This window comes from Pseudomonas sp. SDI (genome assembly GCF_003105155.1).
Lineage (GTDB): Bacteria > Pseudomonadota > Gammaproteobacteria > Pseudomonadales > Pseudomonadaceae > Aquipseudomonas.
Genome location: NZ_QETK01000023.1, coordinates 1 through 56,245 on the forward strand (window position 1 = coordinate 1; position 56,245 = coordinate 56,245).

The 56,245-nt window shown below is 63.4% G+C and carries 51 protein-coding genes (1 of these 51 cut by a window edge); 36 read left to right on the plus strand and 15 right to left on the minus strand.

Features of this window, described 5'->3' with window-relative positions; genetic code table 11:
• Nucleotides 1-53: 53 nt before the first annotated feature.
• A complete protein-coding gene (locus DCO48_RS15820; protein ID WP_116551553.1) occupies nt 54-1,430 on the minus strand; it encodes a glutamine synthetase family protein in 1,377 nt (458 codons plus the stop codon).
• 669 nt (nt 1,431-2,099) lie between these two features.
• Between DCO48_RS15820 and DCO48_RS15830 the strand changes: the two genes are divergently transcribed.
• The 7 genes from DCO48_RS15830 to DCO48_RS15860 all read left to right on the plus strand — a co-directional run bounded on the left by DCO48_RS15830 (nt 2,100) and on the right by DCO48_RS15860 (nt 10,400).
• A complete protein-coding gene (locus DCO48_RS15830) occupies nt 2,100-3,458 on the plus strand; it encodes a glutamine synthetase family protein (RefSeq protein WP_116551555.1) in 1,359 nt (452 codons plus the stop codon).
• Between the two features lie 46 nt (nt 3,459-3,504).
• The gene (locus DCO48_RS15835) at nt 3,505-4,866 is read left to right on the plus strand and encodes an aspartate aminotransferase family protein (RefSeq protein ID WP_116551556.1); all 1,362 of its coding nucleotides are present in this window, start codon (nt 3,505-3,507) and stop codon (nt 4,864-4,866) included.
• A gap of 169 nt (nt 4,867-5,035) precedes the next feature.
• A complete protein-coding gene (locus DCO48_RS15840) occupies nt 5,036-6,133 on the plus strand; it encodes a polyamine ABC transporter substrate-binding protein (protein WP_116551557.1) in 1,098 nt (365 codons plus the stop codon).
• 165 nt (nt 6,134-6,298) lie between these two features.
• Nucleotides 6,299-7,393, plus strand: coding sequence for a polyamine ABC transporter substrate-binding protein (locus DCO48_RS15845; protein WP_116551558.1), 1,095 nt, complete (start codon nt 6,299-6,301; stop codon nt 7,391-7,393).
• A 60-nt stretch (nt 7,394-7,453) separates the two neighbouring features.
• Nucleotides 7,454-8,596, plus strand: a complete 1,143-nt coding sequence (locus tag DCO48_RS15850; RefSeq protein ID WP_116551559.1) for an ABC transporter ATP-binding protein — start codon at nt 7,454-7,456, stop codon at nt 8,594-8,596.
• A complete protein-coding gene (locus DCO48_RS15855) occupies nt 8,593-9,513 on the plus strand; it encodes an ABC transporter permease subunit (RefSeq protein WP_116551560.1) in 921 nt (306 codons plus the stop codon). Before DCO48_RS15850 ends, DCO48_RS15855 begins: the two co-directional genes overlap by 4 nt.
• The gene (locus DCO48_RS15860; protein ID WP_116551561.1) at nt 9,510-10,400 is read left to right on the plus strand and encodes an ABC transporter permease subunit; all 891 of its coding nucleotides are present in this window, start codon (nt 9,510-9,512) and stop codon (nt 10,398-10,400) included. Before DCO48_RS15855 ends, DCO48_RS15860 begins: the two co-directional genes overlap by 4 nt.
• Before the next feature lie 96 nt (nt 10,401-10,496).
• On the opposite strand, the gene DCO48_RS15865 is transcribed toward DCO48_RS15860, so the two are convergent.
• Nucleotides 10,497-12,869 (minus strand): penicillin acylase family protein, encoded by a 2,373-nt coding sequence (locus DCO48_RS15865; RefSeq protein WP_116551562.1) that lies wholly within the window; start codon nt 12,867-12,869, stop codon nt 10,497-10,499.
• 272 nt (nt 12,870-13,141) lie between these two features.
• On the opposite strand from DCO48_RS15865, the gene DCO48_RS15870 reads away from it, so the two are divergent.
• Nucleotides 13,142-15,550, plus strand: coding sequence for a hypothetical protein (locus DCO48_RS15870; protein WP_116551563.1), 2,409 nt, complete (start codon nt 13,142-13,144; stop codon nt 15,548-15,550).
• On the opposite strand, the gene DCO48_RS15875 is transcribed toward DCO48_RS15870, so the two are convergent.
• On the minus strand, nt 15,547-16,113 hold the full coding sequence (locus DCO48_RS15875; RefSeq protein ID WP_116551564.1) for a DUF6436 domain-containing protein: 567 nt from the start codon (nt 16,111-16,113) through the stop codon (nt 15,547-15,549). The two genes, DCO48_RS15870 and DCO48_RS15875, sit on opposite strands and share 4 nt — an antisense overlap.
• A gap of 175 nt (nt 16,114-16,288) precedes the next feature.
• Here DCO48_RS15875 and DCO48_RS15880 point away from each other — a divergent pair, with 175 nt between their 5' ends.
• A complete protein-coding gene (locus tag DCO48_RS15880; protein ID WP_116551565.1) occupies nt 16,289-17,230 on the plus strand; it encodes an alpha/beta hydrolase in 942 nt (313 codons plus the stop codon).
• Here the strand turns inward: DCO48_RS15880 and DCO48_RS15885 are convergent, their stop codons facing one another.
• The gene (locus DCO48_RS15885; protein ID WP_116551566.1) at nt 17,231-17,980 is read right to left on the minus strand and encodes a DUF2059 domain-containing protein; all 750 of its coding nucleotides are present in this window, start codon (nt 17,978-17,980) and stop codon (nt 17,231-17,233) included.
• 114 nt (nt 17,981-18,094) lie between these two features.
• On the opposite strand from DCO48_RS15885, the gene DCO48_RS15890 reads away from it, so the two are divergent.
• Nucleotides 18,095-18,727, plus strand: coding sequence for a 2OG-Fe(II) oxygenase (locus tag DCO48_RS15890; RefSeq protein WP_116551567.1), 633 nt, complete (start codon nt 18,095-18,097; stop codon nt 18,725-18,727).
• 1 nt (nt 18,728) lies between these two features.
• A complete protein-coding gene (locus DCO48_RS15895; RefSeq protein ID WP_116551568.1) occupies nt 18,729-19,217 on the plus strand; it encodes a DUF523 domain-containing protein in 489 nt (162 codons plus the stop codon).
• Here DCO48_RS15895 and DCO48_RS15900 read toward each other — a convergent pair.
• Nucleotides 19,214-19,708 carry a transporter substrate-binding domain-containing protein gene (locus DCO48_RS15900; protein ID WP_116551569.1) on the minus strand — a complete coding sequence of 165 codons (495 nt, stop codon included), beginning with the start codon at nt 19,706-19,708 and terminating at the stop codon, nt 19,214-19,216. The two genes, DCO48_RS15895 and DCO48_RS15900, sit on opposite strands and share 4 nt — an antisense overlap.
• Before the next feature lie 217 nt (nt 19,709-19,925).
• Between DCO48_RS15900 and DCO48_RS15905 the strand changes: the two genes are divergently transcribed.
• Nucleotides 19,926-20,399: a DUF4399 domain-containing protein gene (locus DCO48_RS15905; protein ID WP_116551570.1), complete on the plus strand. Its 474-nt coding sequence runs from the start codon at nt 19,926-19,928 to the stop codon at nt 20,397-20,399.
• A 108-nt stretch (nt 20,400-20,507) separates the two neighbouring features.
• Here DCO48_RS15905 and serA read toward each other — a convergent pair whose 3' ends face one another.
• Nucleotides 20,508-21,737 carry a phosphoglycerate dehydrogenase gene (gene serA / locus DCO48_RS15910; protein WP_116551571.1) on the minus strand — a complete coding sequence of 410 codons (1,230 nt, stop codon included), beginning with the start codon at nt 21,735-21,737 and terminating at the stop codon, nt 20,508-20,510.
• Nucleotides 21,738-21,911: 174 nt separating this feature from the next.
• Here serA and DCO48_RS15915 point away from each other — a divergent pair, with 174 nt between their 5' ends.
• The 4 genes from DCO48_RS15915 to DCO48_RS15930 all read left to right on the plus strand — a co-directional run bounded on the left by DCO48_RS15915 (nt 21,912) and on the right by DCO48_RS15930 (nt 26,080).
• Nucleotides 21,912-23,309: an FAD-binding oxidoreductase gene (locus tag DCO48_RS15915; RefSeq protein ID WP_165840783.1), complete on the plus strand. Its 1,398-nt coding sequence runs from the start codon at nt 21,912-21,914 to the stop codon at nt 23,307-23,309.
• Nucleotides 23,310-23,330: 21 nt separating this feature from the next.
• Entirely contained in the window at nt 23,331-23,996 is a 666-nt protein-coding gene (locus DCO48_RS15920; protein ID WP_116551573.1) for a fumarylacetoacetate hydrolase family protein, read from the plus strand.
• Between the two features lie 153 nt (nt 23,997-24,149).
• Nucleotides 24,150-25,082, plus strand: coding sequence for an SdiA-regulated domain-containing protein (locus tag DCO48_RS15925; protein ID WP_116551574.1), 933 nt, complete (start codon nt 24,150-24,152; stop codon nt 25,080-25,082).
• 86 nt (nt 25,083-25,168) lie between these two features.
• On the plus strand, nt 25,169-26,080 hold the full coding sequence (locus tag DCO48_RS15930) for an SdiA-regulated domain-containing protein (protein WP_116551575.1): 912 nt from the start codon (nt 25,169-25,171) through the stop codon (nt 26,078-26,080).
• 79 nt (nt 26,081-26,159) lie between these two features.
• Here DCO48_RS15930 and rpiA read toward each other — a convergent pair whose 3' ends face one another.
• A complete protein-coding gene (gene rpiA / locus DCO48_RS15935; RefSeq protein ID WP_116551576.1) occupies nt 26,160-26,831 on the minus strand; it encodes a ribose-5-phosphate isomerase RpiA in 672 nt (223 codons plus the stop codon).
• A 136-nt stretch (nt 26,832-26,967) separates the two neighbouring features.
• Between rpiA and ilvA the strand changes: the two genes are divergently transcribed.
• Nucleotides 26,968-28,482, plus strand: coding sequence for a threonine ammonia-lyase, biosynthetic (ilvA, locus tag DCO48_RS15940; protein ID WP_116551577.1), 1,515 nt, complete (start codon nt 26,968-26,970; stop codon nt 28,480-28,482).
• Between the two features lie 40 nt (nt 28,483-28,522).
• Nucleotides 28,523-28,951: a DUF2269 domain-containing protein gene (locus tag DCO48_RS15945; RefSeq protein WP_116551578.1), complete on the plus strand. Its 429-nt coding sequence runs from the start codon at nt 28,523-28,525 to the stop codon at nt 28,949-28,951.
• Nucleotides 28,952-29,018: 67 nt separating this feature from the next.
• On the opposite strand, the gene DCO48_RS15950 is transcribed toward DCO48_RS15945, so the two are convergent.
• Nucleotides 29,019-29,675: an HAD family phosphatase gene (locus tag DCO48_RS15950; RefSeq protein ID WP_116551579.1), complete on the minus strand. Its 657-nt coding sequence runs from the start codon at nt 29,673-29,675 to the stop codon at nt 29,019-29,021.
• 140 nt (nt 29,676-29,815) lie between these two features.
• On the opposite strand from DCO48_RS15950, the gene DCO48_RS15955 reads away from it, so the two are divergent.
• Complete coding sequence (locus tag DCO48_RS15955; RefSeq protein ID WP_116551580.1) at nt 29,816-30,295, plus strand: RNA pyrophosphohydrolase; 480 nt, start codon at nt 29,816-29,818, stop codon at nt 30,293-30,295.
• Between the two features lie 22 nt (nt 30,296-30,317).
• On the plus strand, nt 30,318-32,597 hold the full coding sequence (ptsP, locus tag DCO48_RS15960) for a phosphoenolpyruvate--protein phosphotransferase (protein WP_116551581.1): 2,280 nt from the start codon (nt 30,318-30,320) through the stop codon (nt 32,595-32,597).
• Between the two features lie 32 nt (nt 32,598-32,629).
• Here the strand turns inward: ptsP and DCO48_RS15965 are convergent, their stop codons facing one another.
• On the minus strand, nt 32,630-33,376 hold the full coding sequence (locus tag DCO48_RS15965; RefSeq protein WP_116551582.1) for an NRDE family protein: 747 nt from the start codon (nt 33,374-33,376) through the stop codon (nt 32,630-32,632).
• A gap of 130 nt (nt 33,377-33,506) precedes the next feature.
• Between DCO48_RS15965 and DCO48_RS15970 the strand changes: the two genes are divergently transcribed.
• The 3 genes from DCO48_RS15970 to DCO48_RS15980 are packed head-to-tail and all read left to right on the plus strand — an operon-like array spanning nt 33,507 to nt 36,140.
• Nucleotides 33,507-34,289: a sulfite exporter TauE/SafE family protein gene (locus tag DCO48_RS15970; RefSeq protein WP_116551583.1), complete on the plus strand. Its 783-nt coding sequence runs from the start codon at nt 33,507-33,509 to the stop codon at nt 34,287-34,289.
• Between the two features lie 15 nt (nt 34,290-34,304).
• Nucleotides 34,305-35,117, plus strand: a complete 813-nt coding sequence (lgt, locus tag DCO48_RS15975) for a prolipoprotein diacylglyceryl transferase (RefSeq protein ID WP_116551584.1) — start codon at nt 34,305-34,307, stop codon at nt 35,115-35,117.
• Nucleotides 35,118-35,168: 51 nt separating this feature from the next.
• Nucleotides 35,169-36,140 carry a thymidylate synthase gene (locus tag DCO48_RS15980; protein WP_116551585.1) on the plus strand — a complete coding sequence of 324 codons (972 nt, stop codon included), beginning with the start codon at nt 35,169-35,171 and terminating at the stop codon, nt 36,138-36,140.
• 165 nt (nt 36,141-36,305) lie between these two features.
• Here DCO48_RS15980 and cadR read toward each other — a convergent pair whose 3' ends face one another.
• A complete protein-coding gene (cadR, locus tag DCO48_RS15985; RefSeq protein ID WP_116551586.1) occupies nt 36,306-36,749 on the minus strand; it encodes a Cd(II)/Pb(II)-responsive transcriptional regulator in 444 nt (147 codons plus the stop codon).
• Nucleotides 36,750-36,832: 83 nt separating this feature from the next.
• Here cadR and DCO48_RS15990 point away from each other — a divergent pair, with 83 nt between their 5' ends.
• From DCO48_RS15990 to DCO48_RS16020, 7 genes are all read left to right on the plus strand, one after another.
• Nucleotides 36,833-39,094: a heavy metal translocating P-type ATPase gene (locus DCO48_RS15990; protein WP_116551587.1), complete on the plus strand. Its 2,262-nt coding sequence runs from the start codon at nt 36,833-36,835 to the stop codon at nt 39,092-39,094.
• Nucleotides 39,095-39,102: 8 nt separating this feature from the next.
• Nucleotides 39,103-39,975: a LysR family transcriptional regulator gene (locus DCO48_RS15995; RefSeq protein ID WP_116551588.1), complete on the plus strand. Its 873-nt coding sequence runs from the start codon at nt 39,103-39,105 to the stop codon at nt 39,973-39,975.
• 127 nt (nt 39,976-40,102) lie between these two features.
• Nucleotides 40,103-41,167 (plus strand): putative 2-aminoethylphosphonate ABC transporter ATP-binding protein, encoded by a 1,065-nt coding sequence (locus DCO48_RS16000; RefSeq protein ID WP_116551589.1) that lies wholly within the window; start codon nt 40,103-40,105, stop codon nt 41,165-41,167.
• 1 nt (nt 41,168) lies between these two features.
• The gene (locus tag DCO48_RS16005) at nt 41,169-42,893 is read left to right on the plus strand and encodes a putative 2-aminoethylphosphonate ABC transporter permease subunit (RefSeq protein ID WP_116551590.1); all 1,725 of its coding nucleotides are present in this window, start codon (nt 41,169-41,171) and stop codon (nt 42,891-42,893) included.
• A gap of 46 nt (nt 42,894-42,939) precedes the next feature.
• Nucleotides 42,940-43,965, plus strand: a complete 1,026-nt coding sequence (locus tag DCO48_RS16010) for a putative 2-aminoethylphosphonate ABC transporter substrate-binding protein (RefSeq protein WP_116551591.1) — start codon at nt 42,940-42,942, stop codon at nt 43,963-43,965.
• A 49-nt stretch (nt 43,966-44,014) separates the two neighbouring features.
• Nucleotides 44,015-45,142 (plus strand): TIGR03364 family FAD-dependent oxidoreductase, encoded by a 1,128-nt coding sequence (locus DCO48_RS16015; RefSeq protein WP_116551592.1) that lies wholly within the window; start codon nt 44,015-44,017, stop codon nt 45,140-45,142.
• 10 nt (nt 45,143-45,152) lie between these two features.
• A complete protein-coding gene (locus DCO48_RS16020) occupies nt 45,153-45,710 on the plus strand; it encodes a phosphonate degradation HD-domain oxygenase (protein ID WP_116551593.1) in 558 nt (185 codons plus the stop codon).
• Here DCO48_RS16020 and DCO48_RS16025 read toward each other — a convergent pair.
• Both DCO48_RS16025 and DCO48_RS16030 read right to left on the minus strand, forming a co-directional pair.
• A complete protein-coding gene (locus tag DCO48_RS16025) occupies nt 45,707-47,071 on the minus strand; it encodes a GTPase/DUF3482 domain-containing protein (protein ID WP_116551594.1) in 1,365 nt (454 codons plus the stop codon). The genes DCO48_RS16020 and DCO48_RS16025 overlap by 4 nt on opposite strands.
• Nucleotides 47,064-48,443, minus strand: coding sequence for a DUF2868 domain-containing protein (locus DCO48_RS16030; protein WP_116551595.1), 1,380 nt, complete (start codon nt 48,441-48,443; stop codon nt 47,064-47,066). The genes DCO48_RS16025 and DCO48_RS16030 overlap by 8 nt, the downstream gene beginning before the upstream one ends.
• A gap of 76 nt (nt 48,444-48,519) precedes the next feature.
• On the opposite strand from DCO48_RS16030, the gene DCO48_RS16035 reads away from it, so the two are divergent.
• Complete coding sequence (locus DCO48_RS16035) at nt 48,520-49,038, plus strand: dihydrofolate reductase (protein WP_116551596.1); 519 nt, start codon at nt 48,520-48,522, stop codon at nt 49,036-49,038.
• Between the two features lie 86 nt (nt 49,039-49,124).
• Here DCO48_RS16035 and DCO48_RS16040 read toward each other — a convergent pair whose 3' ends face one another.
• Nucleotides 49,125-50,516, minus strand: coding sequence for an L-cystine transporter (locus DCO48_RS16040; protein WP_116551597.1), 1,392 nt, complete (start codon nt 50,514-50,516; stop codon nt 49,125-49,127).
• A gap of 313 nt (nt 50,517-50,829) precedes the next feature.
• Between DCO48_RS16040 and DCO48_RS16045 the strand changes: the two genes are divergently transcribed.
• The 5 genes from DCO48_RS16045 to DCO48_RS16060 all read left to right on the plus strand — a co-directional run bounded on the left by DCO48_RS16045 (nt 50,830) and on the right by DCO48_RS16060 (nt 52,744).
• Nucleotides 50,830-51,099 (plus strand): S-type pyocin domain-containing protein, encoded by a 270-nt coding sequence (locus DCO48_RS16045; RefSeq protein ID WP_116551598.1) that lies wholly within the window; start codon nt 50,830-50,832, stop codon nt 51,097-51,099.
• Between the two features lie 12 nt (nt 51,100-51,111).
• Nucleotides 51,112-51,468, plus strand: coding sequence for a hypothetical protein (locus tag DCO48_RS23285; protein ID WP_371919519.1), 357 nt, complete (start codon nt 51,112-51,114; stop codon nt 51,466-51,468).
• Complete coding sequence (locus tag DCO48_RS16050) at nt 51,465-51,725, plus strand: bacteriocin immunity protein (RefSeq protein WP_371919518.1); 261 nt, start codon at nt 51,465-51,467, stop codon at nt 51,723-51,725. The genes DCO48_RS23285 and DCO48_RS16050 overlap by 4 nt, the downstream gene beginning before the upstream one ends.
• Complete coding sequence (locus DCO48_RS16055; protein WP_116551599.1) at nt 51,694-51,990, plus strand: bacteriocin immunity protein; 297 nt, start codon at nt 51,694-51,696, stop codon at nt 51,988-51,990. The genes DCO48_RS16050 and DCO48_RS16055 overlap by 32 nt, the downstream gene beginning before the upstream one ends.
• Before the next feature lie 463 nt (nt 51,991-52,453).
• A complete protein-coding gene (locus tag DCO48_RS16060) occupies nt 52,454-52,744 on the plus strand; it encodes a DUF6124 family protein (protein ID WP_116551600.1) in 291 nt (96 codons plus the stop codon).
• Nucleotides 52,745-52,810: 66 nt separating this feature from the next.
• Here the strand turns inward: DCO48_RS16060 and ilvD are convergent, their stop codons facing one another.
• Together ilvD and DCO48_RS16070 are read right to left on the minus strand one after the other, a co-directional pair.
• On the minus strand, nt 52,811-54,652 hold the full coding sequence (ilvD, locus tag DCO48_RS16065; protein WP_116551601.1) for a dihydroxy-acid dehydratase: 1,842 nt from the start codon (nt 54,650-54,652) through the stop codon (nt 52,811-52,813).
• Between the two features lie 575 nt (nt 54,653-55,227).
• Nucleotides 55,228-56,245, minus strand: the 3' portion of a protein-coding gene (locus tag DCO48_RS16070) for a Bcr/CflA family efflux MFS transporter (protein ID WP_116551602.1). It continues 191 nt past the right edge of the window; 1,018 of the gene's 1,209 nt are visible here — the last part of the coding sequence; its start codon lies beyond the right edge, outside the window — the gene reads right to left on this strand; it ends in the stop codon at nt 55,228-55,230.

Here is a 56,245-nt window from a genome sequence, read left to right on the forward strand (position 1 = left end):
GTCGGAGCGCCGGTGCGGCGCCCCGACTCGTCCCGCGATCAGGCCCTCAAGCCTTAAACGGTATGCAGATACCAGTTGTACTCAAGGTCGGAGATGGAGTGCTCGAACTCCTCCAGCTCGCTTTCCTTGCAGGCCACGAAGATATCGATGTACTTCGGATCTATGTACTTGGCCATGACTTCGCTGTCGTCCAGCTCGCGCAGTGCATCGCGCAGGTTGTTCGGCAGGCTCTGCTCGTTCTGCTCGTAGGAGTTGCCCTCGGTTGGCTCGCCCGGTTCGATCTGGTTGGTCAAACCATGGTGAACGCCGGCCAGCACCGCCGCCAGCAGCAGGTACGGGTTGGCATCGGCACCGGCAACGCGGTGTTCGATACGCACCGCATCCGCCGAACCGGTCGGTACGCGCAACGCCACAGTACGGTTGTCCAGGCCCCAGCTCGGCGAGTTGGGCACATAGAACTGGGCACCAAAACGGCGGTACGAGTTGACGTTCGGGCAGAGGAACGCCATCGACGCCGGCAGGGTCTCGAGCACACCGCCGATCGCGTGACGCAATGCGGCGTTCTGCTCGGGATCCTCGCTGGTAAAGATGTTCTTGCCATCCTTGTCCAGCACCGAAATATGCACATGCAGACCATTGCCCGCCTGGCCAGGATACGGCTTGGCCATGAAGGTGGTGTCCATCTCATGGTCGTAGGCGATGTTCTTGATCAGACGCTTGAGCAGCACCGCGTAATCGCAGGCTTTCATCGGGTCGGCGACATGGTGCAGGTTCACTTCGAACTGCGCCGGGGCACTTTCCTTGACGATGGCGTCGGCCGGGATCCCTTGCTCCTTGGCACCTTCGAGGATGTCCTGGAGGCAATCGACGTATTCGTCGAGGTCGTCGATCAGGTAGACCTGGGTCGAGATCGGGCGTTTGCCGGAAATCGGCGAGCGTGGCGGCTGTGGACGGCCGTTCACGTTTTCCTGGTCGATCAGGTAGAACTCCAGCTCGAACGCGGCGCAGATGGTCAGGCCCATCTCGTCGAACTTGCTCACCACCTGGCGCAGGACTTCCCGCGGGTCGGCAAAGAACGGCTCGCCTTCAAGTTCGTGCATGGTCATCAGCAGCTGCGCAGTCGGGCGCTTCTGCCAGGGTTCGTTGGACAGGGTGCCCGGGATCGGGTAGCAGATCCGGTCGGCATCGCCGATGTCCAGGCCAAGGCCGGTGCTTTCGACCGTGGAGCCGTTGATGTCGAGTGCGAAGAGGGAGGCCGGCAGGTTGATGCCTTTCTCGTAAACCTTGTGGAGGCTGGTGCGCTCGATGCGCTTGCCGCGCACCACACCATTCATATCTGCAATCAGAAGGTCAACGTAGAGAACCTCAGGATGTTCCTTAAGGAACGCGTTCGCTTCGTTAAGCTGAACGGCACGCGGGGGTACCGACATGATGCAACACCTTTGTTGTTAAAAATATCAATCAATGGGGGCTTGCGACCCCAGTCAATCGGAAAGCCATGCTGAAGTCAAGCAAGCCCCATGATGCCCTAAAACGGCGCTCAAGCGGCATTTTTGCTGCAATTGGGGGCGTCTGCAAGGGCGCCGGCCGGCGACCACAGGCAACGTTGAGCGGGCCGTGTTCTATTTTTTACGGGGGTGTTGTGTAAAAAAATGAACAAGGCTAAGCTCGGCTGCAACCCATAACATCAATAATACCGGGGTTCATATGTCTCGCCAGCCGATCAACGGCGTCACCGTCTGCACCAGGCAGACCGGCCCGCTCGCGTCCCACCCAGGTGGTCTGATGCAGCGTCCGGCGCATGCCCTGGGCGCCTCTGCCGCCCTGGCCAATATAGTTGACGGCCAGCCCGGCCTGCGTCTTCTCGGCGCCCTCCCGACTTTCGCTTCTTCTCACTATAGCGGTCCTGCCCCTGCGGCGGGCAACAGCCGTGACGGTCTGGCTGCGCCCGGTTTTTGCTTTAGTGCACAGCGCCATCCAGAATGTCAGCGACGGTCTATTGCGGACCTCCTGGCCACTCTGGGCAGTACACACTGACGCCACCGCGTCAAAGCGCCCGGCTCCCGCGGGAATCGGGTCATTTACCTCCTGAGGTATTTATGAGTAACAACCTCGACCAGCTCACCGATTGGTTGAAAGAGCACAAGATCACCGAAGTCGAATGTCTGATCAGCGACCTCACCGGGATCACCCGGGGCAAGATCTCGCCAACCAACAAGTTCATCGCCGAGAAAGGCATGCGCCTGCCGGAAAGCGTGCTGCTGCAGACGGTTACTGGCGACTATGTCGATGACGACATCTATTACGAGCTGCTCGACCCGGCCGATATCGACATGATCTGCCGCCCCGACGAGAACGCGGTGTTTCTCGTGCCCTGGGCCATCGAGCCCACCGCGCAGGTGATCCACGACACCTATGACAAGAAGGGCAACCCGGTCGAGCTGTCGCCGCGCAACGTGCTCAAGAAGGTGTTGAAACTCTATGCCGACAAGGGCTGGCAGCCGATTGTCGCGCCGGAAATGGAGTTCTACCTGACCAAGCGCTGCGAAGACCCGGACTTCCCGCTGCAGCCGCCGATTGGCCGCTCCGGCCGTCCGGAAACCGGCCGTCAGTCGTTCTCCATCGAAGCGGCCAACGAATTCGATCCGCTGTTCGAGGATGTCTACGACTGGTGCGAACTGCAGAACCTGGACCTCGACACGCTGATCCACGAAGACGGCACCGCGCAGATGGAAATCAACTTCCGTCACGGCAACGCGCTGTCGCTGGCCGACCAGATCCTGGTGTTCAAGCGCACCATGCGCGAGGCCGCGCTCAAGCACAACGTCGCCGCCACCTTCATGGCCAAGCCGATGACCGGCGAGCCGGGCAGCGCCATGCACCTGCACCAGAGCATCATCGACGTGAACACCGGCAAGAACATCTTCTCCAATGAAGATGGCAGCATGAGCCAGCTGTTCCTCAATCACGTGGGCGGCCTGCAGAAATACATCCCGGTGGTGTTGCCGCTGTTCGCCCCGAACGTCAACTCGTTCCGCCGCTTCTTGCCCGACACCTCGGCGCCGGTGAACGTCGAGTGGGGCGAGGAAAACCGCACCGTCGGCCTGCGCGTGCCGGATGCCGGCCCGCAGAACCGCCGCGTGGAAAACCGCCTGCCGGGCGCGGATGCCAACCCGTACCTGGCCATCGCCGCCAGCCTGCTGTGCGGTTTCATCGGCATGGTCGAAGGCCTTGAACCGAGCGCCCCGGTGGTTGGCCGTGGCTACGAGCGGCGCAACCTGCGCCTGCCGTTGACCATCGAGGATGCCCTGGAACGCATGGAAAACTGCAGCGCGTTGGAGCCATACCTGGGCAAGAAATTTATTGCCGGTTATGTCGCTACCAAGCGCGCCGAGCACGAGAACTTCAAGCGCGTAATCAGCTCCTGGGAACGTGAGTTCCTGCTGTTCGCGGTCTGAGAAACCCGGGGCCGCTGGAGGCGGCCGCCAGTCAATGGAGAAGCACATGAGCGTCAAGAACCCGCAAACCCGCGAGTGGCAAGACCTGAGTCGTGATCATCACCTGGCGCCGTTCAGCGACTACCAGCAGCTGAAAGAAAAGGGCCCACGGATTATCACCAAGGCCGAAGGTGTGTACTTGTGGGACAGCGAGGGCAACAAGATCCTCGACGGCATGGCTGGTCTGTGGTGCGTGGCGGTCGGCTACGGCCGCGACGAACTGGCCGATGCGGCCAGCCAGCAGATGCGCGAGCTGCCGTACTACAACCTGTTCTTCCAGACCGCGCATCCGCCGGCGCTGGAGTTGGCCAAGGTGATCGCCGACGTGGCGCCCGACGGCATGAGCCACGTGTTCTTCACTGGCTCCGGCTCCGAGGGTAACGACACCGTGCTGCGCCTGGTTCGCCATTACTGGGCGATCAAGGGCAAGAAAGACAAGAAGGTGATCATCGGCCGGGTCAACGGCTACCACGGTTCCACCGTGGCCGGCGCGAGCCTGGGCGGCATGTCCGGGATGCACGAGCAGGGCGACCTGCCGATTCCGGGCATCGTCCACATCCCGCAGCCGTACTGGTTCGGCGAAGGCGGCGACATGAGCGAGGCCGAGTTTGGCGTATGGGCCGCCGAACAGCTGGAGAAGAAGATTCTCGAAGTTGGTGAAGACAACGTCGCTGCCTTTATCGCCGAGCCGATCCAGGGCGCCGGTGGAGTGATCATTCCACCGGCCAGCTACTGGCCGAAGGTCAAGGAGATCCTCGCCAAGTACGACATCCTGTTCGTTGCCGACGAAGTGATCTGCGGTTTCGGTCGTACCGGCGAGTGGTTCGGCTCCGATTACTACGGCCTCAAGCCCGACCTGATGACCATCGCCAAGGGTCTCACCTCCGGTTACATCCCCATGGGCGGTGTGATCGTGCGTGACGAGGTGGCGAAGGTGGTCAGCCAAGGTGGCGACTTCAACCATGGCTTCACCTACTCGGGGCACCCGGTGGCTGCCGCCGTGGCGCTGGAGAACCTGCGGATCCTGCGCGAAGAAAAAATTATCGAGCGCGTCAAAGAGGAAACGGCACCGTATTTGCAAAAGCGTCTGCGCGAGCTCAACGATCACCCGCTGGTGGGCGAGGTCCGTGGCCTGGGCATGCTCGGTGCGATCGAGCTGGTGAAAGACAAGGCCACGCGCAGCCGTTACGAGGGCAAGGGCGTCGGCATGATCTGCCGTCAGCATTGCTTCGACAACGGCCTGATCATGCGCGCCGTGGGCGACACCATGATCATTGCGCCGCCGCTGGTGATCAGCCGCGCAGAGATCGACGAGCTGGTGGAAAAGGCCCGCAAGTGCCTGGACCTGACGCTCGAAGCAGTGAAATGACCAGGTGCTAGGCTGAGCGTTGGGTGGGCTGCGGCAACAGGGTGCGGTTTCCTTGAAAGAGCGCCCTGTAACTTGCCAGACTAGCGGCTGTTTCAGTCGCCCAGTGCTTGTGCCGAAAGAGCCGGCCGCTGAACAGATGGCTTTATATAAAAATTCTGGAGCATTACGCATGAAGAAATTGGGCAAGACGCTGTTGGCCATGTCCCTGGCGGGGCTGGTGGCCGGTGCTGTTCAGGCGGATGACAAGGTTCTGCACGTCTACAACTGGTCCGACTACATCGCCCCGGATACCGTGGCCGATTTCGAGAAGCAGACCGGTATCAAGGTCGTCTACGACGTCTTCGACAGCAACGAAACCCTGGAAGCCAAGCTGCTCGCCGGCAAGTCGGGCTACGATGTGGTCGTGCCGTCGAACAACTTCCTGGCCAAGCAGATCAAGGCTGGCGTCTATCAGGAGCTGGACCGCTCCAAGCTGTCCAACTGGAAGAACCTCGACGAAGACCTGCTCAAGGCCGTCGGCGACGCCAGCGACAAGGACAACAAGCACGCCTTCCCATACATGTGGGGTTCAATCGGCATCGGCTACAACCCGGAGAAGGTCAAGGCGGCGCTGGGCGTCGACAAGATCGATTCGTGGGATGCCGTGTTCAAGCCGGAAAACATCGAGAAGCTGAAAAGCTGCGGCGTGAGCTTCCTCGACGCACCGACCGAGATGATCCCGGCAGCCCTGCACTACCTGGGCTACCCAACCGACACCAAGGACAAAAAGCAACTGGACGAGGCCGAAGCGCTGTTCCTCAAGGTACGTCCGTCGATCGGCTACTTCCACTCCTCCAAGTACATCTCGGACCTGGCCAACGGCAACATCTGCGTCGCCGTCGGTTACTCGGGTGACCTGGAGCAGTCCAAGGCCCGTGCTCACGAGGCTGGCGACAAGGTCAAACTGGCCTACACCATTCCTAAGGAAGGTGCCGGCACCTTCTACGACATGGTTGCCATTCCCAAGGATGCAACCAACGTCGACGCGGCCTATCAGTTCATGAACTACCTGCTGCAGCCGGAAGTCATGGCCAAGATCACCAACGCCGTACGCTTCCCGAACGGCAACAAGGCGGCGACCCCGCTGGTGGACAAGGACATCACTGGCGACCCGAGCATCTATCCGCCGGCCGAAGTGAAGAAGCAGCTGTACGCCATCAGCGACCTGGATGCCAAAACCCTGCGTGTCATCACGCGTAGCTGGACCAAGATCAAATCGGGCAAATAAACCCGGTTTTCCCGGCGGGTGCTGGTAAAAACAGCGCCCGATCGGGGCTAACCGGCAAATTCTTTTTGCTGGATGGGTGTATCGAAGGTAAGTTGCGCGCCGGTTTGGTTATCCGGCAGGAATGTCTGCCGCATGACATGGGCACTTTTGTAGAGGACTTCCCACTTGTCTAACTCTGTATTCCGCAAGGCCCTCATGGCTGGCGCGGGTATGACGCTGGCGATCAGCGTCCAAGCGGCGCCCACGGTGCACATTTACAACTGGTCGGACTACATCGGCCAGACCACCCTCGCGGATTTCGAAAAAGCCACCGGGATCAAACCGGTGCAGGATGTCTTCGACTCCAATGAAACCCTGGAAGGCAAGCTGCTGGCCGGACGTACCGGCTATGACGTGGTGGTGCCGTCCAACCATTTCCTCGGCAAGCAGATCAAGGCGGGCGCGTTCCAGACGCTCGACAAGGCGCTGCTGCCGAACTATGCGAACCTCGATCCGGCGCTGATGCAGCGTCTGGAAAAGAACGATCCGGGCAACCAGTACGCGGTGCCCTACCTGTGGGGTACCAACGGCATCGGCTACAACGTCGAGAAGGTCAAGGCGGTGCTCGGCACCGACAAGATCGACTCCTGGGCCATGCTGTTCGAGCCGGAAAACATCAAGAAGCTCTCCGCCTGCGGCGTGGCCTTCCTCGATTCGGCCGACGAGATGCTGCCAGCGGTGCTCAACTACATGGGGCGCGACCCCAACAGTACCCATCCCAAGGACTACGCCGAGGCCGAGAAGAAGCTGCTGGCGGTGCGTCCTTACGTGACCTACTTCCATTCCTCGAAATACATCTCGGACCTGGCCAACGGCGACATCTGCGTGGCCGCCGGTTTCTCCGGCGATGTGTTCCAGGCCAAGTCCCGTGCCGAGGAAGCCGGCAAGGGTGTGGAAGTGGCCTATGTGATTCCCAAGGAAGGCGGCAACCTCTGGTTCGACATGCTGGCGATCCCCAAGGATTCCACCAACGTCAAAGAGGCCCATGCCTTTATCAACTATTTGCTTAAACCTGAGGTCATTGCTCAGGTCAGCGATTACGTCGGTTACGCCAACCCGAATCAAAAGGCTGGCGACCTGATGGACCAGAGCGTGCGAACCGACGCAGCGGTTTACCCACCGCAAGAGGTGCTGGACAAGTTGTACGTCAACTCGGAGCTGCCCCCCAAGGTGCAGCGTCTGATGACCCGTAGCTGGACCAAGGTCAAGTCGGGCAAATAAATATCCAGGGCTCGTCACGGCAGGGGCGGGCTGCAAAAAATCTTGTTGGGAGTTTCACAAATGGCAGTTGCCTCCGGTGCCTATAAGAAAGCCCTCGAGGGCGACCAGCAACCTAAGCAGGTGTTGGTCAAAATCGACCGGGTCACGAAAAAATTCGACGAAACCGTCGCAGTGGACGATGTGTCCCTCGAAATCAAGAAGGGTGAGATCTTCGCCCTGCTTGGCGGCTCAGGTTCCGGCAAATCCACCTTGCTGCGCATGCTGGCCGGTTTCGAACGGCCGACCGAAGGGCGCATCTTCCTCGATGGTGTAGACATCACCGATATGCCGCCCTACGAGCGGCCGATCAACATGATGTTCCAGTCCTACGCGCTGTTCCCGCACATGAGCGTGGCGGACAACATTGCCTTTGGCCTGAAGCAGGACAAGATGTCCAAGAGCGAGATCGACGCCCGCGTGGCCGAGATGCTCAAGCTGGTGCACATGACCCAGTATGCCAAGCGCAAGCCGCACCAACTGTCCGGTGGCCAGCGTCAGCGGGTGGCCCTGGCCCGCTCCCTGGCCAAGCGGCCGAAACTGCTGCTGCTCGACGAGCCGATGGGCGCGCTGGACAAGAAACTGCGCTCGCAGATGCAGTTGGAGCTGGTCGAGATCATCGAGCGCGTGGGCGTGACCTGCGTCATGGTCACCCACGACCAGGAAGAGGCCATGACCATGGCCCAGCGCATTGCCATCATGCACCTGGGCTGGATTGCCCAGATCGGCAGCCCGATCGACATCTACGAGACCCCGGTCAGCCGTCTGGTCTGCGAGTTCATCGGCAACGTCAACCTGTTCGAAGGCGAAGTGGTCGACGATGCCGAAGGCCACGCGCTGATTGCCAGCTCCGAGCTTGAGCGCAACATCTACGTGGGCCACGGCGTCACCACCTCGGTGGAAGACAAGCGCATCACCTACGCGCTGCGGCCGGAAAAACTGCTGGTGACCACCGAACAGCCGAACTGCGAGCATAACTGGTCGCGCGGCAAGGTCCACGACATCGCCTACCTGGGCGGTCACTCGGTGTTCTACGTCGAGTTGCCAAGCGGCAAGGTGGTGCAATCGTTCGTCGCCAACGCCGAACGCCAGGGCACCCGTCCGACCTGGGATGATCAGGTCTACGTCTGGTGGGAAGACGACAGCGGCGTGGTACTGCGGTCATGAACATGCGCAAGCTCAAGCGAGCCCTCAACCGAATAACGCCTGAAGGTCGTCATCTGGTCATTGGCGTTCCGTTTATCTGGCTGTTCCTGTTCTTCATGCTGCCGTTCTTCATCGTCCTGAAGATCAGCTTTGCCGAAGCCGATGTGGCGATCCCGCCATACACCGAGATCTACAGCTACGTCGAAGACAAGCTGCAAGTGGTGCTGAACCTGGCCAACTATGGCCTGCTGACCGAGGACGAGTTGTACATCTCGGCCTACCTCGGCTCGTTGAAGATGGCGTTCTTCAGCACCATCCTCTGCCTGCTGATCGGCTACCCGATGGCCTATGCCATCGCTAACGCGCGCAAGGACATCCAGACCGTGCTGTTGCTGCTGATCATGATGCCGACCTGGACGGCGATCCTGATTCGCGTGTATGCCTGGATGGGTATCCTCAGCAACAACGGCCTGCTCAATGCCTTCCTGATGTGGCTGGGGCTGATCGATCAGCCGTTGCAGATCCTCAACACCAACCTCGCGGTGTACATCGGGGTGGTCTACTCGTACCTGCCGTTCATGATCCTGCCGTTGTTCGCCAACCTGGTGAAACACGATTCGAGTCTGCTGGAAGCGGCTTCGGACCTGGGTTCGAGCACCTTCAACAGCTTCTGGAAGATCACCGTGCCGCTGTCGAAGAACGGCATCATTGCCGGCTGCATGCTGGTGTTCATCCCGGTGGTGGGCGAGTTCGTGATTCCTGAGCTGCTCGGCGGCCCGGAAACCCTGATGATCGGTAAAGTGTTGTGGCAGGAGTTCTTCAACAACCGCGACTGGCCGGTGGCGTCTGCCCTGGCGGTGGTGATGCTGGCGATCCTGATCGTGCCGATTCTGCTCTTCAACCGTAGTCAGGCCAAAGAGATGGAGGGCAGGGCATGAAGCGTTACAGTTTCTCCAAACTGATGTTGATTCTGGGCTTGTTGTTCATCTACCTGCCCATGCTGATCCTGGTGATCTATTCGTTCAACGCCTCCAAGCTGGTGACGGTGTGGGGCGGCTGGTCGGTGAAATGGTATGTCGGCCTGCTGGATAACAGCCAGCTGATGGGCTCGGTGATGCGCTCGCTGGAAATCGCCTGCTACACCGCGATTGCCGCGGTGGCGCTGGGCACCCTGGCGGCCTTCGTGCTGACCCGGGTCACCCGCTTCAAGGGCCGTACGCTGTTCGGTGGCCTGGTCACGGCACCGCTGGTCATGCCCGAGGTGATCACCGGCCTGTCGCTGTTGCTGCTGTTCGTGGCCATGGCGCAGATGATCGGTTGGCCGCAGGAGCGTGGCATTGTCACCATCTGGATCGCGCACACCACGTTCTGTGCGGCCTATGTGGCGGTCGTGGTGTCGGCGCGTCTGCGTGAACTGGACCTGTCGATCGAAGAAGCGGCGATGGACCTGGGGGCGCGGCCGTGGAAGGTGTTCTTCCTGATCACCATCCCGATGATTGCGCCGTCGTTGGCGGCGGGCGGCATGATGTCGTTTGCCCTGTCGCTGGACGACCTGGTGTTGGCCAGCTTCGTTTCCGGTCCGGGTTCGACCACCTTGCCGATGGAAGTGTTCTCGGCGGTGCGTCTGGGCGTGAAGCCGGAGATCAACGCGGTGGCCAGCCTGATCCTGCTCAGCGTGTCGATCGTGACCTTCTTTGTCTGGTACTTCAGCCGTCGGGCGGAAGAGCGTCGCAAGCGTGCCATTCAGCAGGCGATCGACGAGAGCGCTGCGGATTCGTGGAAACAACCGGACGTGCGTCGCGCACCGGCGGCTGTTTCGGTGTGATCTGAAGGCCCCATCGCGGGACCAGCCGGCTCCCACAGGGTACTACGGTGCTTTGTGGGAGCGGGCTGGTCCCGCGATGGGCCGCAACGCGGCCCGCTAGGGCACCAGGCGCAACGTCCCCTCCGTTTCCCCTGCCAGCCCCATCAGCGCCCGCTGATACCTGCCCTCGATGTAATCCTGCGCCTGATCGCGATAATGCCGATCAAATAGCACGCCGCTTTGCCCCAGCGGATTGATGCTCAACGCTGTGCCCGTATCGGCAAAATCCACCAGCCGCCGTGTCGACGGCCCATAGGTCACCGCCCACGGTGCCGGCCCCACCTTCGCCGACAGGTTGTTCGGCACCTCATGGCTACCTGGCGCGGCAAACGGCCCGACGTTGAACAACAGGTTCAACGGCTTTTGCAGGCCCAGCGGATGCCCATGGGTCAAGGTATGCGCCTTGCCCCACTGCCAGTCTGCCGGGTCCTTGCCGAGGGTCTGGCGCAAATGCGCCAGGCTATTGCCCCAGGCCCGCTTCACGGTCGCCGCGCGGCTGCCATGCTCGTTGCTGCCCTGTACGTCCCACCACGGCGAATCGACATCCGCGGCCAGGCGTGGCAATGCCGCATCCAGTACCCGCGTCGACAGTAGCGTGTCGAACCAGGCATCGCCCAGCTCGTCGTGCATCGCCGCGCGGGCGAACTCATAGAGGAACTGGCTGAATACCGTCGCACTCAGCGAATCCAGCGGGTAATCACCGCGCCATGCCGCCAGCTGTTCGACCAGTTCGCGCTCCTGCGCGTCGTCGACCACCTCGCGCAGCACCGCCAGCAGCGGTCCGAGGGTGCGTGGGCCATAATCGGTGGCCGTGCCCAGTTGCAGCGCCTGGCTGTTGTGCAGGTCCCATTTCACCGCGTTGTCGGCCAACTGCCGATTCAACTGCCGGCCGCGGTCGGCGAGGTTGTAGTAGCCCGGAATCTCCATGCCGGTCGGCGACACCGGCTGGAAGTTGGCCGAGACGATATAGCCACTGGCCGGGTTCTCCTGCTGCGGGTTGGCGCTGAACGGGTAGAAGCCAAGCTTGTCGGCCTGCGCGGTACTGCCGTCGAGGATGAATGCCGGGTTCACCCCCGGCGGCCGAATCGGCAACTGCGCCGCGGCCCACCAGCCGATGTCGCCACGCGCGTTGGCCCACACCAGGTTCAACCCCGGTGCCTGGATCTGCGCGGCCGCGCGGCGCATCTTGTCCAGGCTGTCGGCGCGGTTGACGGCGTAGAAGCCCTCGAGAATCGGGTTCTCGGTTTCCAGGAACGCCCACCACATGGCCACGGGAGTCGTGCCGACCTCCTTGCCCAGGGCGGTATTGACGATCGGGCCGTGCGGCGAGCGGCGCAGGGTGATGCTGACCGGGGCCTCGCCCTTGACCTTGATCTGCTGTTCGCTGCGCGTCAGCGGTTGCCACTGGCCGTTGATCTTCACCTGTTCGGGGTTGTCCGGGTTGACCTGCTCGGCGATCAGGTCGATATCGTCGTTCTGGAACATGGTCAGGCTCCAACCGAAATCACGGTTGTGCCCGAGCGAGGCAAACGGGTTGAGCGCCTGGTGGTAGCCATACAGGTTGAACCCCGGCGCCGACAGCTCGGCCTCGTACCACACCGAAGGCGCCGCGAAGCGGATGTGCGGGTCGCCGGCCAGCAACGGCTTGCCGCTTTGGGTGCGCTGGCCACTGACGACCCAGGCGTTGCTGCCTTCGAACTGTGGCAAGCCAGCGTCCTCAAGCGCCTGCTGGCTGACCCGCGCCAGCTTGCCGAGGGCTGTCCAGTCGGCCGCAGCCAGCCGCGGCGGCGCTGGCAGCGCGCCCGCCGGCTGCCAGTCGAGGTCGAACACCCGCAGGTAGTCGGCGCCGTACTGGTCACGGATAAAGGTCAGTAGCGGCTCGGTGCGGAACGCGGCGGCAAAGCTGTAGGCCATGAATCCAGCGATGCTCAGGGTGTCCTGCGCGGTGAACGGCCGCCGCTCGATACCCAGCAGATCGAACTCGAGCGGTTTCGGGTGGCTGTCCTGCCAGGCGTTCACCCCGTCCAGGTAGGCCTGCAAGGCCAGCCAGGCGGGCGACTGCTTGTTCTGCCGGGCCACCGTCAGCTCGGCCTGTTCGGCGATGCGCAGGCTGCGGAACAGGGTGTCGGTCTCGACCAGTTTGGGCCCGAGCACTTCGGCCAGTTCGCCACGGGCCAGGCGCCGCGAGATCTCCATCTGGAACAGCCGGTCCTGGGCGTGCACATAACCCAGGGCGCGGTACAGGTCGGCTTCGTTCTGCGCTTGCAGGTGCGGCACGCCACGCTGGTCGTAGCGCACGCTGACCGGCGCCTGCAGGCCGCGCAACGCGACTTCGCCGTCACGTTGTGGCTGCTTGCCCTGCACATACCAGTAACCACCGCCGGCCAGTGCGGCGATGGCGACTGCAAGAAGGGTGAGGCTGCGTTTCATCAAGGCTCCTTGTTGCTTGCAAAGGCAGGGGTTGTTCCGCGCGTCGCTCGATCCATTTCGCACAGAGGATAGACGCTGCACGGTAACCCATCGGCAGCAGTGGCGGATCGAATGAACCTGAGCGGAAAACCGCAAGTGCTCACCGGCCAGCGTCCTGCTGCGATGCCCGGCAGGAAATCCCTCCTTCGGCTTAATCCGGCGCCTGCTCAATAGACTGTTGCCCCGGCTTCACGGGGCAACAGACACAACACTCAATGAGTGAGGGCCGCGTCATGAGCAAGAAGTCACTAACGGAACTGGTCGGCGAGCTGCAAGGGAGATCGGTGACCCATGGCTGGGATGCCATCACCCTGTACGACCAACGCAAGGCCAACGAGCTGCTGTATCAACACTATATCGAGCGGTTCCTTACGCATGAGGGCGTGATCAAGCCTGCGTCCTTTACCGCCAGGTGGGGCGACGGCTCCTACAAGGAGCATATTTATGACCTGCGTTTCGGCGCACCCCGGCTGTCTTTCGAAAGCGCCGACCCCGCCGCCAATGCCCAGGCCCGACTGACCCTTGACATGATCGGCGGAACCATCGTCAGTACCCGCAAGCATGGTGGCCTGCCTGCCGCCGTCGCCCGGATCCTGCACATCCTGCCGGTCGGCGGTCCGCAGGTGTGGATGACGCAGCCACTCACCAAGGCGCAGCTCAAGGGCACCGGCGAGGTGCTGATCGACCTGGGCAATGCCGACACCTTCATGGCCAACTTTGTGCTTGGTGAGCTGGCGCAGGCCGAGGTCGGCAGGCGCTTCAAGGCGTACTTCGACAGCCTGGAGCCGGCGCGCAAGGTCTACTCGCTGGGCCGGGTGACAGGCGATCTGAACGGGCCGTTGACGCCTTCGCACTTCGAGATCCGGACCATGAAGGCCAACCCCGAAGCCGCGGTCGGCGACCTGCAGTATGGCGAAGGGGCGGTGATGCTGTTCATCACCCTGGCCGGCGGCAAGGATGGCCAGTCGTACCCCAGCCATGCCTCGCAGTACCTCTTGCCGGCCGACGGCAACGGTGTGCGTTTTACCGGGGCGTTGTATCTGTCGAGTCGGGTATTGTTCGGCAGCATCGTGCGGGCGCAGGCCGTGGCCGATATCGGCCATGGTATCGAGTTTCCCGATTATACCGGCGGCCAGGACAAGGCCTGGCGCCTGCACGCTAGCGCCGGGGGCATCGAGCACGCGTTCGTCTACGACTACAAGACCCGCGCCTTTGATTTCGATTGCCGCTTCAGCACCGACCTGAATGCGCGCTTCGGGCCCGACAGCAATGGGCCGGCGTTGACCCTGGAAGGCCTTGGCAAACAGATGGTCTGCCGCTGGAGCAAGAACTACCTGAGCCCCTTCAGCCGCGTGGTGAACTGGGCCTGGCCATCCGTCAGCGAGTGGCACCATGGCGAGATCCGATTCGTTTGTGATTACCAGGTGCTGCTCGATATTGGCCTGGACCAGCATACCGGTGTGGTGACTTTTCAGCGTAACGAGCAGCGCTCGCGGCTGCTGACCCGCATGAGCTGCGATGCCGGCTGGCTGCCCGATCTGGGCGATGTCGAGCGGGCCATGCGGGCTAAGGTCCAGGGCTTCTTCGAGCCGCAGTTGCGGGGGGTTCTGCGCAACCTGAGCGTGCCTGCGCTGGACACCTTCCTGCTGCGCAACCTGCTGTTTCCAGGGCATAACGCCTTGCAACTGACGGAAGCCTTCGTGCCTGGCGACCTGGCATTGTTTGGCGAGATCGATCCGCTGCGCACCAGCACCGTGCTGTCGCCGACGAACAAGGTCGTGGCGGCGGGTACTCAGCTCCAGTTCAGCATCACGCCCCGGCCGGAACAGCTGAGCTGGAGCGTAAGGGATACGCGCAGCCATGCGCTGCTGGACGCTGCGATCAGCCCGGACGGGCTGTTCCGCGCGCCATCGGCGGACCGCTTGCGCGATGGTCAGGCCAGCTTCGTCGTGACCGCGCGCGGGGTCTTGCAGGGGCTTCCGGTGCAGAGCTCGGCGCTGGTATCGGTGATTGAAAACGTGATTGTGGCCAACCCGGTGCTGGAGTGCTGCACGCCTGGCGAGTCCCGCGAACTATTGGCGCAGGCGCTGGACGGCGGGCCGTTGAAGTGGCAGGTGATCAGTCGCGAGTGGGGGTCCCGGCTCGAAGGTGTGCCGGGCGAGCCGGATAAACGCCTGTACACCGCTGGCGGCAGCAGCGATCCGGATGTGCCGTTTGCGCTGGACCGGATTGAGGTCAGTCAGGCCTGTGGCGACCAGGTAGTGCAAAGCACCCTCCACGTGCTCATCTATAACCGCCCGGCAGGCGCGACGCTGTATCTGAGTGACAACAGCACACCGGAGAAGGGCACCGTGCAGTTCGAACTGAGGGGGAAGGCCGGGCCGATCGACCCGAAAAATGCAGTCTGGAAACTCCTCGGTGGCCCAGGTGTTTTCGACGTCAACAGTGGCCGCTATACCGAGCCTGCGGTCATCCCGCCCGGCAGCTTCATCGTGGTCTCGGCGAAGCTGCCGGGCGATCTGCTGGACACTCATGCGGTGATCGCCGTGCCGCTGCCGCTACGCCGCTATGCGCAGTTGATTGGCGATGTCGATGCGGCACATGTGCGGGCGTGCGAGGACTTGCCCAGGGCGGCGTCCTAGCTGCCCGTCCAGGGGCAGTAGCAGCCTACGGCGAGGGTCTGGGTGACATTCAGCGCGCGGCCCTGGCTCAGCGCCAGGAGGACCGGCTCGATGAAACTGTTGCTGGCGTTGCAGGTAGCGCCTTCGCTGTAGGGGCCGAAGTAGGCCAGCTCGCCGTTGCGGTCCCAGATCGCCACGGCCGGGCTGGCCGGCAGGTGCTCGGCGCCGGGCAGGCTCGGCAGCGGCTTCAGGGCGGCCAGACTGGCCGGTAGCTGGCCGTGGCTGCCGGCTTTCTGCACCACGTAGAACGCGACGCCCTGCGGCGCATAGTGCGCGATCAGCTCGGCCAGGTGCTGCTGGTTGCCGACGTTGCACGGGCAGGCCGGGTCCCAGAAATGCACCAGGCGGATCGGCCCCGGGCCGGCGATGCTGGCTGGCAGGCGCAGGTCAGCGCCGCTGAACAGCGCGGTCTGGTTGTCGAAGGGGCGCAGGTAGCGGCTCTGGAAACTGTCGTAGGCCCACCACAGGCCGGCGGCGCAGAGCAGTAGGGCGAGGGCGCTGAGCAGGTTTCTTCCAGTGGGCATTAGTGAGTCCGTATTGAGTTCGAGAGCATCGCGGGACTCGCCCGCTTCCACAGAAGAGCCTTGCCGTGGTGCCGTTGTGGGGGCTGGTCCCGCGATGAGGCCCGAACAGCTTGCCACGCCTTCGGCGACAGATGAATATCACAGGTCAATCCTTTGCTCTGCCCGGAAACCGTTTATGCCTGTGATGTTCCAACCCGACGCCCTGCGTGCCCGCCTGCCAGCGTTGGCGGCGCGCCAGCCCCTGTCGGCCGAGGCACAGGCCTACCAGCGTTTCTACGGTCTCGATCTCGTCAGGCAGCACCCCGCGATCAGCAGTTGGCTGGGCGGCTTCCAGATCAGCGGCTTCGACCTGGTCGGCCAGGTCTGGTGCCCGCCAAAGCCCAGCGGCACGCTGGTGTTGCTGCACGGCTTCTACGATCACATGGGCCTCTACCGTCACGCGGTTGACTGGGCGCTGACGCAAAACCTCGCGGTGATCGCCTGCGACCTGCCTGGCCACGGCCTGTCCAGCGGCGCGCGGGCCAGCATCGCCGATTTCGCCATCTACCAGCAGATGCTCGACGCCCTGTTCGAACAGGCGCGCTGCCTGCACCTGCCGCAGCCCTGGCATCTGTTCGGGCAGAGCACTGGCGGCGCCATCGTCATCGACCACCTGCTGTACCACGGCCACGCCAGCCCGGTGCAGGGCGAAACCATCCTGCTTGCACCGCTGGTGCGGCCACGCGCCTGGCGCTGGTCGAGGTTCAGCTATCGGGTGCTGCGCCATTTCGTCAACGGCATCGAGCGGCGCTTCAGCGAGAACAGCAATGACCCGACCTTCCTGCCATTCCTCCAGGCCGACCCGCTGCAACCGCGGCGGCTGCCGACCGCCTGGGTGGGGGCGCTGGTGGACTGGGTCAAGCGTATCGAGGCGGCGCCGCACAGCCCGCGCCGGCCGCTGGTGATCCAGGGTGAGGCCGACATGACCGTGGACTGGCCGCATAACCTCGATGTGCTCAAGGCCAAGTTCGAGCAACCTCAGATCCTCCTGTTGCCGGAGGCGCGGCATCACCTGATCAACGAACTGCCGGCGATCCGCCAGCGCTACTTCGATTTCATCGAGCAGCGCCTGGGTTGATCACTTGAGGTCGGCGCTGCTCTGGCCGACGGCCAGGCCGGCGCGGATCGCCGCCAGGGCTGCGGCGTAATAGGCCTTGCCCTCGGTGGACTCGGCAAAGGTGGCGAACGCTTCCAGCTCGTCGTCGGAAAGGTCGCGGTAGACGTAGAGCAAGGTGTTGTTCAGGTCGGCGGCAATCTGCTGCATCAGCCGCTCGCGCTGCCCGTCGAGCATGCCCTGGGCCTGACCGCCACCAAGCAGGCCGGGGATCATCTGACTGAGGCTGTCGGCAGCCACGCCGGCGATCGCCAGGCTCACTTCGGCACCGGCCTCGCGGGCCGGCAGCGCCTGGGCCAGGTGGCCGATGATCAGCAGGCGATTGTCGCTGGCCTGGATCTTCGGCAGGCCCTTGGCGTTTTTCGCCAGTTGGTCGCGGCGGGTAGCGAGGAGTTCGGCGGCAACGATCTTGCGCCCCAGCGGTGACTGGAAGAACGCCAGCGCTGGCGCTGGGTCGCCGAGTTTGGCGCGCAGCTGTGCGGCCGCCCGCTTGTCGACCGCCTTGGGCTCGAAGCGCTGGTTGCTGTTATTGACCAGCGCCTGGAAAACCGCAGGCGGCAGGCTGTTGCGATAGCGCTGCTGGGCGGCATCGAGGGCGTCGGTAAAGTGGGCGCGCTGCTCTGGCCACCCGGCGACCTTGTAGAGTTGGTCGAGAGTGTCTGCAAGGACAGGCGTGGTGCAGATCATCATCAGCAGAAAAAACAAACGGCGCATTCAGGACTCCTGTCGGCAGGCCGCTATTGTCCGTGGCCCGGCGGGGCTTTGTCGAGACGCCATTGCATACTCTCGGCCAAGTGGCGCTGTCGGTTTTTCATGCGGATGGATACTATGCGCGCCATGCACATATCCTCTGATCACCCGCTGCTGACACGCATTGTCGACGACCTGGCCACCCATGGCTGGTCGCAGCACGACGTTTTTCTCCCGGCAGCGCTCAGCGCAGCGCTGGCTGCCGACTGTCGCCGTCGCGAAGCCGAGGGCGAGCTGGCGCCGGCCGCGGTCGGCCGAGGCCAGGCGCAGGAAGTGCGCGAGGGTATCCGCGGCGATCACATCCGCTGGCTGGAACCGGGCGAGTCAGAGCCCTGCGATCAGTATCTGCAACTGATGGACAGCCTGCGCGAAGCGCTCAACCGTGGGCTGTTCCTTGGCCTGGAAGACTTCGAGTGCCACTTTGCCCTGTATCCGCCGGGGGCGTTCTATCGCAAGCACCTGGATCGCTTCCGCGACGATGACCGGCGTATGGTTTCGGCGGTCATCTACCTCAACGAGGGCTGGCTGCCCGAGCACGGTGGTCAGTTGCGCATGAGCCTCAAGGACGGCGTGGAGCATGACGTGCAGCCGACCAGCGGTTGCCTGGTGGTGTTCCTCTCCGGCGAAGTGCCCCACGAAGTGCTGCCGGCCAACCGCGAGCGGCTGTCGCTGACTGGCTGGTTCCGTCGCCGTGGCAACGAGCCGTTCTAGCGTGCACAAGGTACTGGTCAGCGCCTGTCTGCTCGGCCAGCCGGTGCGCTATGACGGCCGGGCCAGTGGCCATCCCGATATGCTCCAGCGCTGGCAGGGCGAAGGCCGGGTGCTGGCGCTGTGCCCGGAGGTGGCCGGCGGCTTGCCGACGCCGCGCTCGCCTGCGGAGATTCCCGGGGGGCAGGGCAGCGCGGTGCTGGAGGGTCAGGCGCAGGTGCTGACGGTCACCGCCGAGGATGTCAGCGCGGCGTTTCTCGCCGGGGCGCAGATCGCGCTGGCGCTGGTGCGCCGGCATGGCATCCGCATCGCCGTGCTCAAATCCGGCAGCCCGTCGTGCGGCAATCTGCAAACCTACGACGGGACCTTCAGCGGCACCAAGGTCCGCGGCGAAGGGGTGACGACAGCGCTGTTGCGCCGCGAAGGGGTGCAGGTATTCAGCGAGCTGCAGCTGGAGGCGGCGGCGCAAGCGCTGGCCGCCCTCGACGCTTAAGGCGGGCTGACCTTGCTGGTTTGAGGCGCAAACCACTTCTGCTTCAGCAGTTCCAGGCGGCCGTCGTCCTTGATCCGTTGCAGCGCGCGGTCGACGCTGCTGTGGAACGCCGGGTTGCCCTTCTGGAACGGAATCACCAGGGCCTGCCCGTCGTCGCGGTAGGGTTCGCTGTAGTCCAGGCGCTCCTTGAGTTGCGGGGTCGGCGTAATCTGGTTCAGGGCGATATCGTAGCGGCCGCTTTCCACGCCTTCGAGCAGGTCGCCATCGCTGACCACCACGAACGATACGCCCAGATCCATTTCGCTGGCCAGGGCCTGGCCAAGTTCGATCTCGAAGCCAGTCAGTTGCTCGTTGTCCTTGAAGTTATAGGGCGGTGTCGTGGCCTCGACGGCAATGCGCAGTTCATTGCGGTCGTTGACGTCGTCGATCAGTTCGGCCTGGGCGGTGCTGCCGAGCAGCATGGCCAGTAATACCCCAATGGTGAAACGCATCTAAGCCCCTTAAATTATCCAGATGTCGCCGCGACTTTCTGACGATGCCGCGGTCGAACGCCACTTAGGACCACGATAGCCGCTGGATGTTTAACCGCGCGGCACGTTTTTATCCACGCCAGCGTCGACCCGTGCTGGTGCAATTGATCTATGGTAGTGGGTGGTTGCCATTCGTATTAATGGCAACGGTTATTGAAGTAAATCACAGGAGAAGTGAATGCAAAGCCTATTTTCGCGTGCCGCCATTGCCGGCTTGTTGATGGGTGTATCCGCGCTGGCCGCCGCAGAAGGGTTGACCAGCCAGGCAGCACCGGCAGGAGCCAAGGTCTTCATCGTTTCCCCGGCCGATGGCGCGACGGTCGACAAGACCTTCACCGTCAAGTTCGGCATCGAGGGCATGGCGCTCAAACCGGCGGGCGATCAGACCCCGCACACTGGCCATCACCACTTGCTGGTGGATGTCGACCAGGAACCCGCTGCCGACCAGGTGCTGCCGACCAGCCTGATGCCGGAAAACAACCAGCCACTGCCGGCCGGCCCGCACGTGCTGCACTTCGGCAAGGCGCAGACCGAAACCACCCTGAGCCTGACGCCGGGCAAGCACACCCTGCAACTGGTGCTGGGCGACAAGTTCCATGTGCCGTTCAAGCCGAGCGTTGAATCGCAGAAAATTACCGTCAATGTGAAGTGACCGTGCCCCTGTAGGCGCAGGCAAGCCAGCGCCTACACGATGGAGCGGCTCTTTGAGAGAATAAAAAAGGGAGGCTCTCAGGCCTCCCTTTTTTGTCGCAGCTAAACGTTAGAACAGCACGCGGGAACGGATGGTGCCCTTGATCTGTTGCAGTTTCTCTTGCGCCAGGTCCGAGTAATCGGCATCCACGTCGATAACCACATAACCGACTTTCTCGTTGGTCTGCAGGAACTGACCGGAGATGTTGATCGCGTTTTCGGCGAACACTTTGTTGATTTCGCTGAGCACGCCCGGAATGTTTTCGTGGATGTGCAGCAGGCGGTGCTTGCCCGGGTGCGCCGGCAGGGCCACCTCCGGGAAGTTGACCGACGACACCGAGGTACCGTTGTCGCTGTACTTGACCAGCTTCTCGGCAACTTCCAGACCAATGTTGGCCTGGGCTTCGGCCGTCGAGCCACCGATGTGCGGGGTCAGGATCACGTTGTCCAGGCCACGCAGCGGGCTTTCGAACTCTTCGTCGTTCGAGCGCGGCTCGACCGGGAACACGTCGATGGCTGCGCCGATCAGGTGCTTGTCCTTGATCGCCGCCGCCAGGTGGTCCAGTTCGACCACAGTGCCGCGGGCCGCGTTGATCAGGATGCCGCCTTTCTTGATTGCACGGATTTCCTTCTCGCCCATCATCCACTGCGTGGCAGCGGTTTCCGGAACGTGCAGCGACACGATGTCGGACATCGCCAGCAGCTCGTGCAGGTCGTTTACCTGGGTGGCGTTACCGAGCGGCAGCTTGGTGATGGTGTCGTAGAAGAACACCTGCATGCCCAGACCTTCGGCCAGTACCGACAGCTGGGTACCGATCGAGCCGTAGCCGACGATGCCGAGCTTCTTGCCACGGATCTCGAAGGAGTTGGCCGCGCTCTTGATCCAGCCACCGCGGTGGCAGGACGCGTTTTTCTCCGGGATGCCGCGCAGCAGCAGGATCGCTTCGGCCAGCACCAGCTCGGCAACGGAGCGGGTGTTGGAGTACGGTGCGTTGAACACGGCAATACCGCGTTCGCGGGCAGCGTTCAGGTCGACCTGGTTGGTACCGATGCAGAAACAGCCGACAGCGACCAGTTTCTTGGCGCAGTCGAAAACCTCTTCGGTCAGTTGGGTGCGCGAGCGGATGCCGATGAAGTGAGCGTCGGCGATCTTTTCCTTCAGTTCGGCGTCCGGCAGGGAACCGGTGAGGTACTCGATGTTGGTGTACCCGGCGGCCTTGAGGACGTCCACGGCGGATTGGTGGACGCCTTCGAGGAGAAGGAACTTGATCTTGCTCTTATCGAGAGAAGTCTTGCTCATCTGCGTAAACCTGTGTCCCGGAGAAAAAATGGCAGGGAAGTGAAGCTCTCGCAGAATCGGGCTCAAAGCGCGATCAGCGGGGGGCGTATGCTAGCATATGCACCCCCGGAAACGCCCATCCCCGGCACGTGAAGTGTGCTCAGGGTGACTATGAATAGTTCGAGAGTTCTGTCGATGACCCAGTCTGCGTTGATTGATGAGTTGAAGACCCTGGTGGAGCCCGGCAAAGTATTGACCGACGCCATTTCCCTCGACACCTATGGCAAGGACTGGACCAAGCACTTCGTCCCGGACCCGCTGGCCATCGTCTTCCCCAAGAGCATCGAGCAGGTCCAGGCCATTGTGCGCTGGGCCAATCGGCAGCGCGTGGCGCTGGTGCCCTCGGGTGGACGCACCGGCCTGTCGGCGGCAGCCGTCGCGGCTAATGGCGAAGTGGTGGTGGCGTTCGACTACATGAACCAGATTCTCGCGTTCGACGCCTTCGACCGCACGGCCGTCTGTCAGCCGGGGGTGATCACTGCCCAGCTGCAAGCTTTTGCCGAAGACCATGGGCTGTATTATCCGGTGGACTTCGCGTCGGCAGGTTCCAGCCAGATTGGCGGCAACATCGGCACCAATGCCGGCGGGATCAAGGTGATTCGCTACGGTATGACCCGCAACTGGGTTGCCGGCCTGAAAGTGGTCACTGGTACCGGCGAGCTGCTCGAACTGAACAAGGACCTGATCAAGAACGCCACCGGCTATGACCTGCGCCAGCTGTTCATCGGCGCCGAGGGCACCCTGGGCTTCGTGGTCGAAGCCACCATGCGTCTGGACCGCGCGCCGAACAACCTCACCGCGATGGTGCTCGGTACACCGGACTTCGACTCGATCATGCCGGTGCTGCACGCCTTCCGCGACAAGCTCGACCTGACCGCCTTCGAATTCTTCTCCGACAAGGCCCTGGCCAAGATCATGGGCCGTGGCGACGTGCCGGCGCCGTTCGACCGCGACTGCCCGTTCTACGTGCTGCTGGAATTCGAGGCGGCCAACGAAGACGTGGCCAACGATGCCCTGGCCACCTTCGAACAGTGCGTAGAGCAGGGCTGGGTGCTCGACGGTGTGATGAGCCAGAGCCAGCAGCAACTGGAAAACCTGTGGAAACTGCGCGAGTACATCTCCGAGACCATCTCGCACTGGACACCGTACAAGAACGACATCTCGGTCACGGTTTCCAAGGTGCCAGCGTTCCTCAAGGACATCGACAGCATTGTCGCCGCCAACTACCCGGACTTCGAAGTGGTCTGGTACGGCCACATCGGCGATGGCAACCTGCACCTGAACATCCTCAAGCCGGATAACCTGAGCAAGGACGAGTTCTTTGCCAAGTGCGCCACGGTGAACAAGTGGGTGTTCGAGATCGTCGAGAAGTACAACGGCTCGATTTCCGCCGAGCATGGCGTCGGTATGACCAAGCGCGATTACCTGACCTACAGCCGTTCGCCGGCCGAAATCGGCTACATGAAAGCGGTCAAGGCGGTGTTCGACCCTAACGGGATCATGAACCCGGGCAAGATCTTCCCCCTCGAATAAGCTACACGCCAGGAGTCGGTAATGAGCTATCAGCACCAGTATGTAGACGGCACGCGTATTCACTTTGGCCTGGGCAAGGTGGTGTGCATCGGGCGCAACTACGCCGAGCATGCCAAGGAGCTGGACAACCCGATCCCCAGCGAGCCGTTGCTGTTCATCAAGCCGGGCAGTTGTGTGGTGCCGCTGGAAGGCGGCTTCAAGATCCCGGCCGAGCGCGGCTCGGTGCACTACGAAGCGGAGATCGCCGTGTTGCTCGGCAAGTCGCTGTCGCCGCAGCCGACCGAGGAAGAAGTGTGTGATGCCATTTCCGGTTTCGCCCCGGCCCTGGACCTGACCCTGCGCGACCTGCAGGCCCAGCTCAAGGACAAGGGCCTGCCCTGGGAGCGCGCCAAGTGCTTCGACGGCGCCTGCGTACTGCCACCGTTCGTGGTCGGCAGCACGTTCGAAGACCTGGCCGACATTGGCATCCGTCTGACCATCAATGGCCAGGTGCGCCAGGACGGCAACAGCGCGCTGATGCTCAACCCGATCGTACCGATGATCCAGCACATGGCCTCGCAGTTCTCGCTGCAGGCCGGCGATGTGATTCTGACCGGTACGCCGGTGGGTGTGGGGCCGCTGAATCCAGGCGATGAGCTGGTGCTGGAACTGCCCGGCGCAAGCCGCTTCGAAAGCCGCGTGCGGTGACCTCGGCGGGCAGCCTTGAGGGCTGCCCGCTTTTTCGACGTTTGCTCGGTTTTGCCGTTTTTTTCACAATTGATCCGGATAATGGCGGCCAATCTATCCATGTGAATGTGCCGGTAGTGTGTTATCGACTGGCAAAAACAGCAGGAACACACCATGGCCATTCCTCATTCCTCGGGCGCTGCCTTGGCGTCTGCGTCCAAGCGCCCCTTTCTGCGTCGCTGGTCGACCTGGATTGCTGTGGCGGCCGTGATTGGCTATGGCGTATCGATTGCCATGCACTGGGATGACCGTGGTTTGCTCTGGGTCAAGGAGCACCTCCTGAGCCAGACCGAGCAACGCGCGAGCATCTGGCTGCCGGATTACGTCGTCGATATCGATGCCAAGGTGTTGCCGGGCATGGAGGACGATGAAGCCTCGGATCTGTCCTTCAACCCGTTCAGCAAAACCCTGTTCGCTGTCATGGGCAAACACCCGTTCCTGGTCGAACTGAGCCTGGACGGCGATGTATTGCGCAAAATCCCGCTGACTGGCTGGAGCAACCCGGAAGGGGTGGCGGTGCTGGCCGACGGGCGTCTGGCGATTGTCGACGAGCGCGATCATTTGCTGGTGATCGTGACGGTCGACAAGGACACCCAGGCGCTGAACATTGGCGATTTCCCGAAATACGACCTGGGTCCATCGGCCGATCAGAACAAGGCGTTCGAAGCGCTTGCCTGGGACCCGCTGCGTCAGCGCCTGGTGCTGGGCGAAGAGCGCCCGCCGGCGCTGTTTACCTGGAGCACCGACGGCCGTTCGGCGTTGACCGGCGACAAGCAGCCGCTACCCAGCGACGAACTCGACCTGCGCAATCTGTCGGCCCTGGGCATCGACCCGCGCACCGGGCACATGCTGGTGCTGTCGGCCGACTCGAACATGCTGCTGGAACTGAACGAGCAGGGTGAGCAGGTCAGCTTCATGACCTTGCTGGGTGGCTTCAACGGCTTGAAGAAGCGCATTCCACGGGCCGAAGGCGTGGCCATGGATGAGCAGGGCACGCTGTACATGGTCAGCGAGCCGAACCTGTTCTACCGCTACAAGAAGCCTTAAGAGCATCGCGGGACGAATGCTGGCATTAAGCTTCACTTCAGTTGGCCATGCTTATATTGCGGCTGGTCCCTGTCGAGTCTGCCTGAATGCGCCGCTTCTTCCGTCTGCCCCCGATCGCCCTGTTCCTCGTTGTGCCGGCAGTGCTGCTGCTGGGGCTGGCCGGGCAGCACTATCGGCTGTACGAGCGCGGCTGGTTCAACCTTAAAACCTGGCTGCAACCGGTAGAGCAGGGCATCGGCCTGAACCGCTACCGGGTTGTGCTCGAAGCGCGGGTGATCGACGGTCTGCACGACGACATCTCGGCCCTGACCTACGACCCGGATCGCAAAAGCCTGTTCACCGTCACCAACAAGAGCCCCGAACTGATCGAGTTGTCGCTCGATGGGCGGATCTTGCGGCGCGTGCCGCTGACTGGCTTTGGCGACCCGGAGGCGGTGGAATACATCAGCCCCGGCAGTTACGTGATTACCGACGAACGCCAGCAGCGGCTGATCCGCGTGCACCTGGACGACGACACGGTGTTTCTCGACGCCAAGGATGCCGAGCAGTTGAGCCTGGGTATCGGCCTGAACGGCAACAAGGGCTTTGAAGGGCTGGCTTTCGATGCAGCAGGCAAGCGCCTGTTCGTGGCCAAGGAACGCGACCCGATGCTGATCTACGAAGTGCATGGCTTTCCGCACGACAACCCGGAGCAGCCGTACGCGGTGCATGTGGTGCAGGACCGCAAGCGCGATTCACGGTTGTTCGTGCGCGACCTGTCGAGTTTGCAGTTCGATGAGCGCAGCGGCCATTTGCTGGCACTGTCGGACGAGTCGCAGCTGGTGCTGGAACTGGACGTGAAGGGTAAACCGTTGAGCAGCCTGTCGTTGCGCAAGGGCTTTCAGGGGTTGGCGAAGAGCGTGCCGCAGGCGGAAGGGATCGCGATGGATGAGGCGGGGGCGCTGTATATGGTGAGTGAGCCGAATCTGTTCTATGTGTTCAAGCGCGAGCCCGAGTAGACCCCAGCGCCGGACGAGGCGCTCCCACCGTGTGCTCTGTGGGAGCGGGCTCGTCCCGCGATGGGCCGCAAAGCGGCCCTTAGGCTTTCAGCGTCTGCACACCCTCAGCCGTACCGAGCAACAGCAGGTCTGCCGGCCGCGCCGCGAACAGGCCGTTGGTGACCACGCCGACAATCGCATTGATCTGCGCTTCCAGCGCCACCGGGTTGGTGATCTGCAGGTTATGCACATCCAGGATGATGTTGCCGTTATCGGTCAGCACACCCTCACGGTAGACCGGATCGCCACCCAGCTTCACCAGCTGACGCGCGACATGGCTGCGCGCCATCGGGATCACTTCGACCGGCAGCGGGAACGCGCCCAGTACCGGCACCAGTTTGCTGCCATCGGCAATGCAGATGAAGGTCTTGGCCACCGCTGCAACGATCTTCTCGCGGGTCAGCGCGGCGCCGCCGCCCTTGATCAGGTTCAGGTGCGCGTCGCTCTCGTCGGCACCGTCGACATAGAACTCCAGGTCGCTGACAGTGTTCAGCTCGTAGACCGGAATACCATGGCCCTTCAGGCGCGCGGCAGTGGCTTCGGAGCTGGCGACGGCGCCGTCGAAGGCGGTCTTGTGCTTGGCCAGGGCGTCGATGAAGCAGTTGGCAGTCGAGCCAGTGCCGACCCCGACGATGCTCTTGTCGTCGAGCTTGGGCAGAATGAAGTCGACCGCTGCCTGGGCGACGGCTTGTTTGAGTTGATCCTGGGTCATGCGGGCTCCGAAGCGGGGAGGAGTATCGTGAAGGCGCGTAGTATAGCGGCTAAAACCGCAGACTTGCTGTGGTCGCCCGACAGGGCGCTGGGGTAGACTCCAAGGCCCCGCCCAGCCGCCCAGTGATGCGTTCCCGATGCTCGAACAGTACGTCAAGAAGATCCTCACCTCGCGCGTTTACGACATTGCCGTCGAAACCCCGCTGCAACCTGCCGGTCAGCTCAGCAAGCGCCTGAACAACCACGTGCTGCTCAAACGTGAAGACCTGCAGCCGGTGTTCTCCTTCAAGATTCGTGGTGCGTACAACAAGCTGGCGCAGTTGAGCAGCGAAGAGCTGGCCCGCGGCGTGGTCACCGCTTCTGCCGGCAACCATGCCCAGGGTCTGGCCCTGGCAGCCCGCGAACTGGGGATCAAGGCCACCATCGTGATGCCCAAGACCACCCCGGAAATCAAGGTGGAAGGCGTGCGTTCGCGCGGCGGCAAAGTGGTGCTGCATGGCGATTCGTTCCCCGAGGCGCTGGCCTACTCGCTGAAACTGGTCGACGAAAAGGGCTTCGTCTATATCCATCCGTACGACGATCCGCACACCATCGCCGGGCAGGGCACCGTGGCCATGGAGATCCTTCGCCAGCACCCCGGCCCGCTCGACGCGATCTTCGTTCCGGTCGGCGGCGGCGGGTTGATTGCCGGTATCGCCGCCTACGTCAAATACCTGCGCCCGGAAGTCAAGGTGATCGGCGTCGAGCCGGACGACTCCAACTGCCTGCAAGCGGCCATGGCCGCCGGTGAGCGGGTGGTGCTGCCGCAGGTCGGGCTGTTTGCCGACGGCGTGGCGGTGGCGCAGATCGGCCAGCACACCTTCGACATCTGCAAGGATTACGTCGACGAAGTGATCACGGTCAGCACCGACGAGATCTGTGCCGCGATCAAGGACATCTACGACGACACCCGCTCGATTACCGAGCCGGCCGGCGCCCTTGGTGTCGCCGGGATCAAGAAGTACGTCGAGCTGCGCGGCGTCAGCGGCCAGACCCTGGTGGCCATCGATTCCGGCGCCAACGTCAACTTTGACCGCCTGCGCCATGTGGCCGAGCGTGCCGAGCTGGGCGAGGGCCGCGAGGCGATCATCGCGGTGACCATCCCCGAGCAGCCGGGTAGCTTCAAGGCCTTCTGCGAGGCGATCGGCAAGCGCCAGATCACCGAGTTCAACTACCGCTACCATGCCGACGGTGAAGCGCACATCTTCGTTGGCGTGCAGACCCACCCCGACACCGACCCGCGCAGTGCACTGGTGCAGCAACTGGGCGAGCAGGGCTTCCCGGTGCTCGACCTGACCGACAACGAATTGGCCAAGCTGCACATCCGTCACATGGTCGGCGGGCACGCGGCGCGGGTCAGCGACGAGCTGGTGCTGCGCTTCGAGTTCCCCGAGCGGCCGGGCGCGCTGTTCAACTTCCTCAACAAGCTCGGTGGGCGCTGGAACATCTCGATGTTCCATTACCGCAACCATGGCGCGGCGGATGGTCGCGTGGTGGCGGGCCTGCAAGTGCCGGAAGATGAGCGGCACCTGGTACCGGCGGCGCTGGCGAAGATCGGCTACCCGTACTGGGACGAAACCGATAACCCGGCGTATCGGCTATTCCTGGGCTGAACGGCTACGCTTGGGGGCAAGGCTTGAGGAAGAGAACGACATGGAACTGCTGACCACCCTGAAAACCGTGCATATCCTGGCTACCGTGTTGCTCTTGGGCAGTGCGCTGGGCCTGGCGATCTGGACCTGGCAGGCGCGACGCAAGGGCGACACGGCGGCGCCTACGCGCTTGTTGCAGCGGCCGTTGATGTTTGTCTGGATCGTGATGGGGATCTGTTTGCTGAGCATGCCGGTCAGCGGCTGGTGGCTGGTGCACCTGGTCGGTTGGCCGCTGGGGCAGACCTGGGTGCTGGGCTCCAGCGTCATCTACACCGTCGGCGCCTTCAGCTGGTTCTGGCTGCTGGCGCGGGTGAATCGCCTGCGCACGGCACCGACCGTGGGTAATCCGAAATTTACCCTGGCGCTGGCGGTGTTCAGTGGGGTGTGCTTTATCGCGATTGCCGGGTTGATGGGGGCCAAACCGGTGTAAGCATGGCTGCCTGCGGCTGATCGCGGGACGACTCGTCCCGCGATCGAGTACACAGCACTCGCAAGCTTCAATCGCGCAGGGAAATCACCTGCCAGCCACGCTTCTCGGCCTCAGCTCGCAGGTTCGGATCCGGGTCCACCGCCACCGCCGTGCTCACCACTTCAAGCAGCGGCAGATCGTTCATCGAATCGCTATAGAAGTAGCTGCCCTCAAGGCTGTGGCCGTTCTCTTCGAGCCAGCGTGTCAGGCGCGTCACCTTGCCTTCACGGAAACACGGTACATCGGTACTGCGCCCGGTGAAGCGACCATCGATCATCTCGCACTCGGTCGCCAGCAGGTGGTCCACTTCCAGGCGCTTGGCAATCGGCCCGGTAATGAAGCGGTTGGTGGCGGTGATGATCACCAGCTTGTCGCCCGCGTCGCGGTGCTGCTTCAGCAGGGCCAGGGCCTTGGGCTGGATGATCGGCTCGACGCAATCGCGCATGAAGTCGCGATGCCATTCGTCGAGTTGGGCCCTCTCGGTGGTGGCGAGGATCTCCAGGCTGAAGTTCAGGTAAGCCTGCAAGTCGAGCTTGCCGGCCAGGTAATCCTGATAGAACGCATCGTTGCGGTTCTGATACGCCACCGGGTCGAGGATCCCGCGGGCGCAGAGATAGTCGCCCCAGGCATGGTCGCTGTCGCCGCCGAGAAGGGTGTTGTCCAGATCGAATAAAGCCAGGCGCATTGAAGTCACTCGCATAACATCTGAAAAGTCCCACAGAATACGGACTTTTGACATCGGTGCACATAAGGTCGGCCGGCGCGTTGCTGCTGTTACAAGCTTTGTGGAACAATGCGGCGACATGCGTTTGCGAGGTTGCTGCCGTGATCGACCCCGATGGTTTTCGCCCCAATGTCGGGATCATTCTGACGAATGATCTTGGGCAGGTGCTATGGGCTCGACGGATCAACCAGGATGCCTGGCAGTTTCCCCAGGGTGGGATCAACCCCGAGGAAACGCCGGAAGATGCCCTGTACCGCGAGCTGAACGAAGAAGTAGGCCTGGAGCGTCAGGATGTTGAAATTCTTGCCTGCACCCGTGGCTGGTTGCGTTATCGTTTACCCCAACGTCTGGTCCGTACCCACAGCCAACCGCTGTGCATCGGCCAGAAGCAGAAGTGGTTCCTGCTGCGCCTGATCTCCAACGAGCAACGGGTGCGGATGGACCTGACCGGCAAACCGGAGTTCGACGGCTGGCGCTGGGTCAGCTATTGGTATCCGCTGGGCCAGGTGGTGACATTCAAGCGCGAGGTTTACCGCCGCGCTCTCAAAGAGCTTGCCCCGCGCCTGCTGGCGCGCGACTGACGACGGAGTTCGACCCCGAGCCATGCTCAATACGCTGCGCAAGATCGTCCAGGAAGTTAACTCCGCCAAGGATCTCAAGACGGCGTTGGGGATTATCGTCTTGCGCGTCAAAGAGGCCATGGGCAGTCAGGTCTGTTCGGTCTATCTGCTCGACCCGGAAACCAACCGCTTCGTGCTGATGGCCACCGAAGGTCTGAACAAGCGTTCCATCGGCAAAGTGAGTATGGCGCCCAACGAGGGCCTGGTCGGCCTGGTCGGTACCCGCGAAGAGCCGCTGAACCTGGAAAACGCCGCCGACCACCCGCGTTATCGCTACTTCGCCGAAACCGGCGAAGAGCGTTTTGCCTCGTTCCTTGGCGCACCGATCATTCACCACCGCCGGGTGGTTGGCGTACTGGTTATCCAGCAGAAAGAGCGCCGCCAGTTCGACGAAGGCGAAGAAGCCTTCCTGGTCACCATGAGCGCGCAGTTGGCCGGGGTAATCGCCCATGCCGAAGCCACCGGCTCGATCCGCGGCCTGGGTCGGCAGGGCAAGGGTATTCAGGAAGCCAAGTTCGTCGGCGTACCGGGCTCGCCCGGGGCGGCCGTGGGGCAGGCGGTGGTCATGCTGCCGCCGGCCGATCTCGATGTGGTGCCGGACAAGACCGTCAGCGACATCGAAGCCGAACTCACGCTGTTCAATAACGCCCTCGAAGGCGTGCGCAGCGACATGCGCAATCTGTCGGCCAAGCTGGCCACCCAGCTGCGTCCGGAAGAGCGCGCGCTGTTCGACGTGTACCTGATGATGCTCGAAGATGCTGCGCTGGGTGGCGAAGTGGTCGAGGTCATCAAGACCGGCCAGTGGGCCCAGGGCGCCTTGCGCCAGGTGGTCGGCGAGCACGTCAATCGTTTCGAACTGATGGACGACGCCTACCTGCGCGAGCGCGCCTCCGACGTCAAGGACCTCGGCCGGCGCCTGCTGGCCTACCTGCAGGAAGCCCGCCAGCTGTCGCTGGTGTACCCCGACAACACCATCCTGATCAGCGAAGAGCTGACCCCGGCCATGCTCGGCGAAGTGCCGGAAGGCAAGCTGGTGGGGCTGGTCTCGGTACTTGGCTCGGGTAACTCGCACGTCGCCATCCTGGCGCGGGCGATGGGCATCCCGACGGTGATGGGCCTGGTCGACCTGCCATATTCGAAGGTCGACGGCATCCAGATGATCGTCGATGGCTACAAGGGCGAGGTCTACACCAACCCCAGCGAGGTGCTGCGCAAGCAATACGCCGAGATCGTCGAGGAAGAGCGCCAGTTGGCCCAGGGCCTCGATGCCCTGCGCGAACTGCCGTGCGAAACCCTCGATGGCCACCGCATGCCGCTGTGGGTCAACACCGGCCTGCTCGCCGATGTGGCGCGGGCGCAGCAGCGCGGTGCCGAGGGTGTCGGCCTGTACCGCACCGAAGTGCCATTCATGATCAACCAGCGCTTCCCGAGCGAGAAGGAGCAGTTGGCGATCTACCGCGAGCAACTGGCGGCCTTCCACCCGTTGCCGGTGACCATGCGTAGCCTGGACATCGGTGGCGACAAGGCGCTGTCGTACTTCCCGATCAAGGAAGACAACCCGTTCCTCGGCTGGCGCGGTATTCGCGTGACCCTCGACCACCCGGAAATCTTCCTGGTGCAGACCCGGGCCATGCTCAAGGCCAGCGAAGGGCTGAACAACCTGCGCATTCTGCTGCCGATGATTTCCGGCATTCATGAGCTGGAAGAGGCGCTGCACCTGATCCACCGGGCCTGGGGCGAGGTGCGCGACGAGGGCACCGACGTGCCGATGCCGCCGGTGGGGGTGATGATCGAGATTCCGGCAGCGGTGTACCAGACCCGCGAGCTGGCACGGCAGGTCGACTTCCTTTCGGTGGGTTCGAACGACCTGACCCAGTACCTGCTGGCGGTGGACCGCAACAACCCGCGGGTGGCGGACCTGTACGACTACCTGCACCCGGCAGTGCTGCAGGCGCTGCAACATGTGGTCACGGCCGCGCATGCCGAGGGCAAGCCGGTGAGTATCTGTGGCGAGATGGCCGGCGATCCGGCGGCGGCGGTGTTGCTGATGGCGATGGGCTTCGACAGCTTGTCGATGAACGCCACCAACTTGCCGAAGGTGAAGTGGATGTTGCGTCAGGTGAGTTTGAGCAAATCCAAGGAGTTGCTGGCGCAGGCGATGGGCATCGACAACCCGCAAGTTATCCACAGTTCGCTGCAACTGGCGCTGAAGAACCTTGGGCTGGCGCGGATGATCAATCCGGGGTCGTCGAAGACGTTGTAGGGAGGGGCCGCTTTGCGGCCCATCGCGGGACGTCAGACCTGCAAATCTACTTCCCCCAGATGCCCGCCAAACGGCCCAAAGCTGCGTTCTACCAGGCGCCGGCTTCCATCGGCGTCCACAATCAACACCGTACTCGCCCGCGTCCCATAGCTCTGGCCGGCGATAAACACGCTCGACAACAACCGCTCGGTCGCCAGCCCCACACCGGTTTCCGGCAGTTCGCTGTCCGCGGCCTGGCGGTTATCCCCCAGCAGCTCCAGCAGATGCCCCGGCTGCGGGTCCTCCAGCAGCGCCCGCAAGCCGTCCCGCGCCTTCAGCAGCTTCGGCCACGGCGTGTCCAGCCCAGCGTTCGACAGCCCGTAAGTGCCCGCCGGCAATAACCGTGGCGTACCCTCGCGGGCATTCAGGTAACCGAGTGTCTGCCCATCCCCGGCCAGCAGGTTGAACCCGGAATACTGGTGCCGCTTCGCCGCAATCTCTTGCAGATACGCCTCAACCCCCAACGCCCCCCGCAGAAACCCCGCCACCAGCTCGCCGCGCGAGCGCGGGCCGAGTGGCTGTTGCGGGTCGCGGATATTGGTCAGCGCGGCAAAGCGCCCTGCCGGGCCTATCCCCAGCCAGGTGCCGCCGGCTTCCAGGTCGCGCCCGGCATAGACCCCCGGGGCATCGTCCCAGGGGCCCAGCGCCTGGCTGGGACGGGCATGGAATTCATCGCGGTTGGCCGCCACGATCAGCGGTCGGGCATGCCCCGGCCGCCAGGCAAATACGATCAGGCACATAGGTTGACCCCCTGTGATTTCCTCCACTCTACCGGGAGCGTGGTCGCCTATCCATCGACTAAACGTGTCTTCACTAGAGCCGAAGGCCTACCTTCCGTTACCATGCCGGACTGAAAATTCGGGGGCGACAATGGAATTCGTGCTCTATCTGCTGCTCGGCGCCTGCGCCGGTGTACTGGCCGGACTGTTCGGCGTGGGTGGCGGCATCATCATCGTGCCGGTGCTGGTGTTCAGCTTCACCCTGCAAGGCTTCGATCCATCGGTGTTGACCCACCTGGCCGTCGGCACCTCGCTGGCGACCATCGTCTTCACCTCGATCAACGCCATCCGCGAACACCAGCGCAAAGGCGCGGTGCAGTGGCCGATCTTCGTCTGGATGACCCTGGGCATCCTCATCGGTGCCGGTATCGGCGCCAAGACCGCCTCGCTGATCCAGGGCCCCAGCCTGCAGAAGATCATCGGCGTGTTCGCCCTGGTGATTGCCGTGCAGATGGCCCTCGACCTCAAGCCCAAGGCCAGCCGCGGGGTGCCTGGCAAGGTCGGGTTGACGGTCGCTGGCACCGTGGTCGGCTGGGCCTCGGCGATCTTCGGCATCGGCGGCGGCTCGCTGACCGTGCCGTTCCTGACCTGGCGCAGCCTGCCGATGCAGCAGGCGGTAGCCACCTCGTCGGCCTGCGGCCTGCCGATCGCGCTGGCCAGCGCCCTGAGCTTCATGCTGCTGGGCTGGCACGAGCCGCAGTTGCCGGCGCACAGCGTTGGCTTTGTGTACCTGCCTGCGCTGGTCGGGATCGCCCTGACCAGCATGTTTTTTGCCCGTTACGGCGCGCGCCTGGCCCACCGGCTGTCGCCACGCCTGCTGAAACGGCTGTTCGCCGCGCTGTTGTTCTGCGTCGGCCTGAGCTTTTTGCTTTAACGAGAAGGAGTCACCATGCTGCCTTACCCGCAGATCGATCCCGTGGCCTTGGCCATCGGCCCGCTGAAAATCCACTGGTACGGCCTGATGTACCTGGTCGGCATCGGCGGCGCCTGGCTGCTGGCCTCGCGTCGGCTGAACCGCTTCGATCCGACCTGGAGCCGCGAAAAGCTCTCCGACCTGGTGTTCTGGCTGTCGATGGGCGTGATCGTCGGTGGCCGCCTGGGCTACGTGCTGTTCTATGACCTGCACGCCTACCTGGCCAACCCGACGCTGATCTTCGAGGTCTGGAAGGGCGGCATGTCGTTCCACGGTGGCTTTATCGGCGTGATGCTGGCGGCGTTGTGGTTCGGCAAGCGCAACAACAAGTCGTTCTTCGAACTGATGGACTTCGTCGCCCCGATGGTGCCTATCGGCCTGGGCGCCGGGCGGATCGGCAACTTCATCAACGCCGAACTGTGGGGCAAGGCCACCGACGTCCCGTGGGCCATGGTCTTCCCGCCGTTCAGCGACCCGGCGCAATTGCCGCGCCATCCGTCGCAGCTTTACCAGTTCGCCCTGGAAGGTGTGGCATTGTTCCTGATTCTCTGGCTGTACTCGCGCAAGCCACGGCCAACCATGGCGGTGTCGGGGATGTTTGCCCTGTTCTACGGGATCTTCCGCTTCATCGTCGAGTTCGTCCGGGTGCCGGACGCGCAGCTGGGCTACATTGCCTTCGGCTGGCTGACCATGGGCCAGCTGCTGTGCGTGCCGATGATCCTCGGCGGCCTCGGGCTGATCTGGTGGGCCTATCACCGCGCGCCAACCGCCAAGGGCGCTGCGCTTTAATTTTTGCCCGGCGGGGGCCTGGCCCCTGCCGGTATTCGATACAGGTAAGTCATGAAGCAATATCTAGATCTGGTCGCTGATGTGATCAACAACGGCACCCTGCAAGGCAACCGTACCGGCGTGCGCACCATCAGCCTGCCGGGTGCGATGCTGCGCTTCGACCTGCAGAAGGGCTTCCCGGCCATCACCACCCGCAAGCTGGCATTCAAGTCGGCGATTGGCGAGATGGTCGGCTTCCTGCGTGGCGTGAAGCACGCCGGCGAATTCCGCGAGCTGGGCTGCAAGGTCTGGGACCAGAACGCCAACGAGAACGCCCAGTGGCTGGCCAACCCGTTCCGCCAGGGGCATGACGACCTCGGCGAGATCTACGGTGTGCAATGGCGCCAGTGGCCGGCCTACAAGCGCATTCCGCTGAGCAACCCGGCGGCCATCGAGCTGGCGCAGAGCCAGGGCTTCCAGAAGATTGCCGAGGCTGAGGAAGACGGCGAAGCGTTTGTGGTGCTGTACAAGGCCATCGACCAGATTCGCCAGTGCATCGACACCATCCACAACGATCCGGGCAGCCGGCGCATCCTGTTCCATGGCTGGAACTGCGCGCAGCTGGACGAGATGGCCTTGCCGCCGTGCCACTTGCTGTATCAGTTCCACCCGAATGTCGAGACCAAGGAGATTTCCCTGTCGCTGTACATTCGCTCGAACGATCTGGGCCTGGGCACGCCGTTCAACCTCACCGAAGGCGCGGCGCTGCTGACGCTGATGGGCCGCCTGACCGGCTACACGCCGCGCTGGTTCACCTATTTCATCGGTGATGCGCACGTCTATGAAAACCACCTGGACATGCTCAACGAGCAGCTCAAGCGCGAGCCGCTGGCGGCGCCGAAGCTGGTGATTTCCGAGCGTGTGCCGGAGTTTGCCAAGACCGGTGTGTACGAGCCGGAGTGGCTGGAGAAGATCGAGCCGAGTGATTTCAGCCTGGAAGGCTACGAGCACCATGCGCCGATGACGGCGCCGATGGCGGTCTGAGGCTGTGGGAGCGGGCTCGTCCCGCGATCTGCCGCAAAGCGGCAGCAGTTCTGCTAATACGTCAGTCAAGCTGTACCGCGGGCTCGGACTTTACGGCTGCTTTGCAGCCGATCGCGGGACGAGCCCGCTCCCACAAGATTCGGCGCTCATTGTGTTGTTCAGGCCTCAGTGCCCATGACTCCTCCCCACATGGGAATACTCCGCCTCCGCTGCCGTCACGGCGCCGTTCACCTCCAGATGCTGCAAGATCGAACACTGCGCCTCCGGCACATGGCAGTGCTGCCTCAGTTCGAGCAACTGCGCCTGTAACGCCTGCAAACCATCGATCCGCGCCTTCACGTGCTGAATATGCTCGTCGATCAGGGCGTTCACGCTCTCGCACTGGTCCTGCGGGCTGTCGCGCAACTGTAACAGGCGGCGAATCTCTTCCAGGGTCATGTCCAGGGTGCGGCAGTTGCGGATGAACGTCAGCCGCTCCACATGCGCCTGGGTGTACAGGCGGTAATTCCCCTCGCTGCGCGCCGGCTCTGGCAGCAGGCTCTCACGCTCGTAATAACGGATGGTTTCCACCGGGCAGTCGGTAGCTTTGGCCAGTTCGCCGATCTTCATCTGAAAAAACCTCGCAGGGTTGCTTGACCCTATAGTGGCTACAGGGTGTTCACTTGGCAACAGGACCTTTAGGGATAAGCCATATGAACCAGCCTGTCAGCCCGGATCACCGACACACCGCGCACGATCACGACCATAGCGCGCACGATCACAGCGCGCACGCGCACCCCAGGCACAGCCACAGCTGCTGTTCCGCTGCCGAAGCGCCGACGCGGGTGCAGTTGCGCGCGTCGAGCAGCAGCCACGTACAACTGAGCCGCTTCCGGATCGAGGCCATGGACTGCCCGACCGAGCAGACGCTGATCCAGAACTCACTGGGCAAGCTCGACGGCATCGAGCAGTTGGAATTCAACCTGATCAACCGCGTGCTCGACGTCAGTCACACCCACGCCGACACCCAGCGCATCGAGCAGGCCATCGCCGCGCTGGGCCTGCACGCCGAACCCCTGGACGCCGCCAGCAGCGCAGCGCCGGCACCGGCTCCGGCGAAAAAGCCCTGGTGGCCGCTGGCCGTGTCCGGGGTTGCCGCGCTGACCGCCGAAGGCATCCACTTCGCCGGCTTCGCCCCGGACTGGGTGGTGGCGCTGGTCGCACTGCTGGCGATTCTCAGCGGCGGCCTGGGCACCTACAAGAAGGGCTGGATCGCCATCAAGCAGCGCAACCTGAACATCAACGCGCTGATGAGCATCGCCGTGACCGGCGCCGTGCTGATCGGCCAGTGGCCGGAAGCGGCCATGGTGATGTTCCTGTTCAACCTCGCCGAGCTGATCGAAGCCCGCTCCCTGGACCGCGCGCGCAACGCCATCGGCGGCCTGATGCAGCTCACCCCGGACCTGGCCACTGTGCAGCAGGCCGACGGCCAATGGCATGAGCTCGACGTGAAACAGGTGGCCCTCGGCGCGCTGGTGCGGGTGCGCCCTGGCGAGCGCATCGGCCTCGATGGCGAAGTGGTCAGCGGCCAGTCGAGCGTCGATCAGGCACCGATCACCGGCGAAAGCCTGCCGGTGGAGAAGGGCCCGGGCGATAAAGTCTTCGCCGGTACCATCAACCAGGCTGGCGCGCTGGAATACCGGGTGACTGCCGCTGCCGGGCAATCGACCCTGGCGCGGATCATCCATGCGGTGGAGCAGGCACAAGGGGCTCGGGCGCCGACCCAGCGCTTCGTCGACCAGTTTTCGCGCATCTACACCCCGGCCGTGTTCGCCTTTGCCCTGGCGGTGGCGGTGTTGCCGCCGCTGCTGGCTGGTGGGGTCTGGTTCGACTGGATCTACCGGGCACTGGTGCTGCTGGTGGTGGCCTGCCCGTGTGCGTTGGTGATTTCCACCCCGGTGACCATCGTCAGTGGCCTGGCGGCGGCGGCGCGCAAGGGCATCCTGATCAAGGGCGGCGTGTACCTGGAAGGCGGGCGCAAGCTGGACTTCCTGGCCCTGGACAAGACCGGCACCATCACCCACGGCAAGCCGGTGCAAACTGATCACGCCGTGCTTGAGCCGCTGTTCGAACGCCGCGCCCAGGCGATTGCCGCCAGCCTTGCCGGACGCTCCGATCACCCGGTGTCGCTGGCGATTGCCCGCGCGGCGGGCGAGCAAGGCATCGCCCTGCACGAGGTGGCGAACTTCCAGGCCCTGAGCGGGCGTGGCGTCAGCGGCGAGGTCGACGGCGTGCGCTATCACCTGGGCAACCATCGCCTGGTCGAGGAGCTGGGGCTGTGCTCGCCGCAGTTGGAAGCGCGCCTCGACGCGCTCGAACGCCAGGGCAAAACCGTGGTGCTGCTGCTCGACGGCTCCGGGCCGCTGGCGCTGTTCGCCGTGGCCGATACGGTGAAGGAGAGCAGCCGTGAGGCGATTGCCCAGTTGCATGAGCTGGGTATCAAGACCGTCATGCTTACCGGCGATAATCCGCACACGGCCCAGGCCATCGCGGCGCAGGTCGGCATCGACGAGGCGCGTGGCAACCTGCTGCCGGCGGACAAGCTCGCGGCCATCGAAGAGCTCTACGCCAAGGGCCGACGGGTCGGCATGGTTGGCGACGGGATCAACGACGCGCCGGCGCTGGCGCGGGCCGAGATTGGCTTTGCCATGGCCGCGGCCGGTACCGACACCGCCATCGAGACCGCCGACGTGGCGCTGATGGACGACGACTTGCGCAAAATCCCGGCCTTCGTCAGGCTCTCGCGGCAATGCGCGACGATCCTCACGCAGAACATCGTGCTGGCGTTGGGGGTCAAGGCGATCTTCCTGGCGATCACCTTTACCGGCATGGCCACCCTGTGGATGGCGGTGTTCGCCGACATGGGCGTGAGCTTGCTGGTGGTGTTCAACGGCTTGCGCCTGCTAAGAAAGTAAGAGGATGTATGTTGAGTTCCGAGTTGAAGGCGTTCTACATGGTGGCCCGGCTGGGCAGCATTACCCTGGCGGCGAAGAAACTCGGGCTCAGCCAACCGACCGTGACCACGCAGATCCGTAACCTGGAAAGCCAGTACGGCGTCGAGCTGTTCTACCGGGGCGGGCGCCGGCTGACCTTGAGCGACGATGGCCTGGGCTTGCTGCCGATGGTCAAGGAGCTGATGCAGCGCGAGGCCGATATCGAGTTCTTCCTGCGCAACAGTGGCCAGGCGCAGGGTGCGTTGCGGATTGCGGCGACGGCGCCGTATTACATTCTCGACCTGGTGAAGATCTTCCGCGAGCAGTTGCCGCAGGTGGAGGTGTCGGTGGAGATCGGCAACTCGCAGCAGGTGCTGGAACTGCTGGAAGATTACCGCGTGGATGTGGCGGCGTCGTCGCAGTTGCTGGAGGACGCGCGACTGGTGCGACGGGTGCTGGGCACCGACCCGTTGGTGGTGGCGGTGCACCGCCAGCATGCCCTGGCGTCGCGCGAGTCGGTGCCGCTGGCGGCGCTGGCCGGGCATTGCCTGTTGATGCGCGAGCAGGGCTCGACCACCCGTAAGCTAACCGAGCAGATGCTCGACGCGGCGGGGGTGAAGGTAGGTGCGCAGCTGGAGATTGGTAGCCGCGAGTCGATCCGCGAGGCGGTGCTGCGCAATATCGGCATCAGCATCATTGCCCGGCATGAAGTGCCGCACAATCCAGAGTTGCGCGTGCTGACCCTGGAAGGTGCACCGCTGATTCATGAGTACCTGTATTGCCTGAAGGAGCGGCGCCAGGCGCGCCTGCCGGCGGCGTTTCTGGGGGTGGCGCAAGAAGTGGCGGCGCTATCGCGGGACTAGCCCGCGACAGCGCCGCCCCGATACATAAAATCTGCCTATACCACTATCACCAACTTTTGCCTCACCGCCACAGAACCTTCGCATTCCCCTCCTAGCATGGCCCTCATTCGTTCGGTGAGGTCCTGTCATGAACAACACGCTCGCAACCCCTGGCGCACAGATGAAAGTGCGTGGCATCCACAAGCGCTTCGGTGCCTTCACCGCCCTGCACGACGTGTCCCTCGACGTCGCCGCTGGCGAGCTGGTGTGCCTGCTTGGCCCGTCCGGCTGTGGCAAGACGACCCTGCTGCGCTGCATTGCCGGCCTCGAACGCCAGGACCGCGGCGAGCTGTACATCGGCGAGCGTGACATCTCCCAGCTGCCACCCCAGGCCCGCGACTACGGCATCCTGTTCCAGTCCTACGCGCTGTTTCCCAACCTCACCGTCGAAGCCAATATCGCCTACGGCCTGGCCGGCAGCAGCCGCGACGAGGTGCGTCAGCGCGTCGGGCAAATGCTCGAACTGGTCGGCCTCAGCGGCAGCGAGAAGAAATACCCCGGGCAACTCTCCGGCGGCCAGCAACAGCGGGTCGCCCTGGCTCGCGCCCTGGCCCCGGCGCCGTCGCTGCTGCTGCTCGACGAGCCGATGTCGGCCCTCGACGCCCGCGTCCGCGAACACCTCTGTAGCGAGCTGCGCCAGCTGCAACGCCAGCTCGGCATCACCACCCTGATGGTCACCCACAACCAGGACGAAGCGATGCTGATGGCCGACCGCATTGCCGTGATGAACAACGGCCAGGTCGAGCAGTACGCCACCCCGCAGGAAATCTACGACAAGCCGGCCACGCCGTTCGTGGCCGAGTTCGTCGGCCAGGGCAACTGGCTGCCGTTCGAACGCAGCAGCCACAGCCACGCCCAGGTCGGCGCGATGAACATGCGCCTGGCCCCTGGCACCCCCAGTGCCAGCAGCGGCCGGCTGTTCTGCCGCCCGGAAGCGATCAGCGTCAACCCGCCGGTGCACGAAGAGAACCTGTTCCCGGCCCGCGTGCGTGAGATCACCTTCCTCGGCAACCGTTGCCGCATGAGCTTCGAGCTGAACCAGTTGCCCGGCCACGCCCTGCTCGCCGAAGTGGGGCCGCAGGACATGCCGCGTCTCGGTTCACAGGACATCTGGGTCGCCCTGCCACCGAGCAGCCTGCAGGTGTTTGCCTGACATGGCCGCGCCCCTGACCCTGCCGATCGCACCCGCGAAGGCGACCCCCAGCGCCCGCGTCTCGCTCGGCGACCGTCTGTTCGTCGTGGGCGGCAAATGGCTGCTGCTGGCGCTGCTGAGCGTGGCCGTGCTGATGCCGCTGCTGGCGATCTTCTGGCGCGGCTTCAGCAGCGAAGCCGGGCAGGGCGGCGGCCTGCTCGCCGCCCGCGAGCTGTTTGCCAGCGCCAACTTCCACTGGCTGCTCGGCAACAGCCTCAAGGTGTCGCTGAGCGTGGCGGCCATCGTCGTGCCGGTCGCCTACCTGTTCGCCTATGCCCTACAACGCACGCTGATCCCGGCCAAGGGTGTGTGGCGCGGTATTTCCCTGCTGCCGCTGCTGGCGCCGTCGATGCTGCCGGCCATTGCCCTGGTCTACCTGTTCGGCAACCAGGGCCTGCTGCGCGGGCTGCTCAGCGATAACATCTACGGTTTCTGGGGCATCGTGCTCGGCGAGGCGATCTACACCTTCCCGCATGCCTTGATGATCCTGCTGTCGGCACTGTCGCTGGCCGATGCGCGGCTGTTCGATGCCGCCTCCAGCATGGGGGCCGGTCCGTGGCGGGCGTTCCACAGCATCACCTGGCCGGCGACGCGCCAGGCCGTGTTTGCCGCTTTCTGCCTGGTGTTCACCCTGACCATCACCGACTTCGGTGTGCCAGTGGTGGTGGGCGGCGACTATCAGGTGCTGGCACTGGAAGCCTACAAGGCGGTGGTCGGCCAGCAGCAGTTCGGTCGCGGGGCACTGATCGGCATGGTGCTGTTGCTGCCGGCGCTGCTCAGTTTCGGCGTCGATGCCTGGCTGCGCCGCCGTCAGGGCGAGGCCATGAGCGGCCGTGCGCAAGTGTTCGCGCCGCTGCCGTCGCGGCGTCGCGATGCACTGTTCCTGGCCTTCGTAGTGCTGGTGTGCGCGATCCTGCTGCTGGTGGTGGGCATGGCGGTGTACTCGTCGCTGGTCACGTTCTGGCCGTACAACCTGTCGCTGTCGCTCAAGCACTATCAGTTCGACGAAACCGCCGGGGGCGGCTGGCTGGCCTATACCAACAGCCTGAAGATGGCCGTCGGGACGGCGCTGATCGGCAGCGTGGTGATCTTCACCGGTGCCTACCTGATGGAGAAGACCAGCGGTCAGCGTCACCTGAACCTGCTGCTGCGCCTGCTCAGCTTCGTGCCGATGGCGGTGCCGGGGTTGGTACTGGGCCTGGGTTACGTGTTCTTCTTCAACCTCGGCGGCAACCCGCTGCATGTGTTCTACGGCAGCATGGTACTGCTGGTGGTGTGCACCATCGCCCATTACCTGACCACCGCCCAGATGACCGCCACCACCGCCCTGCGCCAGCTCGACGGCGAGTTCGAAGCCGCCGCGCTGTCGCTCAAGGCGCCGCTGTACCGGCACTTCCTGCGTGTCACCGTGCCGATCTGCCTGCCGGCGTTGCTGGATATCGTCCGCTACCTGTTCGTTTCGGCGATGACCACGGTGTCGGCGGCGATCTTCCTCTACAGCCCCGACACCATCCTCGCCGCCGTGGCCGTGCTGAACATGGACGACGCCGGCAATGTCGGCGGCGCTGCGGCGATGTCGACGCTGATCCTGCTGACCAGTGCCAGTGTCTCGCTGCTGCTGGCCTGGGCCTCGCGTGGCCTGCTGCAACGCTCCCAGGCCTGGCGCCAGCGCGCGCCCGGCCAGTAACTCGCGTACCCAACCGTTGAACTCCAACCTTCATAGGAATCGCATCATGTTCAAGCCACTTGCTCTTGCCGCTGCCGTTCTCTCTGCCTTCAGCTTGCAGGCCATGGCCGCGCAAACCCAACTGACCGTCTACACCGCGCTGGAAGCCGAACAGCTCAAGAGCTACAAGCAGGCCTTCGAGAAGGCCAACCCGGACATCGAGATCAAGTGGGTGCGCGATTCCACCGGCATCATCACCGCCAAGCTGCTGGCCGAGAAGGACCGCCCGCAAGCCGACGCGGTGTGGGGCCTGGCCGCGTCGAGCCTGGCGATTCTCGACCAGCAGGGCATGCTGCAACGCTATGCGCCGAAGGACCTGGCCAAGATCGGCGCGAACTACCGCGACGCGGCCAACCCGCCGGCCTGGGTGGGCATGGATGTGTGGGCGGCGACCATCTGCTTCAACAGCGTCGAGGCTGAGAAACAGGGCCTGACCAAGCCCGTGAGCTGGCAGGACCTGACCAAGCCCGAGTACAAGGGCAAGATCGTCATGCCCAACCCGGCGTCGTCGGGCACCGGCTTCCTCGATGTGAGCGCCTGGTTGCAGACCTTTGGCGAGCAGCAGGGCTGGGCCTACATGGATGGCCTGCACCAGAACATCGGCCAGTACGTTCACTCCGGTTCCAAACCGTGCAAGTTGGCAGCCGCGGGCGAGTTCCCGATCGGGATCTCCTTCGAGTATCCGGCCGTGCAGTTGAAGCGCCAGGGTGCACCGCTGGACATCGTCTTGCCGAAGGAAGGCCTGGGCTGGGAAATCGAAGCGACCGCCGTGATCAAGGGCAGCGAGCATGAAGCGGCGGCCAAGCGCCTGGCCGACTTCTCGGCGAGCCCAGCGGCGATGGAGCTGTACAAGGAGAACTTCGCAGTGTTGGCCCAGCCGGGTATCGCCAAGCCGCAGACCGAGCTGCCGGCGGACTACGAGCAGCGCCTGATCAAGAACGACTTCGCCTGGGCCTCGAAGAACCGCGACAGCATCCTGGCCGAGTGGCGCAAGCGCTATGACGGCAAGTCGGAGAAGGTGGCGCAGCAGTAAGCCAGCTCCGACAGTGGCAATTAGCCTCCCCCCTATCTGAAGGACTCCCATGACCGATCTCCTCATCGTCGGCGCCGGTATCCTCGGCCTTTCCCACGCCTATGCCGCCGCCCGGCGCGGCCTGCGCGTGCGGGTGTTCGAGCGCAGTGCCACGCCACTTGGCGCCTCGGTGCGCAACTTCGGCCAAGCGCTGATCAGCGGCCAGCCCCCTGGCCAGATGCTCGACCTGGCCAAGGCCAGCCGTGGCATCTGGGCGCACTGGTCGCAACAGGCCGGCTTCGCCCTCAAGAGCAACGGCTCGCTGTTGTTCGCGCGCAACCCACTGGAACACGAACTGCTCCAGGCCTTCTGTAGCGAACGCGCCATCGCATATGGCTACAACGTCGAGCTGCTGCACGGCGCTGCACTCGACGAGCTCTACGGCGGCCAGTTCCGCCATCACCACGCCGCCCTGCGCGGGCTCGACGACCAGCAGTTGTACTCGCGCGAAGCGTTGCCGGCGCTGGTGAAGTTCCTGCGCGACAAGTTGGGTGTGGATTTCCATTTCTCCACCCTGGTCCGCGATATCGAACCCGGCCAGGTCAGCACCACGGCCGGGCGCTTCAGTGCCAGGCACATCGTGGTCTGTTCCGGTCACGACTATCAAACCCTGCTCGCCGAACCGCTGGCCGCGTTGCAGCCGCAGGTGTGCCGCCTGCAGATGCTGCGCGCGCGCCCGCGCTTTGCCCTGGACTTGCAACACGCGCTGCTCACCGGCCTGAGCTGCCTGCACTACGGCGCCTATGCCGATCTGCCGCTGGCCCAGACCCTGCGCGCCGAGGTCGAGCGCGCCACGCCGCACCTGCTGGAACACGGCATCCACCTGCTGATCAGCCCCACGCCGTATGGCGAGCTGATCATCGGCGACTCGCATGCCTACGGCAGCGATGCCTCGCCGTTCAACGCCGAACAGGTCGACAACTGGCTGATCGAGCTGGCCGAGCAGACCCTGGGCGGGCCTATCGACGTCGTTGAGCGTTGGCAGGGCGTCTATGGTTCTGGCGGGCCGGGGCCCTTCTCGCTGTTGCAGGTGGCGCCGGGAATCCACGCGGCGCTGATGCACAGCGGGGTCGGCATGAGCGTCGGCCCGGCGCTGGCCGAGCGGCATATCGCGCAGTTGCTCAACGAAGGCGAGTGAGGGCAAGCCCATGCGAATGGCCGAAGAGGTGCTGAACGAGGTGTTTGCCTTGTACCAGCGCCATGGCAACCAGGACTACCTCGGCGAGCCGGTGTCGCAGCTCGAACATATGTCGCAGGCGGCGCAGCTGGCGCTGGACGAGGGCTATGACGACGAGGTGGTGCTGGCGGCGTTTTTCCATGACATCGGGCATATCTGCGGCAATGCCGAGGCTGACATGGGCGGGTACGGGGTGGTCAGCCATGAGCGCGTGGGCGCCGAGTACCTGCGTCGTTGCGGGTTTGGCGAGCGGCTGGCCCGGCTGGTGGAGTATCACGTCGAGGCCAAGCGTTATCTCACCCTGCGCCAGCCGGGGTATTACCAACGCTTGAGCGAGGCGAGCCGGCGGACGCTGGCGTATCAGGGCGGGGTGATGAGCGAGGCCGAGGCCGATGCGTTCGAGCAGGACCCGCTGTTCGCGGTGAGCGTGCGCATGCGCCAGTGGGATGAGCTGGCCAAGGCGGTGGCCGCGCCGGTGATGGACCTGGGGGTGCTCAGGGGCAAGGCGCTGGGATTGTTGAGGCGCTAAAGCTCCTGCACCAGCGCATCGATCTGCTCCGTCCGCTCCGCCTGGCTCAGCCGCGCCCCCGGATTCAGCGACGACCACTGCGGGTGTGCCCGCGCCTTGTTCAGCGCTTCCGGCAGCTTGCCCTCGCGCCACAGCGTGTCCGGCGGCGTCGCCAGCGTGATCCGCTCCAGCGCCGCATGCCCGCGGCCCTCCAGTGCCTGCAGCAACTGCCGCTGGCGCAGCGCGAGCAAGCGCAACACACCATCGCCCACCGTCAGTTCCTGCTGCCCCTTCAGCTTGCCGAGCAAGCGCGAACCGTAATTGCGCGCCGTTTGCAGCGCGCCACCGGCAATCGCCCCGGCCAGCGCCGCCGCGCCCAGGGTCAGCCCGCCGACCAGCAAATCGACCCCTGCGCCCGCCGCTGCGCCTGCCGCCACGCCACTGCCCAGGCGAACCCCCAGCAGCTTCAGCGTTTCCGGGTTGAACAGGTCATCGCCCCAACGCCCGTCGAGCAATGGCAGATCCTCGGCGCGGGCATCTTCGCGGCGGAACGCATAGAGCTTGAGCAACGCCTCGACACAGCGCTGCTCGCGCTGGCGGATCGCCTGATGCAGCTCGGCCACCGCCGCGGCTTCTTCCGCTGGCTGCGCCACCACACTGCGCCGGCACGCCGCGCAGTCGAGCAGCAATTCGGCAATCAGCCGCTTGCCACTTTGCTGGCGCGCCAACCGTTGCGCCTGCTGATCGTCGATCAGCCGCTGCAATGCCGGGCGGGCGTTTTCCAGCAGCAGCGCGAGGCTTTCATAGAGCCGCCGTTCGCCGTCTTCCGGCGGCGCGACGCTATCGAAGCGCACCAGCGCATGCAGCCCGAGCCGGGCCAGCGCTTCGCGCCAATCCGGCTCGCGGTGGTTGCTGCTGGCCACGAAATTCAGTACCGGCAACAGCGGCTTGCCACACCCGGCGAGCACTGCCAGCTCGTCGCGGTACTTGGCCAGCACCGGCTCGCGGGCATCGATCACATACAACCCGGCATCGCTGGCCAGCAACTGACGCAGTACCTTGGCCTCTTGCTCGAAGCGCTGGCGCGCCTCGCTGCCCTGGAGGAAGCGCGCCAGCCGCGCCGGGCCGTCGAGGCGCTCGCCCGGTCGTTCCAGGCGCTCTAGGTAGTCGAGCAGGGCGATGGCGTCTTCCAGCCCCGGCGTGTCGTACAGCTCCAGCAACGGCTGGCCGTCCACCGACAGCCGCGCGCCCTCGACATGGCGGGTGGTGCTGGGCCGGTGCGACACCTCGCCAAAGCCGACATCGCGGGTCAGCGTGCGCAGCAGCGAGGTCTTGCCGACGTTGGTGTGGCCGACCACGGCCAGTTTCAGCGGCTTAGTCATGACCATGCTCCAGCCAGCTCAGGGGCGCCGTGTCGGCGTAGGGGAGGTCGAGCCGCTCCAGGGCCTGATGCCAGTCGCCCAGGCGTGCCGCGTCCAGTGCCTGCCCGGGCGGCGCCTGCATCAGCCAGACCCGCGTGGCGCCGGCACTGCGCGCCAGTTCTGCGAGTAACGCCAGGCTGCCACGGTCCGGCGAGCGACGTGGATCGCAGGCAATCGCCAGGCGTGCCGGGGGGAAGCGGCTGAGTTGTGCCAGCAGCTTGTGCCGCGACTCGCGGTTGTCGAGGATGCCGGCGTCCTTGACTGCGGCCGGCAGGGCCGGCGGCCAGCTGCGCTGGTCGTCCAGCTCCAGGCCCACCAGCAAGGCGCCCTCGTGGGCCTGGTCGCTGGTGCTGCGCTGGATATCGGGCAGCGCGTCGGGCGCGGCATCGCTCACCCCGAGGCGTTCGCTGCTCGGCATCAGCGCTTCGCGCAGTTGGCTGTAACCCGGCAGGTTGAGGTCCAGGCTGAGCCGCTGGCGGCCCTGGCGCCAGCGCCAGGCGCAGAGGGCTGCCAGTAGCAGCCGCGGGACGATGCCGAATACCAGCAACACCCCGACCAGCCAGCCGGCCCAGGCCTGGCGGGCCAGTTCCAGCGCGGGTTGGCTGGCGCCGCTGGCGCGGATCATGGCGTGGTCCGGCACGCTGAAACCGAGCAGCGCCGGCACTGCGCCGAGCGTCTGGGTCAGACCGACAAAGGTGTCGGCGGAGAGAATGGTGGTTTCCCAGACGAAGCCGTAACGGCGGGTGGCGAGGAGCATCAGCAGCACCAGCAGCGCGCTGCACAACGCCAGCAACCACAGGCCGTTGACCAGCAGGCCGAGCAGCCAGTGGTTCAGGCGCTGGCGTTGCAGCAGCACCAGCAGTGCTGGGGCCAGGTGCGTGGCCTGGGCGTCGCGGGCGAGCTTTTCGCTCAGCCACAGCCACAGCCGACCGAGGCTGGCGCCCTGTTCGCCGGCCAGCGAACTACTCAGGGCCCAGCTCAGCAGCATCAGCAGGTTCAGCCCGAGCAGGCTGCTCAGCGCCCAGAACACATTGACCGGGCGCTGACCGTCGCCCAGCGCGGCGAAGGCCAGGCCGGCGCCGCTGAGCACGGCGACCATCAGCAAGCCGAGCAGGGCCAGGCGGGCGCCGTTTTTCCAGTGACCGAGGGCGCTGCGCAGGCCGTCGCGTTCGGCTAGCCACAGCGCGCGCTGTTCGATCCGCGCGGCCAGGTCGCCGCCATGCTGGCGGGCGCGGCGGTTGGCTTCCTGGTCTTCCAGCGGGCCGGCATGTGCTTCGCGCAGGCGCACCGCTTCGGTGAGCCAGCGTTTGTCCAGGTCAGTCAGTCCAGTCACGCACAGGTTCCCTTGGTCGAATCAGCCCAAAGCATAACCCAGGCATCGGCGAGCGGGCTTTGCTATCCTCGCCGGCATGAAAACATCACTGCCTCTCAGCCTGATCGCGGCGCTCGCCGAGAACCGCGTCATCGGCATCGACAACCGCATGCCCTGGCATTTGCCGGGCGATTTCAAGTATTTCAAGGCCACCACCCTGGGCAAGCCGATCATCATGGGGCGCAAGACCTGGGATTCGCTCGGGCGGCCGCTGCCGGGCCGGCTGAACCTGGTGGTCAGCCGCCAGCCGGGGTTGCAGCTCGAAGGCGCCGAGGTGTTCGACTCGCTGGACGCGGCTATCGTCCGCGCCGAGCAGTGGGCGAAGGAACAGGGCGTAGACGAATTAATGCTGATCGGCGGCGCGCAGCTGTACGCTCAGGCGCTGGCGCGCGGGCTGGCCGGTCGGCTTTACCTGACGCGGGTGGCGTTGCAGCCGGACGGCGATGCGTGGTTCCCGGCAGTGGACGAACGCGTGTGGACGCGGGTGTCGACGCAGGCTAATGCGGCCGAAGAAGGCCGGCCGGCGTACCACTTCGAGGTGTGGGAAAAGGCTTAAAAGCATCGCGGGACGAGCCCGCTCCCACAAGGGCTGCGAATACCTTGTGGGCGCGGGCTCGTCCCGCGATCAGGCTAAAGCCGTGCTCAGGCGTGCGTCAGTTCCGCATGCTCATCCGCTGCCAGCAGCGCCTTGTCGGTCTGCTGCATCATCTGGCTGGTAATTGCCCCGGCCGCCATCGAACCGCTGACGTTCAACGCCGTACGGCCCATGTCGATCAGCGGCTCTACCGAAATCAGCAGGGCCACCAGCTCAACCGGCAAGCCCATCGCCGGCAGCACGATCAGCGCGGCGAAGGTCGCCCCGCCCCCCACGCCAGCCACCCCGGCCGAACTCAGGGTCACAATCGCCACCAGCGTCGCGATCCACAGCGGATCGAGCGGGTCGATGCCGACGGCGGGCGCTACCATCACGGCCAGCATGGCCGGGTAGAGACCGGCACAGCCGTTCTGGCCGATGGTTGCGCCGAACGAGGCGGCAAAGCTGGCAATCGCCTGCGGCACGCCCAGGCGGCGGGTTTGCGCTTCGATGCTGAGCGGGATGCTCGCCGCGCTGGAGCGGCTGGTGAAGGCAAAGGTCAGCACCGGCCAGACCTTGCGGAAGAAGCGCAGCGGGTTGACCCCGCTCAGGCCCAGCAGCAGGCCGTGAACGACGAACATCAGGCCCAGGCCGATGTAGGACACCACCACGAAACTGCCCAGCTTGATGATGTCGTCGAGGTTGGAGTTGGCCACCACCTTGGTCATCAACGCCAGCACACCGTACGGGGTCAGTTTCATCACCAGGCGCACCAGGCGCATCACCAGGGCTTGCAGGGTGTCGATCGCGAGCAGTGCGCGGTTGCCCTTCTCGGCGTCGTCCTTGAGCAACTGCAGGGCCGCCATGCCGAGGAACGCGGCGAAGATCACCACGCTGATGATCGAGGTCGGCTTGGCCCGCGCCAGGTCGCCCACCGGGTTGGTCGGGATGAACGAGAGCAGCAACTGCGGAATGTTCAGGTCGGCGACCTTGCCGGCGTAGTCGCTCTGGATGGTCTGCATCCGCGCCACTTCCTGGGTCCCGGCTACCAGGCCTTCGGCGGTGAGGCCGAACAGGTTGGTCAGGGCGATCCCGATCAGCGCGGCGATGGCCGTGGTGAACAGCAGCGTGCCAATGGTCAGGAAGCTGATCTTGCCCAGCGACGAAGCGTTGTGCAGGCGGGCGACGGCGCTGAGGATCGAGGCGAAGATCAGCGGCATCACGATCATCTGCAGCAGGGCCACGTAGCCGTTACCGACCAGGTCGAGCCAGCCGATGGTGGCTTTGAGCACTGGGTTGCCGGCGCCGTAGATCGTGTGCAGGGCGGTACCGAACAGCACACCGACGATCAGGCCAACCAGCACCTTCTTTGCCAGGCTCCAATCGGTACGGCGGGTTTGCGCCAGGCCCAGCAGCAACGCTGCGAACACCAGCAGATTGAGAAACAGCGGCAGGTTCATTGAAGCTCCGTAAGAAAAGACTGGCAGCGCGTCTGTGCGCGTTTGCGAACTGAAATGCTAACAGTCTGAAAAACAACGAATTTAGATCGAAATGGAATGTGTATATACCGTGCAGGAATAAGCTGGATTAATTCAAGACGCTTTACGCACTGACGCAAGGAGTTTTGCAGGACTTTTGACAACGAGTGCAATTTCGGAATCGTCCTACAACAGCTGAGGAGGGGTTCGCTCTAGACTCCGAGGTCGATGAAGAAAGGTCATACGTCCAGCGTCGAGCACGGCGCGAGGCTGGCCTGTCACCAGGGATGTTGGGATGAAACGGCCTCAAAAATGGATTATCGGGCATGGCGGTGCCGACAGCGCTGACCATCTGGTCTACCTAACCGACGATGAAATCCGCCAGCGCGATGCGCGTAACCGCAAACTGGACGACGAAGCGGTGGAGCAGGTGCAACGAATTCTGGTGAACCCACAGCAACCGCCGGAATATCAGGATGCGATTATCTGGTTCCCGAGCAGTACGGGAATTCTGCCTATCTACATTTCGCTGAATGTGCGAAATGGACCGGGGGTGGTGACGTGAGTGGGTGAAGATGTGGCGGGGGTTTGGTTGGCAGGGGCAGGGAGTGCTCAGGGGGCGCCGATCCCGACGCGGATTGCGGACAGGCTGAGGGGACGCGAGTTTTCGAGTTTTGATGCGTTTAGGAAGGCGTTTTGGATTGAGGTTTCGAATGACCCAACACTAAGTAGCCATTTTGGTTCTACGGGTGTACTGGATCTACAACGTGGCTATGCTCCAGCAGCGCCGAAGTCAGGTTACGTAGGGAAGCGCAAGGCACTTGAGCTTCATCACGTGGCACGGATTGTAGATGGTGGAGCTGTGTATGACGTAGATAACATTCGGGTTAATACGCCAAGAAACCATATAGATATTCACCGCGAGGGGCGATGATGAAGCGTAAAGGAAGCTACTCGGAATATACTGAATATCAGTTTATTGAGTTAATAAGGGAGCTTCAGTCTGCGGAAACTGAAAGTGAACGAAATTTAATATTGGATCATTTGGCAGGCATCATTCCCCACCCGGCGGGCCCTGATTTGTTCTATTATCCAGAGCCAGGTGCAGATGACTCACCAGAAGGCGTTACCCAAATAATTAAAGAATGGTGCGAAGCCAATGGTCTTCCAGGGTTTAAGTCTCAGTTCTGATAGGACAAATACTTTTTCAAATTTTACTGAGGCGGAGTTCGTATGCTTCGTCACGGAGATATTCACGGCCAATCGATCTGGTGTTTCAGACAAAGTCCTGGGCGCCATGCTAGATCGATTTTGTGCTTTGACAGAGCACCCTGACGGGACAGATTTGATTTATTGGCCAGCGTCTGAGGAGTTATGTACTCCGGAAGGCATTACTCAGACGGTTAAAGCGTGGCGTCGGTCCAATGGTCTTCCAGGGTTTAAATCTCAACTCTAAATTTTCGGGGTTCCGAATTTTTGGGAAATATCGCCGCAAGCGATAGAGGGGTGTCGGGCGGGTTAATGGCCGGGGCTGCTGTGCAGCACATCGCAGGCAAGCCAGCTCCTACAGGAGCTCGCGTCACCCCAACCCTGTGTGAGCCGGCCTTGCCGGCGAAGCTTTCGAGGCACGCCCAACGTTCCAGAAACATACTTTAGGAACTATCCTACGCACGCTGTCGCCTGGGAAAGGTTGTCCCGGGTGGCGTTGCGGCCTACCTTCCTTGGGTCGTCATTCGGCGACCGGGCGTGAGAACCCGAATTTAGGAAACCCGTGGCAGCACTGTCATGGCGGCCGTACGTGGGCAGGCTTCGGCCTGGCCGGGGTTTGCGGTTCCTTCTCGGTTTCTCACCCTGCGTACGGCTGCCACCCTGATTCGTGAGAAGGTCAGGGTTGCGGTTCCAATCTCAAGGAACTGACAATGAAAAAAATCGTACCTGATCCTCCTTCATCCCCCAGCAAAACCTTCGGCACCTGCCAATCCAGCCACCCGCCACTGTTCAGCGTGCGCGCCGACGTGCATGCCGAAGATGCCCTGGTGCATGCGGTCCTACTGTTGCGCGGGATTCACGACACCGTCGACCACTATTGCCAGCACCTTGCCGAAGAACCGGGGCGGGGGATGTTGTGGTCGGTGATGCATTCGGCGGAAACCGCCAAGGCACTGGTTGAAGGCTTGCTGGATAGCATGACGGCCAAGGCGGTCAGCTAGGAGGCTTCAGGGACACATAAAAAAACCGGCACTCACGCGCCGGTTTTCTCAGTGACCGCAACCGCCTCACAGCCCGTCGAGCAGGGCCTTGTTACGTACCGCACCCTTGTCGGCGCTGGTCGCCAGCAGGGCATAGGCCTTCAGCGCGGTGGTCACTTTACGTGGGCGCACTTCAACCGGTTTCCAGCCTTTCTGGTCCTGCTCGACCCGCCGTGCCGCCAGCTCTTCGTCGCTGACCAGCAGGTTGATCGAACGGTTCGGGATGTCGATCAGCACCTTGTCGCCATCGCGCACCAGGCCAATCGCGCCACCGGCAGCGGCTTCTGGCGAGGCGTGACCGATCGACAGGCCCGAGGTACCACCGGAGAAACGCCCGTCGGTGAGCAGCGCACAGGCTTTGCCCAGGCCCTTGGACTTCAGGTACGACGTCGGGTAGAGCATCTCCTGCATGCCCGGGCCGCCTTTCGGGCCTTCGTAACGGATGATCACGATGTCGCCGGCTTTCACCTCGTCGGCCAGAATGCCACGCACCGCGCTGTCCTGGCTTTCGAAGATCTTCGCGTTGCCTTCGAACACATGGATCGACTCGTCGACACCGGCGGTTTTCACCACACAACCGTCCAGCGCAATGTTGCCGTACAGCACGGCCAGGCCGCCTTCTTTCGAATAGGCATGCTCGACGCTACGGATGCAGCCGTTTTCACGGTCGTCATCCAGGCTCGGCCAGCGGGTCGACTGGCTGAACGCGGTCTGGGTCGGGATACCCGCCGGGCCGGCCTTGAAGAAGTGGTGCACCGCTTCGTCGTTGGTCTGGGTGATGTCCCACTTGGCGATGGCTTCTTCCATGCTCGGGCTGTGCACGGTCGGCAGGTCGGTGTGCAGCAGGCCGCCACGGGCCAGCGAACCGAGGATGCTGAAGATGCCGCCAGCGCGGTGGACGTCTTCCATGTGGTACTTCTGGATGTTCGGCGCCACCTTGCACAGCTGCGGCACCACCCGCGACAGGCGATCGATGTCGCGCAGGTCGAAGTCGATCTCGGCTTCCTGGGCGGCCGCCAGCAGGTGCAGGATGGTGTTGGTCGAACCGCCCATGGCGATGTCGAGCATCATGGCGTTCTCGAACGCCTTGAAGTTGGCGATGTTGCGCGGCAGCACCGAGGCGTCGTTGTCGCCGTAGTAGCGTTTGCACAGCTCGACGATGGTGCGCCCGGCCTGCAGGAACAGTTGCTCGCGGTCGCTGTGGGTGGCCAGGGTCGAACCGTTGCCCGGCAGGGCCAGGCCCAGGGCCTCGGTGAGGCAGTTCATCGAGTTGGCAGTGAACATGCCGGAGCACGAACCGCAGGTCGGGCAAGCGCTGCGCTCGTACTCGGCGACCTTCTCGTCGGAGGCGGTGACGTCGGCGGCGATGACCATGGCGTCGACCAGGTCCAGGCCGTGGCTGGCCAGTTTGGTCTTGCCGGCTTCCATCGGCCCGCCGGAGACGAAGATCACCGGGATGTTCAGGCGCAGCGCGGCCATGAGCATGCCGGGGGTGATCTTGTCGCAGTTGGAAATGCAGACGATGGCGTCGGCGCAGTGGGCGTTGACCATGTACTCGACGGAGTCGGCGATGATCTCGCGGCTCGGCAGCGAGTAGAGCATGCCGTCGTGACCCATGGCGATGCCGTCGTCGACGGCGATGGTGTTGAATTCCTTGGCCACGCCACCGGCGCGTTCGATCTCGCGGGCAACCAGCTGGCCGAGGTCTTTCAGGTGCACGTGGCCCGGAACGAACTGGGTGAACGAGTTGGCGATGGCGATGATCGGTTTCTTGAAGTCTTCGTCTTTCATCCCGGTGGCACGCCAGAGGGCGCGGGCGCCGGCCATGTTGCGGCCGTGGGTGGACGTCTTGGAACGGTAATCAGGCATGAAGCACTCCTGGCGGCTAATCAGGTAACAAAAAGGGGAGTGAGCTTCTCTTGTCCTTTGCACCGAAGGCAGGTGGCCGCTGGTACGGATGAAGCCGAGGTCGCCGCGGGATCGCCGTGCGCTCAGCCAGAGCTCATAAACCCGCCGGGGATGACTGGCGATGAATAGGCCGATTCTACACCGCTGGCGGCTTGAGGGAATGGCGGGATAGGCAGTTGGCGATATTGCGGGCCGCATCGCGGGACAAGCCCGCTCCCACAGAGGTTGGCGGCGTCGCGTAAACTGTGGGAGCGATGCGGCCGGAGGATCAACCGGCCTCGGAAAAGTGCACCCGCTTCACCGGCTTGCGGAAGCCGCCGGTGAGCACGCCCAGGCACAGCAGCGACCAGCCGGTGAGGAAGCCGACATTTTATGCGGCATGGATCAATGAATAATTTGCTTAAACGGATTAGCGGAGTGGATTGTTATCGGTAATTGTACGTGGGTGCAAAGGCTCTGTGCTGGAGTGCAATGCCGAGCCTGTTTTATTTGCTGTTCTCCGAGAGTGATTACTCAAAGTACGCTGAAGGGCGACACTACTGCGCCAGTTCAGAATTGGCGCTCGCCCTGGACGTCCTCAACATGACTCGACAGCCAATCCAAGCCATAACAACGAAGGCGATGCCAAGGCTGAGTGGTAGCTGATCATTGAATAGCGCAACGCAACTGCTGGCTCCTGCGCCCGTTGCGAATGTGAGGGTACTCAGCAGGGCTGCGGCAGTCCCTGCCCTTTCAGGATGTCTCTCCAGTGCGCTGGTCGTTGCGGCTGGCCGCGCGAGGCTGGCCCCCGTGGTGCAGATAATCATGGGTACCAGTACGGTCGCGATTGACAGCTCGGCTACCCATACCCACAACAGAAAAGTTATCCCTGCCAAGGCAATCAGCGTGAGCCCGAGGAGCATCTGGATGTTTGCGGGTAACCGGGAGTTGAGCGCTCGAGCCACGGCGCCACCGATCAGATAGGCCAGTCCATAAAACAGGAAGACCAGTGAAAAGTTTTCGGGGGGTAGGCCGAGATGCTCCATGAAAAGTAGCGGCGATACGGCGATAAAAGAAAAGTGGGAGGCAAACGCCACCGACGCGACGATGGCACAGGACAAAAAATGCCGATCACGTAGCACAGCGCGGTAGCCATCGAACAGTTGAACAGGCTGCCGCTGCGATTGGGCGTCATGGTCGAGCAGCGTTGTGTTCAGAATCAATGCCAGGCACACGAGTGCGGAAAATACCGAGAAACTGCCAGACCAGCCCAGCACGCTTTGCAAATAGCTTCCCAGCAGTGGTGAAAGGGAGATGAAAACTCCACTGGCAGTCGTTTGCATGATGCGGATGGCGTTGCGTTGTTTACCTACAAAGATGTCTTGCACTAATGCTTGAGTCAGAACAAAGAAGCCGCAACCTGCCGCCTGCATGATTCGGAAGAAGACGAAGGTAACGAATTGGCTGGCATATAGGCAGCCAACCGCCCCGCTAAGCGAGATCAGTAATCCAAGCAACAACAAGCGCTTTCGACCGAAATAGTCCGACAGTGGTCCAATCAGCAACTGCGTTACG

Bases quoted from the DNA above. Each gene is read 5' to 3' on its own strand.
- DCO48_RS16025 (WP_116551594.1), bottom strand. From the start codon at position 47,071: ATGACTAAGCCGCTGAAACTGGCCGTGGTCGGCCACACCAACGTCGGC.
- DCO48_RS15840 (WP_116551557.1), top strand. From the start codon at position 5,036: ATGAAGAAATTGGGCAAGACGCTGTTGGCCATGTCCCTGGCGGGGCTG.
- DCO48_RS15890 (WP_116551567.1), top strand. From the start codon at position 18,095: ATGCGCGCCATGCACATATCCTCTGATCACCCGCTGCTGACACGCATT.
- DCO48_RS15885 (WP_116551566.1), bottom strand. From the start codon at position 17,980: ATGCGCCGTTTGTTTTTTCTGCTGATGATGATCTGCACCACGCCTGTC.
- DCO48_RS15970 (WP_116551583.1), top strand. From the start codon at position 33,507: ATGGAATTCGTGCTCTATCTGCTGCTCGGCGCCTGCGCCGGTGTACTG.
- cadR (WP_116551586.1), bottom strand. From the start codon at position 36,749: ATGAAGATCGGCGAACTGGCCAAAGCTACCGACTGCCCGGTGGAAACC.
- DCO48_RS15965 (WP_116551582.1), bottom strand. From the start codon at position 33,376: ATGTGCCTGATCGTATTTGCCTGGCGGCCGGGGCATGCCCGACCGCTG.
- DCO48_RS15875 (WP_116551564.1), bottom strand. From the start codon at position 16,113: ATGCCCACTGGAAGAAACCTGCTCAGCGCCCTCGCCCTACTGCTCTGC.
- DCO48_RS15855 (WP_116551560.1), top strand. From the start codon at position 8,593: ATGAACATGCGCAAGCTCAAGCGAGCCCTCAACCGAATAACGCCTGAA.
- DCO48_RS16005 (WP_116551590.1), top strand. From the start codon at position 41,169: ATGGCCGCGCCCCTGACCCTGCCGATCGCACCCGCGAAGGCGACCCCC.
- DCO48_RS16050 (WP_371919518.1), top strand. From the start codon at position 51,465: ATGATGAAGCGTAAAGGAAGCTACTCGGAATATACTGAATATCAGTTT.
- DCO48_RS15980 (WP_116551585.1), top strand. From the start codon at position 35,169: ATGAAGCAATATCTAGATCTGGTCGCTGATGTGATCAACAACGGCACC.
- DCO48_RS15990 (WP_116551587.1), top strand. From the start codon at position 36,833: ATGAACCAGCCTGTCAGCCCGGATCACCGACACACCGCGCACGATCAC.
- DCO48_RS15865 (WP_116551562.1), bottom strand. From the start codon at position 12,869: ATGAAACGCAGCCTCACCCTTCTTGCAGTCGCCATCGCCGCACTGGCC.
- DCO48_RS16000 (WP_116551589.1), top strand. From the start codon at position 40,103: ATGAACAACACGCTCGCAACCCCTGGCGCACAGATGAAAGTGCGTGGC.
- DCO48_RS15820 (WP_116551553.1), bottom strand. From the start codon at position 1,430: ATGTCGGTACCCCCGCGTGCCGTTCAGCTTAACGAAGCGAACGCGTTC.
- DCO48_RS15925 (WP_116551574.1), top strand. From the start codon at position 24,150: ATGGCCATTCCTCATTCCTCGGGCGCTGCCTTGGCGTCTGCGTCCAAG.
- DCO48_RS15835 (WP_116551556.1), top strand. From the start codon at position 3,505: ATGAGCGTCAAGAACCCGCAAACCCGCGAGTGGCAAGACCTGAGTCGT.
- ptsP (WP_116551581.1), top strand. From the start codon at position 30,318: ATGCTCAATACGCTGCGCAAGATCGTCCAGGAAGTTAACTCCGCCAAG.
- DCO48_RS15880 (WP_116551565.1), top strand. From the start codon at position 16,289: ATGCCTGTGATGTTCCAACCCGACGCCCTGCGTGCCCGCCTGCCAGCG.
- DCO48_RS16035 (WP_116551596.1), top strand. From the start codon at position 48,520: ATGAAAACATCACTGCCTCTCAGCCTGATCGCGGCGCTCGCCGAGAAC.
- DCO48_RS15830 (WP_116551555.1), top strand. From the start codon at position 2,100: ATGAGTAACAACCTCGACCAGCTCACCGATTGGTTGAAAGAGCACAAG.
- DCO48_RS15950 (WP_116551579.1), bottom strand. From the start codon at position 29,675: ATGCGCCTGGCTTTATTCGATCTGGACAACACCCTTCTCGGCGGCGAC.
- DCO48_RS15920 (WP_116551573.1), top strand. From the start codon at position 23,331: ATGAGCTATCAGCACCAGTATGTAGACGGCACGCGTATTCACTTTGGC.
- DCO48_RS16010 (WP_116551591.1), top strand. From the start codon at position 42,940: ATGTTCAAGCCACTTGCTCTTGCCGCTGCCGTTCTCTCTGCCTTCAGC.
- DCO48_RS16055 (WP_116551599.1), top strand. From the start codon at position 51,694: ATGGTCTTCCAGGGTTTAAGTCTCAGTTCTGATAGGACAAATACTTTT.
- ilvA (WP_116551577.1), top strand. From the start codon at position 26,968: ATGCTCGAACAGTACGTCAAGAAGATCCTCACCTCGCGCGTTTACGAC.
- DCO48_RS16015 (WP_116551592.1), top strand. From the start codon at position 44,015: ATGACCGATCTCCTCATCGTCGGCGCCGGTATCCTCGGCCTTTCCCAC.
- DCO48_RS15850 (WP_116551559.1), top strand. From the start codon at position 7,454: ATGGCAGTTGCCTCCGGTGCCTATAAGAAAGCCCTCGAGGGCGACCAG.
- DCO48_RS15860 (WP_116551561.1), top strand. From the start codon at position 9,510: ATGAAGCGTTACAGTTTCTCCAAACTGATGTTGATTCTGGGCTTGTTG.
- DCO48_RS15905 (WP_116551570.1), top strand. From the start codon at position 19,926: ATGCAAAGCCTATTTTCGCGTGCCGCCATTGCCGGCTTGTTGATGGGT.
- DCO48_RS15930 (WP_116551575.1), top strand. From the start codon at position 25,169: ATGCGCCGCTTCTTCCGTCTGCCCCCGATCGCCCTGTTCCTCGTTGTG.
- DCO48_RS15915 (WP_165840783.1), top strand. From the start codon at position 21,912: ATGACCCAGTCTGCGTTGATTGATGAGTTGAAGACCCTGGTGGAGCCC.
- lgt (WP_116551584.1), top strand. From the start codon at position 34,305: ATGCTGCCTTACCCGCAGATCGATCCCGTGGCCTTGGCCATCGGCCCG.
- DCO48_RS15870 (WP_116551563.1), top strand. From the start codon at position 13,142: ATGAGCAAGAAGTCACTAACGGAACTGGTCGGCGAGCTGCAAGGGAGA.
- DCO48_RS15900 (WP_116551569.1), bottom strand. From the start codon at position 19,708: ATGCGTTTCACCATTGGGGTATTACTGGCCATGCTGCTCGGCAGCACC.
- ilvD (WP_116551601.1), bottom strand. From the start codon at position 54,652: ATGCCTGATTACCGTTCCAAGACGTCCACCCACGGCCGCAACATGGCC.
- DCO48_RS15945 (WP_116551578.1), top strand. From the start codon at position 28,523: ATGGAACTGCTGACCACCCTGAAAACCGTGCATATCCTGGCTACCGTG.
- DCO48_RS16020 (WP_116551593.1), top strand. From the start codon at position 45,153: ATGCGAATGGCCGAAGAGGTGCTGAACGAGGTGTTTGCCTTGTACCAG.
- rpiA (WP_116551576.1), bottom strand. From the start codon at position 26,831: ATGACCCAGGATCAACTCAAACAAGCCGTCGCCCAGGCAGCGGTCGAC.
- serA (WP_116551571.1), bottom strand. From the start codon at position 21,737: ATGAGCAAGACTTCTCTCGATAAGAGCAAGATCAAGTTCCTTCTCCTC.
- DCO48_RS16040 (WP_116551597.1), bottom strand. From the start codon at position 50,516: ATGAACCTGCCGCTGTTTCTCAATCTGCTGGTGTTCGCAGCGTTGCTG.
- DCO48_RS16045 (WP_116551598.1), top strand. From the start codon at position 50,830: ATGAAACGGCCTCAAAAATGGATTATCGGGCATGGCGGTGCCGACAGC.
- DCO48_RS16060 (WP_116551600.1), top strand. From the start codon at position 52,454: ATGAAAAAAATCGTACCTGATCCTCCTTCATCCCCCAGCAAAACCTTC.
- DCO48_RS15995 (WP_116551588.1), top strand. From the start codon at position 39,103: ATGTTGAGTTCCGAGTTGAAGGCGTTCTACATGGTGGCCCGGCTGGGC.